The sequence below is a fragment of the Roseomonas sp. USHLN139 genome (genome assembly GCF_037145735.1).
In the GTDB taxonomy this organism is placed as follows: domain Bacteria; phylum Pseudomonadota; class Alphaproteobacteria; order Acetobacterales; family Acetobacteraceae; genus Pseudoroseomonas.
This window is the reverse complement of record NZ_JBBCWY010000014.1, coordinates 1-55,518: the sequence shown is the minus strand read 5'-3', so window position 1 is coordinate 55,518 and position 55,518 is coordinate 1. Positions and strand designations below refer to the sequence as shown.

The following is a 55,518-nucleotide window of genomic DNA, read 5'->3' as shown; positions in this document are numbered from 1 at the left end:
TGATCGACTGGCTGACCAAGGTCGCCGCCGCGCGTGGCATCGCGATCGAGATTGAGCTGATGCACAAGGAGGGCGAGTGGGTCGGCGCCGGCGATCCGCTGCTCTATTTGACCGGCTGCTTCACCGAGCTGGCCGATCTCGAGACCCTCTACCTGCAGAAGCTGGGCCCGCCCTGCGTCGCCGCGCACAATGCCTACCAGATGTGCCTGGAACTGCCCGGCGCCGCCTTCCTGGCCATGGAGGCGCGGCACTGCGCCGGCGCCGAGATGCAGGAGATGATGGCCTATGCCGCCGCCGTCGGCAGCGCCGCCGCGCAGCGCGAAGGCGCCAAGGGCTTCATCGGCAATGCCAATGACTCGACGGCCCACTGGTTCGGCCAGCCGCGCGGCTTCGGCACCATGCCGCATGCCCTGATCGGCTATGCCCGCAGCACCGTCCGCGCCGCCGAGATGTTCCACGAGACCTTCCCGGACGAGACGCTGACCGTGCTGGTCGACTATTTCGGCCGCGAGGTCACCGACACGCTCGGCGTCTGCCAGCGCTTCCCCGAGCTCGCCGCCGCCGGCCGGCTCTCGGTCCGGCTGGACACGCATGGCGGCCGCTTCCTCGAAGGCCTCGACCCCGCCGCCTCCTATGCGGTGCTGGAACGCCATGTCCCCGGCGCCATCCGCCGCTACCGCTCGGAGACCGAGCTGCGCCACCTGGTCGGCACCGGCGTCTCGGCCGCCGCCATCTGGCGCATCCGCGAGGCGCTGGACGAGGCCGGCTTCCCCAAGGTCAGGATCGTCGCCTCCTCCGGCTTCGGCGTGACCAAGTGCCGGGTGATGAACGAGGCCAAGGCCCCCGTCGACGTGGTGGGCACCGGCAGCTTCATCCCCAATACCTGGAGCGAGACCTACGCCACGGCGGACATCGTCTCCTATGACGGCGTCGCCCGGGTGAAGCTGGGACGCGAGTTCCTGCTGCACCGGAATGGTGAGCGGAAGAAGCCGAACAGCAACTGACGAGAAGACCGGGGCAGGCCAGGGGAATGAATTCCCCTGGACCCCTTCTTTTTTCTGTCGGATTGCCGTGTCCAGGTGACGACGGTCGATGAAACGGCCCGGCGGCAGCGCGACCTTTGAGGTCGCGCTGTTTTTGTGTTTGGCGTCCCACCGCCAGCAGACAGAAAAAAGATGGGGGTTCGGGGGAATTCATTCCCCCGACCTACCCGATGCTTCCCTTCAAGCTGCCAGCTGCACTGTCTTCTCTTCGAACAACGCTGTCGCTTTCTCCAGCAGCTGCGCCTTCACCTCGGCCACGAAGGGGTTGTCCTCGGTGATCGTGCGGAACAGCGCCTCGCTGTCCTGCGACACCATGGCGGTGGCGCGGATCAGGTGGTCGAAGCTGGCGGTGGTATGGGGCAGGGCGGGCATCTCCAGGCCGGAGACCAGGCGCGCCACCAGATGGGTCAGGCCCTGGACCCAGGCCATCTGGCGATCGTGCTCCTCGGGGGTCATCGACACCACGGCCAGGCCGAGCCGGCGCAGCATCCGGGCGGCCAGGCGGGCGCGGGGGCTGGGGGCGCCGCCGGGGCACAACACCATCCGCAGCCCCTCGATCCCGTCGCGGCCGGATTGCGGGCCGAACAGCGGGTGGGTGCCGAGCAGCTCGACATGGGCGGGCAGCGCCGCGCGCAGCACGGCCAGTGGATGGGTCTTGATCGAGCAGACCTCGATGACCAGGGCGCCGGGCCGCAGATGCGGGGCGATGGCGCGGGCGGCCTCGGCCAGGCGGGCGACGGGGACGGCCAGGATGACCACCGGCCGGGAGGCGGCCTCGGCCAGCGGGGCGCTGTCGGGCCGGGCCGGGTCATGGCCCAGCACGGGGCCGAGCCGTTCCAGATGCGGAAGGCAGAAGGCGCCGAAGGCGCCGAGGCCGATCAGACCGATCTGGGGTCGCTTGCGATGGTGGCTGGACATGGAACCCTCGGGGCTGGGGGCCACCGCAGGGTTGTCGCTCGCACGAAAAAGCCGCCCTGCGGCGGCTTCGTTCGATCAGGACAGATCAGACCGGGCCGCTCGTTATGAGGAGCGGCGGTAATACAGGCGCGGCAGGGGCGCGGTCGCGGTCATCGCCGGGATGATGGCCCCTGCGGCGGCCGCGCGTCAAGCGGTCGGCGGCTTGCGCCAGGGCCTGAACGCATCCGCCCCGGCCTCGCCCAGCTGGCTCAGCAGCAGCGGCCAGGCCCTGAGGCCGTCCTCCAGCGAGGAAAGCCGGAAAAACTCGTTCGGCGCATGGACATCCTCGTCCGGCATGGCGAAGCCGAACATCAGCGTGTCGATGCCCAGCATCTCCTGGAAGATGCCGGTGATCGGCAGGGTGCCGCCGATGCGCGCCCGCGCCGGGGCGCGGCCCAGGGTCTGGCGCACCACCGCCTCGGCCGCGACCAGCAGCGGATGGCCGTCGGGCAGGGTGGAGGCGGGCGAATTGCCGCCGGGCGGCGAGAAGTCCAGCGTCACGCCGGCCGGGCACTGCGCCTGCAGGTGGTCGAGGATCTTCTGCCGCGCGGCGTCCGGATCCTGGCCGGGCACCAGGCGGGCGGTGATCTTGGCATGCGCCTCGCCGGCGATGACGGTCTTGCTGCCGGCGCCGGTATAGCCGCCCCACATCCCGTTGACGTCGATCGAGGGCCGCAGCGTGACGCGCTCACGCACCGCATAGGCCGGGTCGCCATGCGGCGTGGCGCCGACGCTGCCGTAGAACAGCGAATCATCGCCGGCCAGTTCCGCCGCGTCGGCCCGGTCGCGGTTGGTCAGCGGCGTGGCGTCGCTGTCGAAACCGGGGACCAGGATGCGGCCCGCTTCGTCATGCAGGCTGGTGACCAGCCGGGCCAGCTCGTGCAGGGCGTTGCGCACGGCGCCGCCATAGCGGCCCGAATGCATGTCCTTCTGCGCCGAGCGGAGGGTGACCTCCAGCTTGCACAACCCCCGCGAGCCGGTGTTCAGCGTCGGGATGGTGGTGCTGGCGCGGCCGCCATCGGCCGAGAGCACGGCATCCGCCGCCAGCAGCGCGCGGTGGGTCTCGATCAGGCGGCGGATGCTGGGGCTGCCGGTCTCCTCCTCGCCTTCGAGGAAGAACTTGATGTTGACCGGGCAGCCGCCCTCGACCGCCAGGAAGGCGCCGACGGTCTCGACGGCGATCAGCGTCGAGCCCTTCACGTCGGAGGCGCCGCGGGCATAGAGGCGGCCGTCGCGGATCGTGGGCTCGAAGGGCGGCGTGACCCACTGGTCGAGCGGGTCGGGCGGCTGCACGTCGTAATGGCCATAGACGATGATGGTGGGCCGGCCGGGCGCGCCCAGCCATTCGCCATACACCGCCGGCTGGCCGCCGCCCTCCAGCAGCTGCACCTTCTGCAACCCGAGCGCGGTCAGGCGGGCCAGCAGGAATTCGCGCGTCGCCTGCATGCCGGCGGCATAGGCGGGATCGGTGCTGACGCTGGGCAGGCGCAGCAGCGCCTTCAGCCGCTCCAGGATGGCTTCCTGATCGGCGACCAGACGATCGGCAACAGCTTGGCTCATCGCGACAAGAATCCTCAGTCCAGGCGGGCGAGGTGTGGCGTCAGGCGCGGATGCGCCGCCAGCACCCAGGGGTCGTGGGCCGGGATGATCAGCGCCGGGCTGTCGGCCAGGGCCTCGACCGCGTCGAAGGCGTCTAGCGCATCGCCCACATGGTAGAGCGCCGGGAAGGGGATGCGCCGCGCCAGATGCTCGCGCAGCGGCACGGTGTCGCCGGCCAGCACCATCCAGCCGCGCCGGGTGCGCAGCCGCAGGAATTGCAGCCCGTCGGTATGCCCGCCGGCATGGTGCAGCGTCAGGCCGGGGGCGAGCTCGACCGTGCCGTCATGCAGCCGCATCCGGCCCTGGTGCAGCAGCGCGACATGGGCGGCGATGTCCGCCGCCCGGTAGCCGGCGCGCAGCGCGTCGTGCCGCATCGCCGGGCCGGTGACATAGGCCATCTCGCGGGCCTGCATGTGGAAGCTGGCCTGCGGGAACAGGCCGGGCTGGCCGGCATGGTCCCAGTGCAGATGGGTCTGCACCACATGCTTCACCGCGCCCGGATCGATGCCGAGCGTGGCGAAAGCCTCCGGCAGGGTGCCTTCCAGCGGCTTGGCGTAGTCGGCGCAGGCTTGTGCATCCGCCGCCGTGTCGACCGCCACCCAGCCCAGCGGCCCGCGCAACAGGAAGGCATGGTAGGCGAAGGGCGCCTTCGCCTCGCCGCCGGCGCCCCCGAGAAAGCTGCGCGCCGCCAGCCGGTCGGGGTCGAGGGCGAAGCGCAGCGCATAGGCCTCCCACAGGTCGCTCATGACGGGTCGCTCACGGCCGCATCCCCATCAGGCTGAGCCCGCCATCGACGATGATGGTGCTGCCGGTGACATAGGATGAGAAATCGCTGGCCAGGAACAGCACGGCGCCGGCCACGTCGCCCGGCCCGCCGATCCGCGCCGCCGGGATCAGGGCCATCTTCTGCGCCCGCCAGGCCGGGTCGGCCAGCGCCCGGCGGTTGAAGTCGGTCTCGATGGTGCCGGGGGCGACGAGGTTCACCGTGATGCCCTCGGCCGCCAGCTCCAGCGCCATCTGGCGGGCCAGCTGCATCAGCCCGCCCTTGGCGCTGCCATAGGCGACCAGGCCGGGATTGGGCATCCACTGGTTGACCGAGGAGGTGAAGACGATCCGCCCGCCCTGGCCGCTCGTCCGCATGATCCCGGCCGCCTCCCGCGCCAGCGCGAAGGCGCCGCCCAGGTTGACCGCATGGACGCGGGCGAAGTCCGCGTCGCTGGTCTCGGCCAGCGGCTTGCGCAGCAGCATCCCGGCATTGCTGACCAGGATGTCGAGCCCGCCCAGCGCCTCGGCCGCGCGATGCGCCAGCGCCCCGGCGGCGGCCGCATCGCCGAGATCGGCCTGCAGCGCCACGCCGCCGCATTCGGCGGCGAGCGCGGCGGCCGCCTCTGGCTCGGCCAGGTGGTGGATGGCGACGCGGGCGCCGGCCTCGGCCAGCAGCCGGGCGGTGGCGCGGCCGATGCCCTCGGTGCCGGCGCCGGTGACCAGCGCGCGGCGGCCCGAGAGGTCGATGGCGACGGGCATCAGCGGGCCGGCCGGATTTCGATGGCCAGCGTCTCCTCGTCGCCGCGCGGCGTGAAGCTGACGCGGTCGGCGCGGCCGGCCCAGACGGATTCGAAGGTCAGGATCGGGATGATCTCGTTCGCCGCCATGGTCTTCTCCATCGCCTCCTCCAGCAGGGCGCGGCGCTGGCCCTCGTCGAGGGTGCGGCGCGCGCGCTGGATCAGCGCGTCGATCGCCGGGTCGGACAGGCCGGAATAGTTGATGGCGCCGAGCCCCTGGGCGCGGTCCGGCGTGTGCACCTGGCTGGTCAGGAAGTAGCTGCTCTCGCCGGTCAGGCTGCCCCAGCCGGCGGCGTGCAGCGGCCATTCGCGGCGGGCGCGGGCGGGGAAGAAGGTGGCGCGCGGCAGGGCGTTCAGCTCGACGCGGATGCCGACGCGCTGCAGCTGCTGCGCCGCCGCCTCGCAGATCTTGCTGTCATTGACGAAGCGGTCGTTCGGGCAGGCCAGGCTGGTCTGGAAACCGTTCGGATAGCCGGCCTCGCGCAGCAGGGTGCGGGCGCGCTCGGCGTCGAAGCGGGCCGGGGCGATGCGCGCGGAATGGCCGAAGAAGCCCTCCGGCACCGCCTGGTTGGCGACGCGGGCGCGGCCTTCCATCAGCCGGTCGACGATGGCCTGGCGGTTGATGGCGAGCGAGACCGCCTCGCGCACCCGCGCATCCTTCCAGGGGTTGCGCGGCAGCGGCTGCCCCTGGGCGTCGCGCACGCCCGGCAGCGGCTCGCGCCCGAGCTCGGGGAACAGCATGTAGACATAGGCCGAGGGGCCGCTGAAGACGCGGTAGCGGCGGCTGCCCTCGCTCTTCTCCAGCCGGGCGATGTCCTGCAGCGGCACGGCGTTGATGAAGTCGACATCGCCGGAGAGCAGCGCGCCGACCCGCGCCCCGTCGCTCGGGATCGGCCGGAAGCTGACGCGGGCCCAATGCGCCGGCGCGTCGAAATAGCCGGCATTGCGCTCCAGCACGAGCGGCTGCCCCGGCTGCCAGGAGGACAGGCGATAGGGCCCGGTGCCGATCGCCGCTGAGCCGTTGTTGAACTCGGCGGTGCTGCGCAGCCCCTTGGCCGACGAAAGAATGAAGATGTTGGACAGGTTGACCGGCAGCAGCGGCACCGGCCCCTCGGTCAGGAAGCGTACGGTGCGGGCATCGACCACCTGCACCTCGCGGATGCCCTGGATGTAGGTGGCGTAGCTGTTCGGATTGCCCTGGACGTTGGGCACGCGGGCGATGGTGAAGCGCACATCCTCGGCGGTCAGCGGGCTGCCGTCATGGAAGCGCACGCCCTCGCGCAGGGTGAATTCCCAGGTGGTGTCGTCGATCGCCTTCCAGCTCTCGGCCAGCGAGGGGCGCAGCTGCAGCTGCGGATCGCGCGACAGCAGCGTGTCGTAGATGTTGCGCAGCGCCGAGGTGTTGGTGCCCAGCAGGTTGAACTGCGGGTCCAGCGTGCCGGGCTCGCCCTGCATGCCGATGGTCAGCTCCTGCGCCCGGGCGGCGGGGAGGGCGGCGGCAGTCAGGGCCAGGGCGGCGAGCGCCGTGGGGAGGAATCTCGACATGGGCGGATGCCTTGCGGGTGGGGCGGTTGTTGCCATCCCGCGCCCAAGCCGAAGCCCTGTCAATCCGCCGATCACGGGCGCTTGACGCCGTCCCTGGCCATGCGAGGCTCCGCCGCATGCGCATCCATGTCCAGAATCCGGCCGGCGAAACGGTCTTCCCCATCACCTCCGCCCAGTGGCAGGCCGCCGTCGCCCGCGCGCCGGACATGGCCGACCTCCAGGTCAGCTTCGCCCATGACGAGGCCGGCTATGCCGCCGCCATGCAGGAGGCCACGCTGCTGGTCACCTGGACGCGCGAGGTGCTGGCGCGCTTCGGCCAGGGCCAGCTGAAGGCTTCCCGCGCTGCGGCGCCGAAGCTGCAGACCATCTTCTGCACCTCCGCCGGGCTCGACCGGCTGGCGCCCTTCGCCTGGCTGCCGGACGACGTGGCGCTGCTGAACAACCGCGGCGCGCATGCCAACAAGGCCGGCGAGTTCGGCATCATGGCGCTGCTGATGCTGGCCAACCACATCCCCTATTTCGCCGAGCGGCAGCGCGAGGCGCGCTGGGCGCCGCGCTTCGCCTCGGTGCTGGCCGGCCGCCGGCTGGTGGTGGTGGGGCTGGGCTCGCTCGGCGGCGCCGTCGCGGCGCGCGCGAAACAGTTCGGCATGACCGTCACCGGCGTGCGCCATACCGCCGCCCCGCACGAGTCGTGCGACAGGGTGGTGGCGCAGAGCGATATCGATTCCGTGCTGCCCGAGGCGGACTACCTGCTGCTGGCCTGCCCGCTGACGCCGCAGACGCGCGGCCTGATGGACGCCCGGCGCTTTGCCCTGCTGCCGCGCGGCGCGCGGGTCGTGAACATGGGCCGCGGCGGGCTGTGGGACCAGGAGGCGATGGCCGATGCGCTGGAGGCCGGCCATCTCGGCGGCGTGGTGACCGACGTGACCACGCCCGAGCCGCTGCCGGCCGAGCACCGGCTGTGGCGCACCCCGGGGCTGTTCATCACGCCGCACATGTCGTCGGACGATCCCGAGACCTACAACGACAACAGCCTGGATATCCTCTTCGCCAATCTCCGCGCGGCGCGGGCGGGGAAGGCGATGCCCAACCGGGTGCTGCCCGAGAAGGGCTACTGAGGCGAGGGCAGGGGCAGGCGAGGGGAAGGAATTCCCCTCGACCCCTTCTTTTCTCTGTTCTTTCGGCCGTTGGGGGCCGGGTCTTCGACGACGCCTACTTCTGGGCCATCGACTTGGCGATCGGCGCGATGAACTGCGCCTCGGTGTCCCAGGGGAACAGGATCCAGGTATCCTGCGACACCTCGGTGATGAAGGTGTCGACCAGCGGCTTGCCGGCCGGCTTGGCATAGACCGTCGCGAAATGCGCCTTGGGCAGCATGGCGCGGACCACCTTGGCCGTCGTGCCGGTATCGACCAGGTCGTCCAGCACCAGCCAGCCGGCGCCGTCGCCGGCCGCGACCGGGGGCTTGGCCACCACCGGCTCGCCGCGCTTTTCCTCGTCATAGGTAATGATCGAGACGCTCTCGATCAGCCGGCAGTCGAGCTCGCGCGCCACGATGGCGGCGGGGATCAGCCCGCCGCGGGTGATGGCGACGATGCCGGTCCACGGCCCGCGCTCGATCAGGCGCCAGGCCAGGGCCTTGCTGTCGCGGTGCAGCTGGTCCCAGCTGACGGTGTAGTAGCGGGGCGGCATGGTCAGAACATCTTCCCACCGTTGGGGACACTGAAATCCGGCTTGAGCAGCACCACGGCGCCATTGCTGTCGGGCAGGCCGAGGGTTAGCACCTGGCTCTCGAAGCCGGCGATGCGGCGTGGCGGCAGGTTGACCACGCAGAGCACCTGGCGGCCGATCATCTTGTCCGGGGTGTAGTGGACCGTGACCTGGGCCGAGGATTTCCGGATGCCGAGCTCCGGCCCCAGGTCGATCTCCAGCTTGTAGGCCGGCTTGCGCGCGCCCTCCAGGGGGCGGGCATCGACCACCGTGCCGACACGGATGTCGAGGCGGTCGAAATCGTCGATCGTCGCGGTCGCTTCCATGCCGGTTCGATAGCGCAGCCGGCGGGGCGGCGGAAGTGGGCGGATTGCTGCGGGCGCCGAGCCGTGCCAGCCTCGCGCCCTCCTGGTGGCGGGACACCCGCCACCGCAGTGACGTCCAGTTCCGAAAGTAATGCCATGCGCGACTTCCACGCCCCCGGCCGCAGCCCGGTCCTCGCCAGCCACGGCATGGCCGCCACCTCGATGCCGGCGGCGACGCTCGCCGCCATCGACATCCTGCGCCAGGGCGGCAACGCGCTCGACGCCGCCATCGCCGCCTGCGCCGTGCTGGCGGTGATCGAGCCCCAGTCGACCGGCATCGGCGGCGACAATTTCTGTCTCTACGCCCCGGCCGGCACCGGCCAGGTCATCGCGATGAACGGCTCGGGCCGCGCCCCGGCCGGCGCGACGCCGGAGAAGCTGCGGGCCGACGGGCTGACCGCCATGGTCGCCACCTCGGCGCATTCGGTGACCGTGCCCGGCGCCATCTCCGCCTGGGAGAAGCTGAACAAGGCGCATGGCAAGCTGTCGCTGGCGCAGATCCTGGCACCGGCCATCAAGATCGCCGAGGACGGTCACCCGGTGCATGGCCGCGTCGCCGCCGACTGGGAGACCGCGGCGCCGAAGCTCGCCAAGAATGCCGCCGCCGCGAAGCACTTCCTGAAGGACGGCAAGCCCTTCCAGGTCGGCGACAAGTTCGCCCAGCCGGCGCTGGCCAAGACCCTGCGCGCCATCGGCGAGCGCGGCGCCCGCGCCTTCTATGAAGGCGAGATCGCCGCCGACATGGTCGCCGCCCTGCAGGCCGCCGGCGGCACCCACACCGAGGCCGATTTCGCCGCCGGCCTCGACATCGCCGAATTCGTCACGCCGATCCAGACCAAGTGGAAGGGGCTCGACGTCTACCAGTGCCCGCCGAACGGCTCGGGCCTGCTGGTGCTGCAGATGCTGGGCGTGCTGGGCCAGTGCGAGACGCCGGAGGGCGGCCCGCTGGGCGTCACCCGCCTGCACCGCCATGTCGAGGCCGCGCGCCTCGCCTATCGCGACCGCGACGGCTTCCTGGCCGATCCGTCCCAGGTGGAAGTGCCGGTCGCCAAGCTGACCTCGGACGACTACACGAAGAAGCTGCGCGCCCTGATCCGCGACGATGTCGCGATGAAGGAGCTGCCGCCGGCCGGCATGGCCGAGATGCTGCCGAAGCACAAGGACACCGTCTATCTCTGCGTCGTCGACGCCGAGGGCAATGCCTGCTCCTTCATCAACTCGCTGTTCGAGAGCTTCGGCTCCGGCATCCTGGCCGAGAAGAGCGGCGTCATGCTGCACAATCGCGGCTTCGGCTTCCGCCTGCAGGAGGGCCACCCCAACTGCATCGCGCCGAACAAGCGCCCGATGCACACCATCATCCCCGGCATGGTGATGCAGAACGGCCGCGCCATCATGCCCTTCGGCGTCATGGGCGGGCATTTCCAGCCGATGGGCCAGACCCTGTTCCTGACCAACCATTTCGAGTTCGGCCTGGACCTGCAGGAGTCGCTCGACCTGCCGCGGCTCTTCCCCTACGCCGGCAAGCTGCAGGTGGAGCGCGGCATCCCGGCCTCGGCGCTCGACCAGCTCAGCCGCCTCGGCCACACCATCGAGATGATGGACAAGCCGCATGGCGGCGGCCAGGCGATCTTCATCGACCATGCGCGCGGCGTGCTGGTCGGCGCCTCCGACCCGCGCAAGGATGGCTGCGCCCTCGGCTACTGACGCCTGATGACTTGCGGGGGGCGACCACGCCCCCCGCGATCCTTGCCGTGCTGTCCTGAGGAGTTCCCGCGTGACCGAAGCCTGCGACCTTTCCGCCGTCACCGCCCGCCGCCTGATCGGCGAGAAGAAGCTGTCCCCCGTCGAGCTGCTGGACAGCTGCCTGGCCCGCATCAGCGCGGTGAACCACGCGGTCAATGCCATGGTCGCGCTGGACGAGACGCGCGCCCGCAAGGCGGCGAAGGCGGCCGAGCAGGCGGTGGTGAAGGGTGAGAAGCTCGGCGCGCTGCACGGCCTGCCGCTCGGCATCAAGGACCTCGACGACACCGAGGGGCTGCGCACCACCTTCGGCAGCCCGATCTTCAAGGACAATGTCCCCGCCCGCGATTCCCAGATGGTCGCTGACCTGAAGGCGGCTGGCGGTATCGTGCTGGGCAAGACCAACACCCCGGAATTCGGCGCCGGTGCCAACACGCGCAACGCCGTCTATGGTGCCACCGGCAATCCCTTCGATCCGACCCGGTCCGCCGCCGGCTCCTCCGGCGGCTCGGGCGTGGTGCTGGCGACGGGGATGGTGCCGCTGGCCAGCGGCTCCGACACCGGCGGGTCCTTGCGCAACCCTGCCGCCTTCAACGGCATCGTCGGCTTCCGCCCCAGCCCCGGCCTGGTGCCCGCCGAGCGCCGCCTGCTCGGCTGGTCGAACCTGCCGGTGCTCGGGCCGATGGCGCGCGACGTCGGCGACCTGGCGCTGATGCTCTCGGTCATGGCGGCCGATCATGGCCTCGACCCGCTGGCCTATACGCTGCCGGACCAGGATGTCCGCCGCGGCATGGCGCTGCACGAGGCGATCGACCTGTCCTCGCTCCGCGTCGCCAGCACGCCCGATTTCGGCTTCGCGCCGACCGAGAAGCATATCCGCGGCGTCTTCGCCGAGCGGATGCAGGCGCTGTCGCCGCTCTTCGCCAGCGTCGAGGAGGCGCATCCCGACAGCACCGGCTGCGACGAGGTCTTCGCCGTCCTCCGCGCCCTGAACTTCCTGGCCGCGCATGAGGAGAAGGTCCGCCTGCGCCCGCAGGATGTCGGGCCGAATGTGCGCGCCAATGTCGAGGAAGGCCTGCTCTACACGGCCAACGACGTGGCCCGCGCCTCGGTGCAGCAGACCAAGATCTACCGCAACTGGCAGGCCTTCTTCGCGAAGGGCTACGACGTCATCGTCTCGCCGGCGATGACCCTGTCGCCGCGCCCCTGGTCGGAGCTCTACCCGTCCGAGATCGACGGCAAGCCGACCAAGAACTACTTCCACTGGCTGGCCAATGCCTATGCGGTGACGGTGCCCGGCCATCCGGCGATCAGCCTGCCGCTCGGCGTCGACCGTGCCGGCATGCCCTTCGGCCTGCAGATCGTCGGTCCCCGTGGCGGCGATGCGCTGGTCATCGCGGTGGCCGCCGCCATCGAGGCCGCCGTCGCCGGTGACGCGGTGCTGGCCCGCCCGGTGCCGGACCTGGCGAAGCTGCAGGCCGCCCGGCCGATCAGCGAGATGCCTGGGTTTTTGAGCTTCGACTGATTTCTTTCGGACTGCCGTGTCCACGTGGAGACAGGACGCGAAATGGCCAATCGACAGCGCGACCTTTCAGGGCGCGCTGTTTTCATATGAATGCGCCCCGCCGTGATGCCTGGGTATCGCTTTCGTTGGAGCGCTGGCCGGCAAACGGCCGGTGAACAGAAAGAAGAAGGGGTCCAGGGGAATTCATTCCCCTGGCCTGCCCAGCACTTCGCTTACGAAGCCTGGATATTTCCCTTCTTCACCACCTCCGTCCACCGCTCGATCTCCCGCCGCTGGAAGGTACGGAAGTCGTCCGGCGAATTGGCGACGACGCTGAAGCCGATGCGGTCCATCTGCTCGATGGTGGCGGGGTGGCGCAGCCCGGCGACCAGCGCCTTGTGGACGCGCTCGACCAGGGCCGGCTCCATCTTCGGCGGGCCGGCCATGGCCTGCCAGGAATAGACCACGAAGTCGGCCAGGCCCGCCTCGGAGGCGGTGGGGACGTCGGGCAGCAGGGGATGGCGCTGCTCGGAGGTTACCAGGATCGGCTTGACCTGCTTGTCGCGGATGAAGGGCGTGATGAAGCCCAGATTCTGGAACGACATCTGCACATTGCCGGCGATCAGGTCGGTGGTGGCAGGGGCGCCGCCGGCATAGGGGATATGGGCCATGCCGGTGCCGGTGAGCTGCTTGAACAGCTCCATGGTCAGATGGTCGGAGGAGCCGACGCCGCTGGTCGAATAGGAATCCTGCGCGCCGCCGCGCTTCAGCCAGGCGACCAGCGAGGCCAGGTCGTTGGCGGCGACCTGCTTCGGGTTGACCACCAGCACGTTGGGGGTGGTGACCGACAGGGTCAGGTTGGTGAAGTCCTTTTCCGGGTCGTAGCCCAGGTTGGGGCGCAGCGCCTTGTTGATGGCGAAGGTGCTGATCGGCGCGGCCATCAGCAGGCTGCCATCGGGGGTGGCGCGGGCCAGGGCGCGCGCGCCGATCTCGCCGGCGGCGCCGGGGCGGTTCTCGACGACCACGGTCTTGCCCAGGGCCTCGGTCATGCGCTGGGCGACGGCGCGGCCGATGATGTCCGACGAGCCGCCCGGGGCGAAGGGCACCATCATGGTGACCGGCTTGCTCGGCCAGTCAGCGGCGGATTGCGCGCCGGCCAGGCGGGGCAGCAGCAGGGCGGGGGCCGCGAGGGCGCCGGCGCGCAGCAGATGGCGGCGGTTCATGGCTGTTCTCCTTGGACGGGAAGCCGGCGTCGCGGGGTGGCGTCTTCGCCTTTGCCCCCGCGGCCGGGCGATCGGGGTTACACCGGGTCGATCGGCGGGCGCCCGGCGAGCACGGCGGCGATGTTGTCCAGTGCCTTCAGGCCCATGGCGTCGCGCGTCTCGATGGTGGCGCTGGCGACATGCGGGGTCAGGAAGACATTGGGCAGCTCGGCGAAGCGGCGGTCGAAATTCGGCTCGTTGTGGAACACGTCGAGGCCGGCGGCGAAGAGATGGCCGGAGGTCAGCGCCTGCAGCAGGGCGTCCTCGTCGACCACCGAGCCGCGCGCGGTGTTGACGAAGACGGCGCCGCGCGGCAGCGCCGCGAAGGCCGCTTCCGTCATCACCGTGCCGGTGGCGGCGCCGCCGGGCAGGTGCAGCGACAGGATCTGGCTGTGCGGCAGCATCTCCGCCAGGTTGGGGAAGTATTCGGCGCCCTGCTCGAGCTCCGGGCTGAGCCGCGAGCGGTTGTGGTAGAGGATGCGCATGCCGAAGCCGCGGGCGCGCTGCGCCATGGCGCGGCCGATGCGGCCCATGCCGACGATGCCAAGCGTCTTGCCGCTCGGACGCACCCCCAGCATGTCGGGCAGGCCGAGCGTCTTGCCCCAGCCGGCACGCATGATGCCCTCGTATTCATGCGCGCGGCGGCAGGCGGCCAGCAGCAGCAGGAAGGCGAGGTCGGCGGTGCAATCGGTCAGCACGTCCGGCGTGTTGGTGACGATCAGGCCGCGCGCCTTGGCGGCGACCGCGTCCATGTGGTCGTAGCCGACCGAGCTGTTGGCCAGCAGCCTGACGCTGGCGGGCAGGCGGGCGATCGCCTCGGCATTGAGCTTCGAGGTGGTGCCGAGCAGGATGGCCTCGGCGCCGTGCCGCGTCGCCGCCTCGATGACCTGCTCGGCATTCATGTCCTGCTCGGCCATCAGCGCATCGAAGTCGCGGCGGGCGCGGGCGGCGGCGGCCTCGGTGATGCGGCGGGCAACGAGGATACGGGGCAGGGCCATGGGGCCAGTCCTTTCGGCCAGAGACAAGCCAGACCGGGATAAAGGACATCAGCTTGTCAGGCAACCCGACAGGCTGGGCGGGCCCGCGGCGGGCCGGGGAAGGCTCCCCGGCCCGGCCTGGGTCATTCGGTGAAGGCGATGGCCAGGCCGAAGGTCTCGGTGGCGGCGACGCGCAGACGGCCCTCGGCCTCGACGAAGGGGACGCCGCCGCCGGCCAGGGCGGCGCGGGCCGCGGCCAGGTCGGCCCGGAAGGTCAGGGCGACCATCATGTCGCGGCCATCGGTCGGCAGCGGCGGCAGGGCCTCGCCCCAGAGGGCGCGGGCGGCGTCCGGCTGCAGCACCAGCACGCGGGCCTGCGGCGTCTGGATCGCCTGGCCACCGGGGACGGCAACCACGGCCGCCTCGCCGAACAGCCGGCGATAGGGGGCGACGGCCTTGTCAGGATCGGCGCTGACGATGCCGAATTCGGCGACGGCGGTGACGCCATTGGGCTGCTGCTGCCATTCCGGGCGCCAGACCAGTTCCGGCGTGACGTGGTGGCAGAAGAAGACGCGGCCGCCGAAGGCGACGCTGCCATCCAGGTGGGTCACCCGGAAATGCGCCTCGGGCATGCTGCCATCGGGCAGCTCGACGGGGCGGTTGAACGCGCGGGATTCACCGGCGGGCACGCCGGCGGCGACGACGCGGTCGCGGAAGCCGGCATCGCCCGGCGGCTTGAAGACCAGCCCGCCCAGCCCGATCGGCATCTGCCAGAGCTCGGCGCGCTGGTTGGCGCGGGCCGGCTCGTAGCCCAGCAGCTCCAGGTAGTCGGTGCCGAAGATCGCCAGGTTGTTGCTCGAGCCCAGCGAGTGATGGCCGCGCGCGGTGAGCTGGAAGCCCAGGCGCTGGTACTGCGCCGCGGCCGCGTCGAGCTCGTCGCCGACATGGATGACCACATGGTCGATGGCGGGCTGCAGCACGGGGGTCATGGTGGCATCCTTGTCCAGGGTGATGCCGCGATCATGGCCCCGGCGCCGGGTTTTGCGAAGCCTCCCAGCGGAAGCTCCGCATTAAACCGGCGCGGCCTGTGGAATGAGCGTGCCGCCCTCCAGCCGCAGCACCCGGTCGTGGTGGCGCGCAACGGCGGGACGATGGGCGATGGAGAGGATGGCGGTCTCCGGCAGCTCGCGGCGCAGCGTGGCGTAGAGTTTTTCTTCCGATTCCGGGTCGAGGCTGGCGGTGGCCTCGTCGAGGAACAGCCAGCGCGGCCGCAGCAGCAGGGCGCGGGCCAGCGCCAGGCGCTGCTGCTCGCCGCCGGAGAGGCGGCGGTCCCAGCTGTCCTCGCGATCGAGCTGCCCGGCCAGGCCGCCGAGCCCGGCGAGGTCGAGCGCCCGGGCGATGGCCTCGTCCGAGAAATCCGCCGGCGTCGCCGGGTAGCAGACCGCCTGGCGCAGCGTGCCCAGCGGCAGGTAGGGCCGCTGCGGCAGGAACAGCGACGTGCCCTCGGGCACCGCGATGCGGCCCTGGCCGAAGGGCCAGATGCCGGCCAGCGCGCGGAACAGCGTCGACTTGCCGCTGCCGGAGCGGCCGGTGATCAGCACCGCCTCGCCGGGGGCGAGCGCCAGGGCGGCATCCTGCGTCAGGATGCGGCCATCGGGCAGGGCGATGTCCAGCGCCTCGGCGCGCAGCAGCGGGCCGCCGGCGGGTCTGCGGGCCGGGCCCTGGCCAGCGCTGGCGCGGGCCTCGGCGAGCGCCTTCTGGAAGCCGGTGAGGCGGTCGACGGCGGCGCGCCAGTTGGTCAGGTCGGGGTAGTAGGTGACGAACCAGGACAGCGCCCCCTGCACCTCGCCGAAGGCGGAGGAGGTCTGGATCAGCCCGCCGAGCGGCATGGCCCCCGAGAAATAGGCCGGGGCGGCGGCGATGAAGGGGAAGATGATGGCGACCTGGTTGTAGCCGGTGGAGAAGAAGGCGAGCTGCTTGCTGACCCGCATGATGCCCCACCAATTGCCGATCACCGCGCCGAAGCGGCCGAGCAGGCCCTGCTTCTCCTGCGGTTCGCCGCCATGCAGGGCGATGCCCTCCATGTTCTCGCGGACCCGGACCAGGGCGTAGCGGAAATCGGCCTCGACCCGCTCCTGCAGGAAGTTCAGCCGGATCAGCCGGCGGCCGATCAGATGCGAGACCCAGCTGCCCAGCATCGCATAGAGCAGGGCGACCCAGACCATGTAGCCGGGGATGGAGAGGCCGAAGACCTGCATCGGCCCCGACAGGCTCCAGAGCAGGGCGACATAGGAGAACAGCGTCACCACCGCGTTCATCAGGCTGATGCCGAGGACCAGGGCGCTGCCGACGAAGAGCTTGCTGTCCTCGGCGATGCGCTGGTCGGGGTTGTCGGCCGCATCCGCCGCCCCGCCGCGGCCGGCGGTCAGGCCGATGCGGTAATAGGCGCGGTCGCGCAGCCAGTCGGCCAGCATGTGCTCGGTGACCCAGCGGCGCCAGCGGATGTCGAGCGCCTGGCGCAGATAGGCGGCATAGACGGCGACCAGGATGTAGAGGGCGGCGACGATGGAGAAGCCGGGCATGAAGCCCTCCTCGCCATGGTGGCCCCAGAGGATCAGTCCGGTGAAGGCCGAGAAATCCTTCACCTCGAGGGCGTTGTAGAAGGCGCGCTGCCAGAAGGTCAGCACCACGCCCATGCCGACGAGGGCCAGGTTGAGGGCGACCACCACGGCCAGCAGGCCGCGCGCCTTCCAGCGTTCCTCGCTGCGCCAGAAGGGGCGGGCCAGCGCCCAGGCATCCCGCAGGAAGGGGAAGAGGTTGCGCATGCGCGGGCTCCGCGGCCGGGTCTGGGGAGGGGGCTGAGGGGGGAGAGGTTATTCGCCGGGGCGGGCGGCGCGCAGGCGGATGACGCCGCGCACCTCCTCGGCGGGGACGGGCTTGCCCTTGCGCAGGATCTCGATCTGGCCGGCGGCCTGCAGCTTCATCGCCTCCTGGCGGATCGGCGTCATCAGGCTGCGCCAGTGCTCCTCGGGGAAGAGGGCGCGGGCCACCTCGCTCGGGCAGATCGAGGCGGCGTCGCCGCGCGCAGCGGTCTGGCGCAGGATCTCGGCGCGGAGCGCCTCGGGCGAGGGGCGGGTCGGGGGGTTGTTGCTGGCCATGGCAGGAACTCTACGGAAAGACGGATAAGAAAATCAGGCGGCGCCGGGGCGGCGGCCGGCCAGGCGGGTGAAGCTGATGACGGCAGCGGCGCCGGCAATGCAAGCGGCAACCGTCAGCGCCACCGCCGCGCCGTTCTCGCCGGCCAGCCGCAGGACCAGCGCCGCCAGCGTCGCCCCGGTGGTCTGGCCCAACAGCCGCGCGGTGGACAGCATGCCGCTGGCGCCGCCCGAGCGCTCGCGCGGGGCGGCGGAGAGCAGGGCCCGGTTGTTCGGGCTCTGGAACAGGCCGAAGCCCATGCCGCAGAGCGCGGTGCGCCAGCCGATGTCGAGGGCGGTGGGCGCCGCCGGCAGGGTGGCGAGCAGCGCCAGGCCGGTGGCCATGACGATCAGCCCGATGCCGCCCAGCAGTCCGGCCGGGATGCGGTCGGAGAGGCGCCCGGCCAGCGGCGACATGACGATCAGCACCAGCGGCCAGGGCGTCATCAGCAGCCCGGTCTCGACCTGGGTGCGGCCCAGGCTGTGCTGCAGGAAGAAGGGCAGGGCGACGAAGGCCAGCATCTGCGCGGCGAAGGAGCAGATCGAGGTCGCCACCGACAGGCTGAAGACCGGGATGCGCAGCAGGTCGACCGGCAGCAGCGGCGCGGCGCGGCCGGACTGGCGGCGCACCAGCAGGATGCCGGCGGTGACGCCGCCCGCCAGCAGCAGGCTGCCGCGCCAGGCGGGGGCGCCGTGGGTGAACTGCTCGAAGGCGGTCATGGTCATGCCGAAGGTGGCGGCGCTGAGCAGGGCGGAGGCGGCGTCGAAGCGGCGGCGGGCGCGCGGCGTCTCCGGCAGGAAGCGCCAAGCCAGGATGAAGGCCAGCAGGCCCACCGGGATATTGACCGCGAAGATCCAGGGCCAGTGGGCGATGCTGAGGATGCCGGCGGCAACGCTCGGCCCGGTGACCGAGGAGAGGGCGACGACGAGGGCGTTGATGCCGACGCCCTGGCCGAGGCGGCTCTGCGGATAGATGAAGCGCAGCAGGGCGGTGTTGACCGACATCAGCCCGGCGGCGCCGAAGCCCTGGACGATGCGCGACAGGGTCAGCCAGGTCAGCGAATCCGCCATGGCGCAGAAGCAGGAGGCGACGACGAAGAGGGCGAGGCCGGTGCGGTAGATGCGCTCATGGCCGACCAGCTCGCCGAGCGAGGCCAGCGGCAGCAGCGAGCAGACGATGGCGATCTGGTAGGCGTTGACGACCAGGATGGCTTCGGAGGCGGAGACGCGCAGGTCGGCGGCGATGGCGGGCAGGGCGACATTGGCGATGGAGCTGTCCATCACCGCCATGGCGATGGCGACGGCCAATGCCAGGATCGCCCAGCGGCGCCGTTCCGGGGGCAGGCCATCGGTTTCCGTCTGCATGCCGTGCCCGATCCTCCCGTGGTGCGAGCTCCGACCATGCGCCCGGCGCGGAGCCTGCGCCAGTAGCGTGCCCGGCAGGGCGGCTGCGCAGCCGCCGCGTGCCACGCTCTTGCGGATCGGACGTTTGCGCTGGCCTGGAAAGGGCCGTTGGCAGAAAGAGAAGGGGGCCCGGGGGAATTCCTTCCCCCGGATTCTTACTGCCTTTTAAGCGAAGGCCCGCTCGACCAGCGGCCCCGGCGGCGGGTTCAGCGCGATCTCGCGGATGATCTTGCGGCGGACCGCGTTCTCGAAGGCGTCGAAGCCTTCGGCGACCATCAGGAAGGCGCCCGGCCCGCCGATCACCTGGTCGCGGTAGTATTCGTCGAGCGGCGGGTTGAGGGCGGCGAACTGGCTGGGCGGGGGAGTGCGGTCGAGCACCGCCAGCCCGTTCAGCACGATGCCCTTGTCGAGCGCCGCGGCGCGCGCCTCGGCCAGCGGCCGGCCGGAATTGTTGACCCCGTCGCCGGAGATGTCGACGACCTGGCGGGTGCCCTCATAGCCCTGGCCGAACAGCGTGGCGGCATAGTCGATAGCGGCGGAGATCGAGGTGTAGAGGTGGGTGCGGCGCGGCGCGGCGTCGAGCGCGCTGGCGAAGGCCTCGGCGCTGGCCGCGCCATCGATGCGCATCCAGGGCACCAGCAGCTCCTGCACGTTCCAGTCCGACCAGGTGAAGAAGCTGACGGCGATGGCGCCGATGGCGCCGCGGCTGATGCCGTCGACCAGGCGGCGGTCGCGGAAGGCGGCGGCATAGCCGCGGAACTGCAGCTCCTGCTCCTCGGCATCGACGGAGCGGCTGACATCGACCGCCAAAGCGAGCTCGACATCGACGGGTTCGTTGGCGGCGGCCGCGAGGCTGCCACTGGCCCGGGCAGGCCGGCTGGTCAGCAGCGCCGGGGCGGCGAGGAGACCGGCGGAAAGGGTGAGGAGGTTGCGGCGAAGCATGGGGCGGACCTCTGGAGCTGCTGGGTTGCGGTTGTTTCCTCCTGAAAGCCGGCCTCCAGTATATTGTGCACCGCAACAAATCTGCCATAGCGGGGCGGTGCCTCACGGCGGCGCGAGAACCGCTTCCGTGGCCGCTGTGGCAGCGGTGCAACATGCCGTCACCAAAGAAGCGGCAACCCGGATGGCCGCCCGGCTGTTCCCTCAGGGAGAAGTCCCTTGGAGGAAGCATGTCCGCCGAAGCTCTGCGGCTGGTTGACGGAACCGTCGGCCGCCGCCTGCCCGTGGGGCCGCCGCTCTGGCCGGCCCAGGCCTCGACCCTGCCGCCGCTGAGTCTGCAGCTGCCGATCCCGCCGCCGGACGCCCCGCCGCCGGTGCCGCCGATCCCGCCGCCGGCCCCGGGCCCCGACCTGCCGGAGCCGCCGATCACCGATCCGCCGGGGCCGGACCAGCCCACCCCGGATGCCCCGGACATTCCGCCAATGGGCGATCCGCCGGGCGAGCCGCCGCTGCGGATGAACTGACGTCATGCCGGAAGGGCGCCTGCGGGCGCCCTTTTTCATGGCCGGCCGTGCCGGCCGCGCCCGGTCGCCGGGACACAGACAAAAAGAAACCCGGGGCGCACGGGGCGCCCCGGGGTCATGGCAGTCGACGCGTGATCGCCCCGGGCCAGGCCCGGGGCGACGTCCGGCTTAGCGCAGGACGATTTCGACGCGGCGGTTCTGCGGCTCGCGCACGCCGTCGGCGGTGGCGACCAGCGGACGGCTCTCGCCGAAGGCCTGGACCGTGATGGCCGAGCGGGCGACGCCCAGGCGGACCAGCTCGGCGGCCACGGCGTCGGCGCGACGCTGCGACAGGCGCTGGTTGTACTGCGGCGAACCGGCGCGGTCGGCATGGCCGGCCACTTCGATGCGCGTGGTCTGCACCCGGCCCGAAGCCTGCGCCGCCTCGGAGATGATCTGGCGGGCGCGGTCGGTCAGGTCGGCGCGGTCGAAGTCGAAGAACACCAGGTAGGTGCGGGCCGGGGCCGGGGCGACGGCCGGGGCCGGGGCGACGACCGGCACCGGCGCCGGCGGGGTCGGGGTGTTGAAGGCGTAGCGCAGGCCGAGCATGGCCGAGTGGTTGCCGATCTGGTCGACTTCATACTTGCCCGAGGAGACGCGCTGGCCGGCCGGGTTGGTCACGGTGCCCTTGTAGTGGCCCTGCAGGGCGCCGGTGTAGCGGTACTCGGCGGTCAGCGAGAGGCCCGGCACGGAGGCGATCGGGAAGGCCAGGCCGGCGATGCCCTGATAGGCGAACTGGCCGTTGGTGTCGTCGATGCGCACGGTGTTGCCGCCCGGCTGCAGGCGGGTGCCCTTGGCGTCGAGGTCGGTCCACTGGTAGCCGACGCCACCACCGATATAGGGAACCACGGCGACCGGCATGGTCGGGAACCACTGCGGCAGCTGGAAGTCGTAGAAGACGTTCGCCATCACGCCGAACTGCTGCTGCTCGCCGTCGATGCCGCGGAAGGCGACGCCCGGCGCGCCACCGGTGCGGCGCTGGAAGCCACCCAGGCGATCGACGCTGTTGTAGCGGTAGTTGCCCTCGAGCTCAGCGCGCAGGCCGTTGCCGAAGCCCCAGCCGACCGAGAGGACGCCGCCGAAGCCTTCCTCGAAGCCCAGATTGCCCTGGCGGTTGCCGGAGGTGTTGGCGAAGTAGGAACCGTTGCCACCCAGCGCGTTCAGGCCGCGGGCGTCAGCGTGGTTCCAGCCGGCGCCGGCACCGAGATAGACGCCGCTGATCGGCTGGGCGGAGGGGTTCGGCAGGTACCAGGGGGTCGAGCTGGACTGGGCATGGGCCAGACCGGCAGTCGTGGTCAGGACCGTGGCGGCGAGGAGAAGGCGGCGAAGCGTCATGTCTGTGTTCCCTAGTGCCTAGTTGGCAGGCGCAGGGGAAACCTGGGTTTCATGCTGCGGTTGCTCTGCGGCCTTGCAACGAAGCGGGCCTGTGGCCGATCTGCCACAGCGGGCCGGTGACCTTGTCATGACGCAGCAAATGTCGTGGCCAGTTCACCGATTTTAAACGCTTTTGTCTTCGGGAACGGCCTAGCGTGCCAGGCGGGCAGGACCGCCTGCGACCGCCTCCCGGTCGCCGGTTGCGCGGTCAGCCGGGTTTCTCGCGGCTGAAAGCACACGGTGACGTGATCGACGTCACCGCGAACCTTCGCGCAACCCGCCTCAGAAGCCGGCGCCGGGCGTCGCGAGATAGGCCGCCTCGGCCGCGGTATCGTCCCGGCCGAGCACAGCGTTGCGATGCGGAAAGCGGCCGAAGCGGCGGATCACCCGCCAGTGCCGCCAGGCATAGTCGATGCCGCCACCGGGCGCCCGCTGCGGCGGAAAATCGCGCAACCCCTCGAACAGCGCGACCGCCAGGTCCTGGTCGGCCATCGCCTCGGAATGCTCGAAGGGCAGATAGAGGAAGGGCCGCTGGTTGGGATGCAGCGCCAAGTCGTGGCGGTCGCGCAGCACCGCCTGCCGCGCCAGCCGCCGTGCTGCCGGGTCGCTGGCGAAGGCCTCGGCGCTGCCGCGGAACAGGTTGCGCGGGAACTGGTCGAGCAGGATCAGCAGCGCCAGCGCCCCCTCCGGCGTCGCCGCCCAGCCGTCCAGCGCGCCGTCGCGCGCCGGCCCCACCAGGGCGCCGAATTTCTCCTGGATCGCCGCGTCGAAAGCCGCGTCGCGCTGGAACCAGGCGGGGCGGGGGGTGGTGACGTCGCCCTGGAACCAGAAGTCCAGGATCGCCTGCGCGCTGCTCATGCGGGCTTCGCGGCCGGCTTCAGGGCGCGGGCCAGCAGCTGCACCGAATGCAGCGCCTCGCGCCCCGACAGGTCGCGGATCTGGTGGCGGCAGGAGGTGCCGTCGGCGAGGATGACATCCTCGGGCGCCGCGGCGCGCACCGCCGGCAGCAGGGAAAGTTCGGCCATGGCCTTGCTGGTCTCCAGTTTCGACGCCTCGTAGCCGAAGCTGCCGGCCATGCCGCAGCAGGAGGAGGCGATCGGCACCACCTCCATGCCCGGAATCTTCCGCAGTGTCTTCACCGCGGGCAGGAAGGCGCCGAAGGCCTTCTGGTGGCAATGCCCGTGGATATGGGCGCGGGCCGGGCCGAGCGATTGCAGCGGCAGGTCCACATTCTCCTTGGCCAGGAACTCGGTGAGAAGAAAAGCACGGGACGCAAGCTTCTCGCTCTCGCTGCCGGGGAGAACCGACAGAAACTCGTCGCGCAGCGTGGTGAGGCAGGAGGGTTCCAGCCCGATCACCGGCGCGTCGCTGACCGCCAGCGCCGCCAGGGTCCGCCGCGCCTCGGCGCGCGCCCGGTCGACCATGCCGGCGGCCAGGTAGCTGCGGCCGCAGCACAGCGCGCGGCCGCGCGGCGCCGCCGCCGGGCGGACGCGGTAGCCGGCGCGGCCCAGCACCGTCACCGCGTCGCGCAGGATTTCCGGCTCGTAGTGGCGGTTGAAGGTGTCGGCCCAGAGCAGCACCTCGCCGCGGTCGCCCTCGCTGCGCGCCTCTTCATTGCGGAAGGGGTCGGCCACGAAGCGGGGCAGGGGGCGGGACGCCGCCAGCCCGAGGAAGCGCTCCGACAGCGCCGCCAGCCCGGGAAGCCGGTCGCGCAGATTGGCCAGAACCGGCAGCTTCGCGGCCCAGGGCGCCCAGCGCGGCAGCTCGGCGATCAGGCGGTCCTTCAGGGGGATGCCATGCCGCTGCGCCCGGGCATGGGTGGCCTCGATCTTCATCTTGGCCATGTCGACGCCGGTTGGGCATTCCCGCTTGCAGCCCTTGCAGGAGACGCAGAGGGAGAGCGCCTCGGCCACCTCGGGCCCGGCCAGGGCATCGGGGCCGAGCTGCCCGGTCAAGGCCAGGCGCAGCGTATTGGCCCGGCCGCGGGTCAGGTGCTGCTCGTCCCGCGTGACGCGGAAGGAGGGGCACATGACATTGGCGTCGAACTTCCGGCAGGTGCCGTTGTTGTTGCACATCTCGACCGCGCCCAGCAGCCCGCCCTGCGGGTCGTCCGGCGTGCTGCGCCAGGCCGACCAGTCCAGCGCCGGGGTGATGGTGGCATCCGCCGCATAGCCGGGCGGGTAGCGGAACAGGCTGCGGTCATCCATCCGCGGCGGGCGGACGACGCGGCCGGGATTGAGCAGCGCGGCCGGGTCGAAGGCGTCCTTCACCGCCTCGAAGGCGCGGGCGATGCGGCTGCCGAACATCACCTCGTTGAATTCGGAGCGGACGATGCCGTCGCCATGCTCGCCGGAATGGCTGCCCTTGTATTCGCGGACCAGGGCGAAGCACTCCTCGGCTATCGCCCGCATCTTCGAGACGTCCTCGCCCTGCTTCATGTTCAGGACGGGGCGGACATGCAGGCAGCCGACGCTGGCATGGGCATACCAGGTGCCCTTGGTGCCGTGCCGCTCGAAGACATCGTTCAGCCGCTCGGTATAGTCGGCGAGGTCGGCCAGATCGACGGCGGTGTCCTCGATGAAGGAGACCGGCTTCCCGTCGCCCTTCATCGACATCATGATGTTGAGGCCTGCCTCGCGCACCTCGGCGACGCTGGCCTGGAAGCCAGCGTCAGTCACCCGCACCACGGCGCCCGGATAGCCCAGGTCGCCCATCTGTTCGTCCAGCCGGTCGAGGTCGCGCAGCAGCGCCGCGTCGTCGTCGCCATGGAATTCGACGATGAGCAGGGAATCCGGCTCGCCGATGACGATGGCGTCGATGGTGGCGCGGTAGATCGGGATCGAGCGGCCGAGATCGATCATCGTCCGGTCGACCAGCTCGACCGCCTCGGGGTTCAGCGCCACCAGGTGCTCGCTGGCCGCCATGGCGGCGCGGAAGCTGGGGAACTGGCAGATGCCCAGCACCTTGCGCGGCTTGATCGGCGACAGCTTCAGCTGCAGCGCGGCCGAGAAGGCCAGCGTGCCCTCGCTGCCGACCAGCAGGCGGGCCAGGTTGCCGCGCCCGGCCGCCCGGGCGGAGGGCGTCAGCGCATCGATATTGTAGCCGCCGACCCGGCGCAGCTGCTTCGGGAAGCGCGCCGCGATCTCTTCCGCCTCGCGCGCGCCGAGCTGGCGCAACGCCTGGATCAGCGCCGCGGTGCCGGCCGGGATTTCCTCGCCGAGATTGTCGGGCAACTCGGAAAAGGTGAAGCGGCTGCCATCCGCCAGCAGCGCGTCGATCGCCAGCACGTTGTCGGCCATCAGCCCGTAGCGGATCGACTTGCTGCCGCAGGAATTGTTGCCCGCCATGCCGCCGATGGTGCAGCGCGCCCAGGTCGAGGGATCGACGGGGAAGAACTTCTTTCCACCCTTCAGCGCGTCGTTCAGCGCGCCCAGGGCAATCCCGGGCTCGACCCAGGCGGTGTCGCCCTCGACGGACAGCACCCGGCGCAGATGCTTGCTGCAATCGATCACCAGCGCCCGGTTCACCGTCTGGCCGCACTGGCTGGTGCCGCCACCGCGCGGCAGCACCGGCACGCCGGCCTCGCGGCAGATCGCCAGCGCCGCCGCCACGTCGGCCTGGGTCTTGGGCACCAGCACGCCGATCGGCTCCACCTGGTAGATACTGGCATCGGTGGCGTAGCGGCCGCGATCGCCGGGGGCGAAGCGCACCTCGCCCTCGACCGCGCGCTTCAGCCGGGCGGCGAGCGCCGTGTCGCCCGGCTGCAGCTTGGACTGGTGGATGGCATTCATGGACGGATCCCGCACTCTTCCTTGCCGCGCAGGCTAGCGCGGGGGCTGGCGCCTGTCCGATCTATAATACTCATCAATCCGACAAGGCGAACTCATTGGCGCCTGTCATGGTTCGCCCCTAGACGGGAAGACCAGAAGCGCGAGGGGAGGCATCCATGGCCTATTATCAGTCGAAGCCCGTGGCGGGCCGGCATTTCCTGCAGATCCCGGGTCCGACCAATGTCCCCGACCGCGTGCTGCGGGCGCTGGACAACCCGACCATGGACCATCGCGGGCCGGATTTCGGCCTGTTCGGCGCCCAGCTGCTGGAAAAGGTCAAGAAGGTCTTCAAGACCGAGCAGCCGGTGGTGATCTACCCGGCCTCCGGCACCGGGGCCTGGGAGGCGGCGCTGGTCAATACCCTGTCGCCCGGGGACACGGTGCTGATGTGCGAGACCGGGCAGTTCGCCTTCCTCTGGCGCGAGATGGCCGAGCGCCTGGGCATCCGCCCCGAATTCATCCAGACCGATTGGCGCGGCGGCGCCGATGTCCCCGGCATCGAGGCCCGGCTGCGCGCCGACCGCAACCACGCCATCAAGGCGGTCTGCGTGGTGCACAACGAGACCTCGACCGGCGCCACCTCCCGCGTCGACGAGGTGCGCCGCGCCATGGATGCCGCCGGCCACCCGGCGCTGCTGCTGGTCGACACCATTTCTTCCCTGGGCTCGATCGACTATCGCCACGATGAGTGGGGCGTCGACGTCACCGTGGCGGGCAGCCAGAAGGGGCTGATGCTGCCGCCCGGCCTGTCCTTCAATGCCATCAGCCCGAAGGCGCTGAAGGCCGCCGAGAGCGCCAGGCTGCCGCGCAGCTTCTGGGACTGGCGGCCGATGCTGGCCAGCAACGCCACCGGCTACTTCCCCTACACGCCGGCGACCAACATGCTCTATGCGCTGGACACCGCGCTGGACCTGCTGCTGGCCGAGGGGCTGGAGAATGTCTTCGCCCGCCACGACCGCCATGCCGAGGCCACCCGCCGCGCCGTCCGCGCCTGGGGGCTGGAGGTGCAGTGCGAGGACCCGCGCCATTATTCCTCGGCGCTGACCGCGGTGCGCGTGCCGGAAGGCCATTCGGCCAATGCGCTGCGCGCGGCCATCCTGCAGAAGTTCAACATGAGCCTGGGCAACGGGCTGGGCCGGCTGAACGACCGGGTGTTCCGCATCGGCCATCTCGGCGACTTCAACGACCTGGCGCTGATGGGGACGCTGACCGGCGTCGAGATGGGGCTGCGCATCGCCGGCGTGCCGCACCAGGACCAGGGCGTGAAGGCCGCCATGGACTATCTGGCCGGCAACAGCTGAGCCGGCGGCCGGGGCAGGGAGCGGCCACCGCCGCCCCCCTCCCGGTCAACGCCGTCGTGGCAGGCGCTCAGGCGGCTTCCTTCACCGCCGCCAGATCCCGGCAGATCTCCGCCGCGATCGAGAAGGAGCGCAGCCGCGCCTCGTGGTCGAAGATCTGGCCGGTGAGCATCAGCTCGTCGACCTGGGTCTCGGCCAGGAAGGCCTCGATCCCGGCGCGCACCGTGGCGGGGCTGCCGACCGCCGAGCAGGACAGGCTGCGGCCGACACCGGCCCATTCGGCCTCGCGCTGCAGGGCGGCGACGTCCTCGGCCGGGGGCGGCAACAGGCCCGGCGTGCCGCGCCGCAGGTTCAGGAACTGCTGCTGCAGCGAGGTGAACAGGCGCTGGCCTTCCGCGTCCGTCTCGGCGGCGAAGACGTTCATCGCGGCCATGCTGTAGGGCTTGTCCAGCATCGCCGAGGGGCGGAAGCCCTCGCGGTAGATCTCCAGCGCCTGGCCCATGGCCTGGGGCGCGAAATGGCTGGCGAAGGCGAAGGGCAGGCCGAGGGCGGCGGCCAGCTGCGCACTGTAGAGGCTGGAGCCGAGCAGCCAGATCGGGATCTCCATGCCGCCGCCGGGCACGGCGCGCACCGGCTGGCCGGGCTGCACGGGGGCGAACCACTGCTGCAGCTCGACCACGTCCTGCGGGAAGCTGTCCGCCTCGCCGGAGAGGTTGCGGCGCAGCGCCCGGGCGGTGCGCATGTCGGTGCCGGGCGCCCGGCCGAGGCCCAGGTCGATGCGGCCGGGGAACAGGGCGTTGAGGGTGCCGAACTGCTCGGCCACCATCAGCGGCGCGTGGTTGGGCAGCATGATGCCGCCCGAGCCCACCCGGATGGTGCTGGTGCCGGCGGCGACATGGCCGATGACCACGGCGGTGGCGGCGCTGGCGATGCCGGGCATGTTGTGGTGCTCGGCCAGCCAGAAGCGGTGGTAGCCGAGCTTCTCGGCATGCTGGGCCAGGCTGCGGCTGTTGGCGAAGGCGGCGGTGGCGTCCTGCCCCTGGGCGATCGGGGCGAGGTCGAGGACGGAATAGCGGATCATGGATGGCTCCCGGAGCGGGTGCGAAGGCAGGGCCCCTGGCCGGGCGGCCGGGGCGGGTTGCGCTCGATATGGGGCGTCCGCGGCCCGAGGGGTAGGCCAGTGGGGGTACATACCCGCGATCCGGGCCATCGCCCTGCCTTGGCAGGCCCCGCTTGGCAGGGCAGGCCTGGCGGGCCAGATAGCGGGCGAAGGAGGGCCATTCCCCATGACCACCGAGATCGACGCCGCCACCCGCACGGAGTTGGAGGCCGCCGCCTTCCGCCGCCTGGTCGAGCATCTGCGCGAGCGCAGCGACGTGCAGAACATCGACCTGATGAACCTGGCCGGCTTCTGCCGCAACTGCCTCAGCCGCTGGTACCGCGAAGCGGCCGAAGCCCAGGGCATCGCCCTGCCGGACCCCAAGGCGCGGGAGATCGTCTACGGCATGCCCTACAAGGAATGGCAGGCGAAGCACCAGAAGGCGGCGACGCCCGAGCAGCAGGCCGCCTTCGCCGCCCAGCCAAAGCACGGCTGAGAGGCGGGGCGCCGGCCCGGGGCTTCTCGATTGCCCGTGGGGTGTGGCCTCGCTATACCCGCGCGCCCCGGCCGTTCGCGCGGCCGGCCATTTTTCCGGAGACGATGATGAGCGATTTCGACGAGCAGGAGGCCAAGGCCAGCCGCGCGCGCCAGGAAGCCGATCCCGATCCCGAAGTCGGCGGCATCGCGGCCGATCGTCTGCGCTCCATCATCGAGCGGGTGGAGCGGCTGGAGGAAGAGCGCAAGGCGCTGGCCGACGACATCAAGGACATCTTCAGCGAGGCCAAGGCGGCCGGCTTCGAGGTCAAGGTGATCCGCCAGATCATCCGCCTGCGCAAGCAGGAGCCGGCCGAGGTGGAGGAGCAGGAGACCCTGCTCGACCTCTACCGCCGCGCCCTCGGCATGTGAGGCCTGGCGCGGGGGAGGGCCTGCCTTCCCCCGCGGAACGACCGGCCCTGGACGGAAAGCCGGGGCAGGGACCCCGGGTTGCGGCCGGCAAGGGCTGCCGCTTGAATGGCGCCGCGGCCCCTGCCCGAGGCCACGAGACCGCGACGGCGCCGCTCCGTCGCGGCGGGCAGGGGTCCAGGCCGTGCAACGACCCGGAGCCCGCTCTTGCAGAAAACCCCGCTGACCGCCGCCCTCGCCACCGTCATCGCCCTGCTGTTCGGGCATGCCATGCTGCAGATGGGCAATACCCTGCAGTCATCGCTGCTGACCGTGCGCGGCGGGCTCGAGCATTTCACCGCGACCGAGATCGGCCTGGTGGGCAGCGGCTTCTATGTCGGGCTGATGGTCGGCTCGCTGCGCATCGGCGCGCTGATCCGCGGCGTCGGCCATACGCGGGCCTTCGCGGCGCTGGCGGCGCTGGCCTCGGCGGTGCCGCTGCTGCACCTGATGTTCGTCTCGCCCTGGTTCTGGCCGCTCGGCCGGGCGCTGACCGGCTTCTGCTTCGCCGGCCTGTTCATCGTGGTGGAAAGCTGGCTGAACGGCGCCGCCTCCTCCGCCGTGCGCGGCCAGCTGCTCAGCATCTATGGCATGGTCGGCATGATCGCCGGCGTCGGCGGGCAGATGCTGCTGACCGCCGCCGACCCGCATGGCTTCGTGCTGTTCTGCCTGGTCTCGATGATCATCTCCTTCGCGCTGGTGCCGGTGGTGCTGTCGCGCGGCCAGGCGCCGCTGCAGGCCGAGGGCAAGGCGGTGCGGCCCAATCTGCGCAACCTCTACCGGATCTCGCCCTTCGGCGTGGTCGCCGGCTTCCTGGTCGGCGTCAGCACCTCCTCCTACTATTCGCTCGGGCCGCTCTTCGCGCAGCGGGTCGGGCTGGAGCCCGCCGGCGTCGCGCTGTTCATGGCCTGCGGCTCGCTCGGCGGCTTCCTCGCCACCTGGCCGATGGGCTGGCTGTCCGACCGGGTCGACCGCCGCGGGCTGGTGGTGGCGCTGACCGGCTGCGCCGCCGCGGCGCTGCTGGCCATGGTGCTGCTGGTGCCGGAGAACCCGCCGCGCGGGCTGCTCTACGCCCTGGTCGCGCTGTTCGGCGCCATGGTGATCCCCGGCTACAGCCTGGTACTGGCGCATGTGAACGACCATGTGCCGCCCGGCGAGTTCGCCGCCGCCTCGGGCGGCATGCTGGTGCTCTGGGGGGCCGGGGCGGCGCTCGGGCCGCTGATCGGCGGTGCCGCGATGTCGCAGCTGGGCGTGCAGGGGCTGGGCTGGCTGATCCTGACGGCCCAGGCCGGCATTGCCGCCTGGGGGCTGTGGCGCATGCGCCGCCGTGCCGCGCCGACGGAGAAGGAGGATTTCCTCATCATGCCGCAGCAGCCGGTCAGCACCCAGCTGGTCGCCGCGGCCGAGGAAGCGGCCATCGAGCGCAAGGAGGCCGCGGCCACCTCTTGAAGTGGCAGTGCCCTTGCCTTACGTGTGATCGGATCACCGGGGGGCGCTTCCCCCTTTTGTCGCCTGAGGCGATTTTGGGTGATTTTTTGCCGGCTGCCGCAACTCATGGCGCCGGCAAGGGTTCTTGGCCGCGAAGCACGCGGCAGAACCCGGCATTTCTCTCACCGAAGCAAGAACCGGGGGGAGCGCCGATGGGCGCCGCACCCGGAGGATAAGTTTAAGCCTATGAAGAAGAACGTTCCGCTGAGCCTGCCGATGATCCAGCACCCGCCGCGCCAGGCGGCGCAGCCGGTGTCGATGACGCAGGCCGAGATCCGCCGCCTGGTCATCGAGACCATCGGCTGAGGCGCGGCGGCCGCCCCATTCACGGGGTGGCTCTCCAACCGATCGACGGTAAGGCCGGGGGAAGCCATTCCCCCGGCCTTTTCTGTGGCCGTCTGCCGCTACTGGTAGAGCTTCTCGATGACGGCCGCATGGTCGCCGAGCACGACCTTGCGCTTCACCTTCATGGTCGGCGTCATCTGCCCGTTCTCGACGGTGAAGGGCGCGACGCAGGCGGAGTAGCGGATCCGCTCGATGCCCGAGAGCTTGCCATTGACCCGGCGCAGCGCCGCCTTCACCGCGTCCTCGCCATGGCGGTCGGCCGGCACCAGCAGGGCGGCGAGGCCGGGGCGGCCTTCGCCCGCGACCACCGCCTGGGCGATCTCGGGCTCGGCCATCAGCAGGCTCTCCAGCCGCGCCGGGCTGACCATGTCGCCGCCCAGCGTCTTGATGAAGTCGCGCTTGCGGTCGGTGATGCGCAGCCGCCCCTCGACCAGCTGCCCGACATCGCCGGTGTGCAGCCAGGTCTCGCCCTCGGGCGGAGCGGAGCGCAGCGCGCTGGCGCTCGCCTCCGGCTGGTTCCAGTAGCCGTCCATCACCAGCGGGCCGCGCACCAGCACCTCGCCATCCTCGGCGATGCGGAGGGTGACGCCGGGCAGCGGCCGGCCCACCGTGGTGCGGTCATTGTCCCAGGGGGTGTTGACGCTGACCACCGGCCCGGCCTCGGTCTGGCCATAGCCCTGCAGCACCGGCAGGCCGAGCGCCAGGAAGAAGCCGGACAGGTCCGGGTCGAGCCGCGCGCCGCCGGAAACCATGGCGACCAGCCGGCCGCCGAAGCGGGCGCGCACCTTGCTGCGCACCAGCCGGTCGAGCACCGCGTCCTGCAGCTTCTCGGCCAGGTTCAGCCCGCCGCCATCCAGGCGCTTCAGGCCGAGGCGCAGGGTCCGCTCGAACAGGCCGCGCTGGAAGGCGGACTGCTTCTCCAGCCCGGCCAGGATGCGGGCGCGCAGCACCTCGAACAGGCGGGGCACGGCGGTCAGCACCTGCGGGCGGATATCGGCCAGCTCGGCCGAGAGCTTCTCGGCGCCGCGGCTGAACACCACCTCCAGCCCGAAGGAGCAGAGCAGGTAGATCACCGTGTGTTCATAGGCGTGGCTGAGCGGCAGGAAGGACAGGTACGAGGCGTCCTTCGGCAGCTTCAGCGCGGCGATGATGTGGTAGATGCCGTCGCGATTGGCCAGCATGGCCCGGTGCGGCAGCATGACGCCCTTGGGCGGCCCGCCGGTGCCGGAGGTATAGATCAGGCAGGCCAGCCGCCCGGCCGGGATCTGCTCGGCCTCGGCATAGAGCATGGCCAGGTCGCCGCGGGTCTCGACCAGGCTGGACCAGCTGACCGCGCCCCCGCCTTCCGCGGCGCTTTCCTCCATCGAGACCAGCAGGTCGAGCCCGCCGATGCCCGCCGCCTCGGCCAGCGTCTGGGCCAGCCGGCTGGTGGAGACGATGGCGGCGCGGGCGCCGGAATCGCGCAGCAGATGGGTGTGGTCGGCCAGGGTGTTGGTGGTGTAGCCGGGCACCGAGACGGCGCCGACCGCCATGATGGCGCAGTCGGCGACCAGGAATTCCGGCCGGTTCTCGGCGACGATGACCACACGGTCGCCCGGGCAGACGCCGCGGGCGCGCAGCCCCGCCGCCACCGAGGCCACCTGCAGGGCGAATTCCGACCAGCTCATCCGCCGCCAGTCGCCGCCGCGCCAGTAGCGCAGCATCGGCCGGTCCGGCCAGGCGCGGGAGAGGCCCAGCATCAGCGCGGGCAGGCTGGTCCAGTTGTCCTCGGCGGCGGGCATGGCGGTGGCGTTTTCCTTCCGTCGTTGGGGGCCTCCTGCCGGGCCGCGGCCGGCCTGGCGAAGCGGCCTCGGGCCGGTTTCCCGGGCGCCCCTGGCACAAGGAAGGGTGGGGGGCGCTTGGCCTGCGTCCTCAGGGGCTTATATCGACTGTCAGAGAACCACAACCGCAAGGCTTCCCGTGCAGCTCTCCGATGCCCATCCGATTTCTCGCGACACTTCCGGCCGTCCTGGCGGTCCGGGCAATGCGGGGCCGCTGCCGGTCTGGGACCTGAAGGATCTCTATGCCGGCCCGGCCGACCCGGCGCTGGAGGCCGATCTGCAGCGCGCCGATGCCGAGGCCCGCGCCTTCTCCGACGCCCATGCCGGCCGGCTGGCAGGCCTGTCGGGCGACGCCCTGGCCGCGGCCATCGCCGAATACGAACGGCTGGAGGAGGTGCTGGGCCGGGTCATGTCCTTCGCATCGCTGGTTTTTTCCGGCGATGCCCAGGACCCGGCCAATGGCCGCTTCTACCAGACCATGCAGGAGCGGGCGACGGTCATCTCCAGCCACCTGCTGTTCTTCAGCCTGGAGCTGAACAAGCTGGAGGAGGCGGTCCTCGAGAAGAAGCTGTCGTCCCGGGCGCTGGCCCGCTACCGCCCCTTCCTACGCGACCTGCGGGTGTTCCGGCCGCACCAGCTGTCGGACGAGGTGGAAAAGCTGCTGCATGACAAGGAGGTGACCGGGCGCTCGGCCTGGAACCGCCTGTTCGACGAGACCATCGCCGGGATGGAGGTGAAGGTGGGCGAGGAGACGCTGAATGTCTCCGGCGCGCTGAACAAGCTGTCCGACGGCAACCGCGCCATCCGCGAGGCGGCGGCCAAGGGCGTCTCCGCCGCCTTCGGCGACAAGGCCCGCCTGTTCACCCTGATCACCAACACCCTGGCGAAGGACAAGGAGATCATCGACGGCTGGCGGAACTATCCGCGGCCGGGCAGCAGCCGCAACCGCGCCAACATGGTCGAGGACGAGGTGGTCGACGCCCTGGTCAAGACCGTCGTCGCTAGCTACCCGGCGCTGTCGCACCGCTATTACGCAATGAAGGCCCGGTGGCTCGGCCTGCCCAAGCTGCAGCACTGGGACCGCAACGCGCCGCTGCCCAATGAGGATGACAGCCAGATCCCCTGGGAGATGGCGCGCGACCGCGTGCTTGCCGCCTATCACGGCTTCCATCCCGAGCTCGGCCGCATCGGCAAGGAATTCTTCGACAAGCCGTGGATCGACGCGGCGCTGCGGCCGGGCAAGGCCTCCGGCGCCTTCGCGCATCCGACGGTGCCCTCGGCCCACCCCTATCTGCTGGTCAACTACCACGGCAAGTCGCGCGACGTGATGACCCTGGCGCATGAGCTGGGCCATGGCGTGCACCAGGTGCTGGCGGCGCAGCAGGGCTACCTGATGTCGGGCACGCCGCTGACCCTGGCCGAGACCGCCTCGGTCTTCGGCGAGATGCTGACCTTCCGCGCCGTGCTGGATGCCGAGACCGACCCGAAGCGCCGCCGCGCGCTGCTGGCCGGCAAGGTCGAGGACATGCTGAACACGGTGGTCCGCCAGATCGCCTTCTACCGCTTCGAGACCCTGCTGCACGATGCCCGCCGCAAGGGCGAGCTGTCACGCGAGGAGATCGGCGCGCTCTGGATGCAGGTGCAGACCGAGAGCCTCGGCCCGGCCTTCGAGTTCACGCCGGATTACGAGATCTACTGGTCCTACGTGCCGCATTTCGTGCACACCCCCTTCTACGTCTATGCCTATGCCTTCGGCGACTGCCTGGTGAACGCCCTCTACGGCGTCTTCCAGGAGGGCAGCGTCCCCGGCTTCCAGGAGAAGTACCTGGAGCTGCTGCGCGCCGGCGGCACCCTGCGGCACAAGGAGCTGCTGGCCCCGTTCGGGCTGGACGCCTCCGACCCCGCCTTCTGGCAGAAGGGGCTGAACGTCATCGCCGGATTCATCGACGAGCTGGAAAACACGGATGGCTGACGACCGCGAAGGCAGCTCCCTCTTCGGCGAGCTGCGCCGGATGGCGCGCACCTCCGGCGCCGTGGGTGGCATCGCCGCCCGCGTCGCCGGGGAGCGCTTCCTCGGCCTCAAGACCGACCGCACGGCGCATGCCGGCGATCTGAAGGCGGTGCTGGGCGGGCTGAAGGGCCCGCTGATGAAGGTCGCCCAGTTCCTGACCACCATTCCCAACGCCCTGCCGAAGGAATACGCGGCCGAGTTGGCGGCGCTGCAGGCCAATGCGCCGCCGATGGGCTGGGCCTTCGTCCGCCGCCGCATGTCGAGCGAGCTGGGCCCGGCCTGGCAGTCGCGCTTCCAGAGCTTCGGCCAGGAGGCCTCGGCCGCCGCCTCGCTCGGCCAGGTGCACCGCGCCACCCTGCCGGACGGCACCCCCGTCGCCTGCAAGCTGCAATACCCGGACATGTCCAGCGTGGTGGAGGCCGATCTGCGCCAGCTCAAGCTGGCCATGGGCCTCTTTGCCCGGATGGACGACGCCATCCAGCATGACGAGGTCTATCTCGAGCTCTGCGACCGCCTGCGCGAGGAGCTCGACTACGAGCGCGAGGCGGCGCAGATGCGCCTCTACAACCTGATGCTGCGCGACGAGCCGACCATCCGCACGCCGACCCCGGTCGAGGGCTATTGCTCCAAGCGGCTGCTGACCATGACCTGGCTGGAGGGCCGCCCGATCCTCGACCGCCTGGCCGAGGACCCCAGCCAGGAGGAGCGCGACGCCTATGCAACCGCGCTGTTCCGCGCCTGGTACGTTCCTTTCTATCGCTACGGCGTCATCCATGGCGACCCGCATCTCGGCAACTACCAGATCCGCCAGCCGACCGCGGACAGCCCCGCCGGCATCAACCTGCTGGATTTCGGCGCCATCCGCGTCTTCCCGCCCGCCTTCCTGCGCGGCGTGGTCATGCTCTACGAGGCGCTGCGCGACAACGACCAGGAGAAAGCCGCCGAGGCCTATCGCATCTGGGGCTTCACCGATCTCTCGAAGGAGAAGATGGAGGTGCTCGGCCTCTGGGCGAAGTTCCTGCACGAGCCGCTGCTCGATGACCGGGTGCGGCCGATCCAGGAAAGCGACGACCCCGATTTCGGGCGGAAGGTGGCGTCCGAGGTCCATGCCGGGCTGAAGCGTACCGGGGGCGTGCGGCCGCCGCGGGAATTCGTGCTGGTGGATCGGGGGGCGGTCGGGCTGGGCAGCGCCTTCCTGCGGCTCGACGCCCGGCTGAACTGGCACCGGCTGTTCAACGAGCTGATCGAAGGCTTCAACGAGCAGGAACTGCAGGCGCGGCAGCAGCAGGCGCTGGACGAGGCGGGGGTGCCGCGCTGAGAAGACAGGCCAGGGGGCGCTGCCCCCTGGACCCCTGCCGGGGTGGCAACGGCCACCCCGGACCCCGCGGTTACAGCAGCCCCTCGGCGCGGAATGACAGGCAGCGGCCGGCACCGACGATCAGGTGGTCGTGCAGCACCAGGCCGAGCGCCTCGGCGGCACGGCGCACCTCGGCGGTCATCGAGACATCGGCCGCACTCGGAGAGACATCCCCGCTCGGATGGTTGTGCGCCAGCACCAGCGCGGTGGCGCCCAGCTCCAGCGCCCGCTTCACCACCTCGCGCGGATAGACCGGCGTGTGGTTGACCGTGCCGCGGCCCAGCGCCTCGTCGGCGATCAGCCGGTTGCGGACATCGAGGAACAGCACCCGGAACTGCTCGACACCCTCGCGCCCCATCGCCGCCCGCAGATAGCCGGTCAGCGCCTCCCAGGAGTCCAGCACCGGCCGGTCCAGCAGCTCGGCCCGCAGCAGCCGCAGCGCCGCGCCCTGCACCGTCTTCAGCGCCGCCACCCCGGCCTCGCCCAGCCCCTCCACCGCCAGCAGCGCCGGCACCGGGGCGGAAAGCACCCGCGCGAAACTGCCGAAGCGCGCCAGCAGCGCATGCGCCAGCGCGCGGGTGTCGCGCCGCGGCAGCGCCAGGAACAGCAGCATCTCGATCAGCTCGTGATCCAGCAGCGCCTCGGGCCCGGTGCCGAGCAGCCGCTGGCGCATGCGCGCGCGATGCCCCTCCGCCGCCACGGGACGCGGCGGCAGCGGGGCAGGGCTCAACAGGTCGGGCAGCAGGGCAGGGGACAGCGTCCCGGCCTCCGCCATGCCGGGCGGCTTCCGCATGCGGCCTCCGTTCTCACCCGCAGGTTGAACGAAGGCGGCGCAGCTTGTCCAGCAGGATCAGGCGCTGGTGGCGGCGTAGGGCGGCTTGTGCAGACCGGCAGGGGAGAGGGTGAAGATCTCGCAGCCCTCCTCGGTCACGCCGATCATGTGCTCGAACTGCGCCGACAGCCCGCGGTCGCGGGTCACCGCGGTCCAGCCATCGTCCAGCACCTTCACGTCCGGGCGGCCGGTGTTCACCATCGGCTCGATGGTGAAGAACATCCCCGGCTTCAGCACCGGGCCCTCGCCCGGGCGGCCGAAATGCAGCACGTTCGGCGCGGCATGGAAGGTGCGGCCGATGCCATGGCCGCAGAAGTCGCGCACCACGCTGAAGCGGTGCTTCTCGACATAGCTCTGGATGGCGTGGCCGATATCGCCCAGCCGGGCGCCCGGCTTCACCGCGGCGATGCCCAGCATCAGGCTCTCATGCGTCACGTCCGTCAGCAGCCGGGCCTTGGTGCTGGGCGTGCCGGCGGCGAACATGCGGCTGGTGTCGCCGTACCAGCCATCCAGGATGACGGTGACGTCGATGTTCAGGATGTCGCCGTCCTGCAGCGCGCGCGGCCCGGGAATGCCGTGGCAGACCACATGGTTGATCGAGATGCAGGAGGCGTGCTGGTAGCCGCGATAGCCGATCGTCGCCGAGGTGGCGCCCTGGGCCTCGATGAAGTCCTGGATGGTCTTGTCCAGCGCCGCCGTGGTCACGCCGGGGCGGACATGCGGGGTGATCATGTCCAGCGTCGCGGCGGCCAGCTGGCCCGCGCGGCGCATTCCCTCGAAATCTTCCGGCGCGTGCAATGTGATGCGCCGCGCCTCGGCACCGGATTGTTCCATGACGCGGGAAGATGCGCAAAACGCCTGCCGCTTGCAAGGCGCTGGCGCCGCAGGGCAGGTCTGCCGAGGCTGCTCGAGCGCCACGGCCCGAGGGGGAGCCGCCGGAAAGCCTGAATGACGGGATTGAACAGGGTGCCGGAGCGGATCGCCTGCCTTCTGCCGCGGGCCGCCCTAGGACCCCGGCTTGTCGCCCGTCTTGTGCTCGATTGTGCCGAAGGCCTCGGCCAGGCTGACCTGGCCGCTGCCGCGCGGCGCCGGCTTCGGCTGGTTCGGCCCGGGCGCCCAGCCGGTCAGGGTCAGCATCTCCAGCGGCGCGGCCAGGGTGCCGTCCGGCCCCGGCGCCAGCCTGGCCAGCGCCATCGGGAACAGTGCCCGCGGCGGGATGCGCGGGTCGCGCGCCAGCACGGCATTGCCCTCGCCGGCGGCGCGCAGATCGGCCAGCAGTGCCAGCGCCGAGCGGTAGCGCAGGTCCAGCCGCTCCCGGTCAGCCACCGGCATGGCGAAGCCCGCCCGCTGCAGCAGCGCGGCGCCGTCGCGGATCTCGGGAAATGGCGAGACGCGCGGGCTGAGGCCGTCGCGCAGCGCGGTCTCGGCCTGGCCCAGCGCCTCGCGCAGCGGCTGCAGCGTGCCCAGCGCCGGCAGGGTGGCCAGGAACAGCCCGTCCGGCGCCAGCGCCCGGCGGATCTGCAGCAGGGCCCCCGGCAGGTCGTTGACCCAATGGAGAGAAAGATTGGCGACGATCAGGTCGAAGCTGCCCGGGGCGAAGGGCAGCCATTCCTCGTCCGCCGCCAGCGGCAGCCCGCCGGCCCCCGCCGCCATCCGCGCCGAGAGGTCCATCGACACGGTGAAACCGACGCCACGGGCCCGCAATAGAGGCGCCACCACGCCGCGGCCGCCGATCTCCAGCGCGCGGTCGAAGCGGCGCAGCGTGTCGTCCAGCCGGTCCAGCAGCCGCTCGGCCGCCGCCTCCAGGATCGGCGCCACCTGGCCGACGCCCGCCGCCGCGCGGTCGCGCCGCCGCCGCACCAGAGCCCGATCGAAAACCCGCATCGCATCCGCCATGCCGCGCCCATGCGCCAAGCCGCGGCCGCGCGCAAGCCGTGCTTGCAGCCGGGCCGGATCACAGGCTACGATCACGAAATCGTGAGTGACGTGCCAGGAAGGCTGCACCCATGACGCTTGCGCCACCCTGGCGCCGCCTGGGCGGTGCCGTGCTCGACGCCCTGCTGCCGCCGCGCTGCCTCGGCTGCGGCGAGGCGGTGCTGCAGCACGGCACGCTCTGCGCGCCCTGCTTCGCCGCCACGCCGCAGATCACGCCGCCCTGCTGCGACGCCTGCGGCGTGCCCTTCGCCGATCCCACCCAGGCCGAGCAGGGCGAGGATGGCGCGCCCTATTGCTCGCGCTGCCTGATGGCGCCGCCGCTCTATGGCCGGGCGCGGGCGGCCTTTCTCTACACCGAGGGCAGCAAGCGGCTGCTGCTGCCCTTCAAGCATGGCGACCGGGCCGAGCTGGCCGGGCCGCTGGCGCGGCAGATGGCGTATGCCGGCCGCGAGCTGCTGGCGCGGGCCGAGCTGATCGTCCCGGTGCCGCTGCATCGCTGGCGGCTGCTGCGCCGGCGCTACAACCAGGCGGCGCTGCTGGCCGCCGCCCTGTCGCGGCTGTCGGGCCGCCCCTGGGCGCCGGATCTGCTGCGCCGGCCGCGCCGCACCGCCTCGCTGGGCGAGAAGGGGCTGGCGGCCCGGCTGGCGGCGGTCGCCGGCGCCTTCGCTCTGGCGCCGGGCGCGGCAGGGCGCATCGCCGGGCGGCGCCTGCTGCTGGTCGACGATGTGCTGACCACCGGCGCCACCGCCGGCGCCTGCTGCCACGTCCTGCTGCAGGGCGGCGCGGCGGCGGTGGATGTGCTGGCGGCGGCGCGGGTGCCCGATCCCTGGCTGGAGGCCGAGAGCAATCCGCCGGAAGGCCCCGCCGCGACGCGGCAACGCTCTTGACCGGAGCCGCGGTGACGCCGATGTGTCACGGCATGGCCCAGGTCGAAATCTACACCACCGCATTCTGCCCCTATTGCTCCCGCGCCAAGCTGCTGCTGGGCCGCAAGGAGGTCAGCTTCACCGAATACGACGCGCCGAACGGCTCGGCCGAGCGGGACGACGCGATCCGTCGCTCCGGCGGGCGCACCACCGTGCCGCAGATCTTCATCGACGGTCAGTCGATCGGGGGCTGCGACGACCTGATGGCGCTGGAGCGTGCCGGCAAGCTGGATGCGCTGCTGCAGGCGGGCTAAACCCCCGGCCTTCGATCCTCCCTTGCCGCCGCACAGACCAGGGCCCGAATGATCCACTACCAGCTTCGTTGCGACCAGGAACACAGCTTCGACGGCTGGTACAAGGACAGCGCCGCCTTCGAGAAGCTGGCCGCTGCCCGGCTGGTCGAATGCCCGGTCTGCGGCAGCGACAGCGTCACCCGCGCCCTGATGGCCCCGGCCATCGCCAAGACCCCGGGCGTCAAGGGGCGTGCCGAAGCCACCCCGCTGCCGCCCGCCGAATCGGCCCTGGTGCCCGCCGCGACCCAGCCGCCGGCAGCGCCGGTCGCCCAGGGCGGGCCGCCGGGCCTGCCGCAGGCCGCCGCCGGGCCGATGCCGGCGCAGGTGCTGGCACTGCTGCAGAAGATGCGCGCCGAGATCGAGAGGAACTGCGACTATGTCGGCGCCGATTTCGCCGAGGAGGCGCGGCGCATGCATCGCGGCGAGAGCGAGCGGCGCGGCATCTACGGCGAGACCAGCGAAGGCGATGCCGAGGCGCTGCAGGATGAGGGCATCGAGATCGCCCATCTGCCCTGGGTGCCGCGCGCCGACGGCTGACCCCGGCGCCCCGGGCGGCAGCTTGCCGCCGTTCCGCCCTTCCTAGCCCGCTTCCTCGTCGCGGCCGCGCAGCCGGCTGGCCAGCAGGGTCAGGCTGTCGCGCAGCGGCGCCATCTCCTCGGGGGCCATGCGGGCGGCGCAGCCGAGCGCCTCGGGGATAGCGCGGGCCTGCCGGCGCAGCGCCTCGCCCTTGGCCGTCAGGGTGACGCGGACGACGCGCTCGTCGCGCGGATCGCGGCGGCGGGCGACCCAGCCGGCCGCCTCCATGCGCTTCAGCATGGGGGTCAGCGTGCCGCTGTCGAGGAACAGCCCGTCGCCGAGCTCGCGCACCGTGCGGTCGTCGCGCTCCCAGAGCTGCAGCAGCACCAGATATTGCGGATAGGTCAGGCCATGCGGCTCCAGATAGGGGCGGTAGGCCTGGCCGAAGGCATGCGCCGCCGCATAGATCGCGAAGCAGAGATGGTCCTGCAACCGCAGGGGCGCCTCGTCGGCCATGCTGTCCTCCACGCTGTCTCGTGAAGATAGATAGTGCGCAATGGGATTGACAGCAACTTTTGTCCGATTAGATTGTGCGCAATCGAACGCCGCGATGGTTGCGGCCTGCAAGGAACCCGACCCCATGAAGATCCTGTATCGCGCCCGTGTTTCCGCCACCGGTGGCCGCGAGGGTGCCGCCCGCAGCGATGACGGGCTGCTGGCGGTGAAGCTGGCGCCGCCGAAGGAGCTGGGTGGCGCGGGCGGGGCGACGAATCCCGAGCAGCTGTTCGGCGCCGGCTATTCGGCCTGCTTCCTCGGCGCGATGAAGTACGTGGCGGGCCAGCGCAAGATCAGCCTGCCGCAGGACGTTGCGGTGGCGGCCGAGGTCGGCATCGGCCAGCGCGAGGACGGCGAGGGCTTCGGCCTGGAGGTGGCGCTGACGGTGTCGCTGCCGGCCATGGAGCAGGCCGCGGCCGAGGATCTGGTCGAGCGCGCGCACCGCGTCTGCCCCTACAGCCACGCGACCCGCGGCAATATCCCGGTGACGACGACGGTCGCGGTCTGACCGACAGAAATAGATGAGGGGTCTGGGGAGAATACCTTCTCCCCAGCCTTCTTACTCTTTTCTGGCCGCGACGATGTAGTTCGTGCTCACGTCGCTGCTGGTCTTCCAGTCCTTCGTCCCGAGCTTCGGGACCATGCCGGCGATGTCGGCGACCCGCAGCCCCGCCCGTCGGGCTTCCGCCCCGAGCTCGGCCGGGGTGACGAACATCTTCCAGTCATGGGTACCGCGCGGCAGCAGGCGCAGCAGGTATTCGGCGCCCACCTTGGCGAAGAGGAAGCTCTTCGGCGTGCGGTTCAGCGTCGAGAGGAAGACGTGGCCGCCGGGCTTGGTGACGCTGGCCAGCGCCGCCAGGAAGGCGCCGCGGTCGGCGACATGCTCGATCACCTCCAGGGCGATCACCGCATCGAAGCGGGCGCACTCGGCCGCGAGCTCCTCCGGGCGACCCTGGCGGTAGTCGATCTCGAGCCCCGAGCGGGTCGCATGGGCGCGGGCGGCCTCCAGCGCGGTGCCGGCGGCGTCCAGCCCGGTGACGCGGGCGCCGAGGCGGGCCACGCCCTCGCTGGCCAGGCCCGCGCCGCAGCCGACATCGAGCAGGGTCAGCCCGGTGAGGTCCTCGCCCTGGCGGCCCTCGGCCGCGGCCAAGCGGCGGGCGATCCAGCCGCAGCGCAGCGGGTTCATGCGGTGCAGCGGCGCCATGGGGCCGTCGGGGTCCCACCAGCGTTCCGCCAGGGCGTCGAACTTGGCGATCTCGGCCTCGAGGGCGGTGGTCTCGGCGGGCATCGGGCGGCTTCTCCGGTTGCGGCAGGGCGCGACCCCCGTTATCTGTCCCAGCCCCGCGCCGGCCGCAACCAGGGCCCGCGCGGCAATCCGTGCCTGATCGGCCGCCAGGGGAGGCTTTCCCGGCAGCCCGGTCGCCTTCGAGACCCCGTTCCATCAGAGCGCCCATGGCCCGTATCGTGATGAAGTTCGGCGGCACGTCCGTCGCCGACCTGGACCGTATCCGCAACGTCGCCAACCGGGTGAAACGGGAAGTCGATGCCGGCAACGAGGTCGCCGTGGTGGTCTCGGCCATGTCGGGCGTGACCAACCAGCTGGTGAAGTGGTGCCAGGAGCTGTCGCCGCTGCACGACGCCCGCGAATACGATACCGTGGTGGCGACCGGCGAGCAGGTCACCATCGGCCTGCTGGCGGTGGCGCTGCAGACCATCGGCGTCGATGCGCGCTCCTGGCAGGGCTGGCAGATCCCGATCCTGACCGATGGCGCGCATGGCAAGGCGCGCGTCGAGGAGATCAAGGGCGAGGCGCTGATCGAGCGGATGAAGACCGGCCAGGTGCCGGTCGTCGCCGGCTTCCAGGGCATCGGCCCGGACAACCGGGTGACGACGCTGGGCCGCGGCGGGTCGGACCTGTCGGCGGTCGCCATCGCGGCGGCGGTCAAGGCCGATCGCTGCGACATCTACACGGATGTGGACGGCATCTACACCACCGACCCGCGGATCGTGCCGAAGGCGCGCAAGCTCCCGGCGGTGGCCTATGAGGAGATGCTCGAACTGGCTTCGGTCGGCGCCAAGGTGCTGCAGACCCGGTCGGTCGAGCTGGCGATGAAGCAGCGGGTGCGGGTGCAGGTGCTGTCCTCCTTCGAGGACCGCCCGGGTTCGCTGGTCGTGGATGAGGATGAGATCGTGGAACAGCCGCTGGTGACGGGCGTCGCCTATTCCCGCGACGAGGCGAAGGTGACGCTGCGCCGGGTGCCGGACAAGCCCGGCATCGCCGCCGAGGTCTTCGGGCCCCTGTCGGACGCCAATGTCAACGTCGACATGATCGTGCAGAACCTGGGTGCCGACGGCACCACGGACATGACCTTCACGGTGGGCAAGACCGACCTGCCGCGGGCGCGTGACGTGCTGGAGAAGGCGCGCGGCACGATCGGCTTCGAGACCGTGGTCGCCGATCCGGAGGTCGCCAAGATCTCCATCGTCGGCATCGGCATGCGCAGCCATGCCGGCGTCGCCGCCACCATGTTCAAGACGCTGGCGGAGAAGGGCATCAACATCCAGGTGATCTCGACCTCCGAGATCAAGACCTCGGTCCTGGTCGGCGCCGAGTACACCGAGCTCGCGGTGCGCGCCCTGCACAGCGCCTATGGCCTGGACGCGGAAGGCTGAGCATGGACGCGCAGACTGATCTTCTCCCCGGGGCCGAGGCCATCGCCGGCCTGATGGCCCGGGGCGCGGCCTTCCTCGGCACCGAATATGCCATCCTGGGCGGCGCGATGAGCTGGGTCAGCGAGCGCAACCTGGTCGCCGCCCTGTCCAATGCCGGTGCCTTCGGCGTCATCGCCTGCGGCGCGATGATGCCGGACCGGCTGGCGGAGGAGATTTCCGCCACCCAGGCGCTGACGCAGAAGCCCTTCGGCGTGAACCTGATCACCATGCATCCGAACCTGATGGAGCTGGTGCAGGTCTGTCTCGATGCCAAGGTCGGGCACATCGTCTTCGCCGGCGGCATCCCGCCCGGGCCCGCCATCAAGGCGGCCAAGGAAGGCGGCGCCAAGGTGATCTGCTTCGCGCCGGCCCTGGCGCTGGCCAAGAAGCTGGTCCGCTCGGGCGCCGATGCGCTGGTGATCGAAGGGTCGGAAGCCGGCGGCCATATCGGCCCGGTCAGCCTGACCGTGCTGGCGCAGGAGATCCTGCCGCATATCCGCGACGTGCCGGTCTTCGTCGCCGGCGGCATCGGCCGCGGCGAGGCCATCCTGTCCTATCTGGAGATGGGGGCGGCCGGCGTGCAGCTCGGCACCCGCTTCGTCTGCGCGACCGAATGCGTGGCGCATGCGAACTTCAAGCGGGCTTTCATCCGCGGCGCGGCGCGCGAGGCGCTGCCGACCGTGCAGCTGGACGAGAACTTTCCCGTGATCCCGGTGCGCGCCCTGCAGAACGAGGGCACCAAGCGCTTCCTGGAGCACCAGGCCGCCGTCATCGCCCGCTTCAAGGCGGGCGAGGTGACCAAGGAGGCCGGCCAGCTGGAGATCGAGCATTTCTGGGCCGGCGCGCTGCGCCGCGCCGTGGTCGATGGCGATGTCGAGCAGGGCAGCCTGATGGCCGGCCAGAGCGTCGGGCTGGTCAGCAAGGAGCAGCCGGCCGCCGAGATCATCGCCGAGCTGCTGGACCAGGCCCGCACCGCCCTGCTGGCCCGGCGCGGCGGCATCTGACGGCGATCGGCGCCGGGCCGGAGCACCGGCCTGGCGGCGATCGCCCCCCCCTTGTTTCCCGCACGGCTTTCTCGCCCGGCCGTGGCGGGTGCCGGCCGCTCCGGCCCGCCGGCGCCGCGGCGCTTTCTCGCCCGGCCCGGCACGGGGCAGGCGTCCGGCTTCACCGCAATTCGGTTTGCCCTGCGCCGCGCGGCGCGATAGGTGTGCATCGCGTGCCCTACGATCTCAAACCCCGCCCCCGATCCGACAGCCAGCCCGCCGAAGCCGCGCGGGTGGGTGAGGAACTGCGCGAGGCCCGCCTCTCGCTGGGCGTGAGCCTGGAAGAACTGGCCGAGGCGCTGCGGATCAACCGGCGCTACCTGGCCGCCCTGGAAGAAGGCCGCGTGCGCGACCTGCCGGGCGTCGCCTATGGCACCGGCTTCGTCCGCAGCTATGCCCAGTCGATGGGGCTGGACGCGCCCGACCTGGTGCGCCGCTTCCGTGAGGGGGCCGGCGCCGGCACCCGCTCGAAGGATCTGGTCTTCCCCGAGCCGGTGCCGGATCGCGGCGTCCCGGCCGGCGTTGTCATCCTGATCGGCGCGGTGCTGGCGGTTGGCGCCTATGCCGCCTGGTACCAGTGGAGCGGCTCGGCCGAGCGCAGCGTCGATGCCGTGCCGCCGCTGCCGCCGCGGCTGGAGCAGGCGGCGCGCGAGGCCGGCCTGCCGCCGCTGCCGGGCACGCCGCCGGCGGCCACACCTGCCACCCCGGCGCCAAACGGCGCCACCCCGGCGACGCCGCCGGCGGCCGGTACGGCGCCGGGCAGCGTGCCAGGTGCCGTCTCCGGTGCGCCGGCATCGGGAGCACCCGCTCCGGCTGCGCCGGCCCCAGGCGTGACCCCCGCGGTGCCGCCCGCCGCCCGTCCCAGCCAGCCGCCAGTGGCCGGCGCTCCCGGCACGGCGGCGCCTGCCCCGGGCGCCATGCCCGCGGCCCCGAACGGCAATGCCGCCCCGCCGGCCGCGCCGGTGCCGCCGGGCGTGGCCGGCACCCCCGCCGCCCCGGCCGCGCCCGCGGCGCAGGGCGTGGTGCTGCGCGCCAGCGACGAATCCTGGGTGCAGATCCGCGACTCGCGCTCCGGCCGGGTGCTGCTGAACCGCGTGCTGCGCCCGCGCGAGACCTATGAGGTGCCGAACCAGCCTGGCCTGGTGCTGAGCACCGGCAAGGCGGAAGGGCTGACCATCGAGCTGGATGGCGCCGCGACCGGCGTGCTGGCCAATCAGGTCGGCGTGCGGCGCGACATCTCGCTCGACCCCGAGCGGCTGCGGGCGGCCGCCCCCGCCACGCGCTGAGACCGGCGGTCGGGCCTGCCCCGCGAGGGGCGGGCTTGGCCGATGGCGCCACTGCTGCCATATCCGCCCCATGCCGCAGCGGGAGGCCTGACCGCCATGTCCTATCGTCCCTACCAGCAGATCCTGCGCCGGAAATCCCGGCAGATCCGCGTCGGCAAGGTCCTGGTGGGCGGCGACGCGCCGATCACCGTGCAGACCATGACCAACACGCCGACCGAGGATGCCGCGGCCACCATCGCGCAGATCCGCCGGGCGGAGGTGGCCGGGGTCGACATCGTCCGCGTCTCCTGCCCGGACGAGGCCTCGACCGCGGCGCTGGCCGAGATCGTGCGCGAGGTGAACGTGCCGATCGTGGCCGATATCCACTTCCACTATAAGCGCGCGCTCGAGGCGGCGGCGGCCGGCGCCGCCTGCCTCCGCATCAACCCGGGCAATATCGGCAGCAAGGAGCGGGTGAAGGAGGTCGTCAAGGCCGCCCGCGACCATGGCTGCTCGATCCGCATCGGCGTCAATGCCGGCAGCCTGGAGCGGCACCTGCTGGAGAAGTATGGCGAGCCCAACCCGGAGGCGCTGGTCGAGAGCGCGCTGTGGCATGCCGCCCACCTGCAGGAACTCGACTTCCACGAGTTCAAGATCAGCGTGAAGGCCTCCGACGTCTTCCTGGCGGTCGCCGCCTACCAGCAGCTGGCCGAGGCCTGCGACCACCCGCTGCATATCGGCATCACCGAGGCCGGGGGGAAGCGCACCGGCACGGTGAAATCCTCGATCGGCCTGGGCAGCCTGCTCTGGGCCGGCATCGGCGACACGCTGCGCGTCTCGCTCTCGGCCGAGCCGGAGGAGGAGGTGCATGTCGGCTGGGACATCCTGAAGTCGCTCGGCATCCGGCATCGCGGCGTCAAGATCATCTCCTGCCCCTCCTGCGCGCGGCAGGGCTTCAACGTCATCGAGACGGTGGCGGCGCTGGAGGAGCGGCTGGCGCATATCGAGGTGCCGCTGAGCCTGTCGATCATCGGCTGCGTGGTGAACGGGCCGGGCGAGGCGCTGATGACCGATATCGGCGTGACCGGCGGCGGCAGCGGCCGGCACATGGTCTATGCCGCCGGCAAGACGCACCACACCATGGGCCAGGAGGGCATGGTCGACCATATCGTCGAGCTGGTCGAGGCGAAGGCGGCGGAGATCAAGGCCGCCCTGCCGGCGCCCGAGCTGCCGGCCCCGGTCGAGGCCGCCGAATGACCACCGGGACGGAAGCCTCCCCATGCCGCGGCTGACGCCGGAGCGGGCGAAGGCCATGCTGGCGCGGCTGCGCGGCCTGGCTGCCGCGGCGCGGGCCGGCAGCGACTGGGAGGGCCGCTTCGTCGAGGAGGCGGTGGCCCGGCTGGTGCGCTATGGTGACAAGGCGATCTTCACGCCGAAGCAGTGGATCCAGTTCGAGCAGATCTTCCGCCGCTACGAGGAACTGCCCGAGGAGGCCGCTCCCCACAGCGGCAAGGACAGCCCCGCCGCCGGCGCCTGACCGGCCGCGGCCCGAATTCGAGAGAGCGAGAAAAGCCTTGAGCGGAATGCAGCCGGTTCGCGGCACCAAGGATCTGATCGGCGAAGGCTTCCGCCGCCACGCGCAGGTGGTCGAGACGGCGCGCCATGTCACCGGCCTCTACGGGCTGGAGGAATGGTCGACGCCGATCTTCGAGGCGACGGGCGTCTTCGCGCGCACCCTCGGCGACACCTCCGACGTGGTGACCAAGGAGATGTACACCTTCGAGGATCGCGGCGGCGATTCCGTGACGCTGCGCCCCGAGGGCACCGCCGGCGTCTGCCGCGCGCTGGTCAGCAACGGGCTGACCCAGGGCGGGCTGCCGCGCAAGGTCTTCTACACCGGGCCGATGTTCCGCTACGAGCGGCCGCAGAAGGGCCGCTACCGCCAGTTCCACCAGATCGGCGCCGAGATCATGGGCGCCGCCGAGCCGCTGGCGGACGCCGAGGTGATCGCCTGCGGCTACCAGATCCTGCAGCAGCTCGGCATCGATGACGGCGTGGTGCTGGAGATCAACACGCTGGGCGACGCGGCCTCGCGCGACGCCTATCGCGCGGCGCTGGTGGCCTATTTCACCGCGCATCAGGAGAAGCTGTCGGAGGAGAGCCGCACCCGGCTCGAGAAGAACCCGATGCGCATCCTCGACAGCAAGAACGAGGGCGACAAGCTGCTGGTGGCCGATGCGCCGACCATCTTCGAGCACCTGACCCCGGAGGCCGCGGCCTTCTTCGAGGGGGTGCTGGCGCATCTGGACCGCTTCGGCGTGCCCTACCGCAAGAATCCGCGGATCGTGCGCGGGCTCGACTATTACAGCCACACCGCCTTCGAATTCGTCACCGACCGGCTCGGCGCCCAGGGCACGGTGATGGCCGGCGGCCGCTATGACGGGCTGGTGCAGGAGATGGGCGGCCCGGCCACGCCGAGCGTCGGCTGGGCGGCCGGCGTCGAGCGCCTGGCCGAGCTGCTGGAGGAGACCCCGGAGCCGATCCGCCCGGTCGCCGTCATCCCGGTGAGCGGCGCCGAGGAGGGCGCGGCGCTGGAGCTGTTGCAGATGCTGCGCGCCGCCGGCGTGCCCGCCGAGATGGCCTACAAGGGCAATCTGAAGAAGCGGATGGAGCGGGCCAACAAGATCGGCTCGCAGGCGGCCGTGATCATCGGCGAGGCCGAGGTGGCCGAGGGCGTGGTGGTCGTGCGCAACCTGGGCAATGGCGGGCAGGAGCGCGTCGGCGTCGCCGGCCTGCTCTCGGCCCTGGCTGCCGCGGGCGTGGTGGACGCCATGGTCGAGCAGGTGGTCGAGGGTCTGGAGATCGTCGCCGAGGACGCGGCCGAGGAATAAAAAGAAAAGAAGGGGGTCCGGGGGAATTCATTCCCCCGGCTTGCTGGCTGTTTTGAAGGTTGATGATGGCTCTTTCGGAAACGCTCGATCGCCTGTTGTATCGTGCTGATGAATTGCGCGCCCTGCTGGAGAGTGCAGAGGGCGCGCAGATTGGCGTGCTGGCGAAGGAGCTTTCCGAACTGGAGCCCCTGGTCGAGCGCGTGAACGCGCTGCGCGCCGCCGAGCGGGCGCGTGACGAGGCCGAGCTGATGCTGGCCGACCCCGAGATGCGCGAGCTGGCCGAGGCCGAATACTATGCCCAGCGCGACGCCGTCCCGGTGCTGGAGCGGGCGCTCCGCCTGTCCCTGCTGCCGAAGGATGCGGCGGATGCCGGCAGCGCCATCCTGGAAATCCGCCCGGCCGCCGGCGGCGACGAGGCCGGCCTCTTCGCCGCCGAGCTCTTCGCCGCCTATCAGCGCTATGCCGCCACGCGCGGCTGGCGCTTCGGCCTGCTGGAATATGATGAATCCGAGCTTGGCGGCATCAAGGGCGCGGTGGCCGAGGTGGAGGGCGCCGGCGTCTTCGCCCGGCTGAAATTCGAGAGCGGCGTGCACCGCGTCCAGCGCGTGCCGGCGACCGAGACGCAGGGCCGCATCCACACCTCGACGGTGACGGTGGCGGTGCTGCCGCAGGCCGAGGAGGTCGATGTGCAGATCAACGAGGCCGATCTGCGCATCGACACCTACCGGGCCAGCGGCGCCGGCGGCCAGCACGTCAACAAGACCGACAGCGCGGTGCGCATCACCCACCTGCCGACCGGCACGGTGGTGGCGATGCAGGAGGAGCGCAGCCAGCACAAGAACCGCGCCAAGGCGATGAAGGTGCTGCGCGCCCGGCTCTACGAGGCGCAGCGCAGCCAGGTCAGCGCCACCCGCTCGGCCGACCGCAAGTCGCAGGTCGGCACCGGCGACCGTTCGGAGCGGATCCGCACCTACAACTTCCCGCAGGGCCGCGTCACCGACCACCGCATCGGCCTGACCCTGCACAAGATCGACCGCATCATGCAGGGCGAGCTGGACGACATCATCGACGCGCTGATCGCCGAGGACGAGGCGGCGCGGCTGGCGGCCGAGGGTGTCTGACTGCCCGGACCCGGCCGGCACCGTCGGTTTTTTTCTCTGTCGCGCCGGGCAGCATCTGCGGGCCGCCGCGATCGAGACGCCGCGGCTGGAGGCCCGGATGCTGCTGGCCGAGGCGCTGGCGGTGCCGGTCGAGAACCTGCTGCGCGATTCGCGGGCGCCGGTGCCGGAAGCGGCGGCCGCGCGCTTCGGGGAGATGCTGCGGCGGCGGCTGGCGCATGAGCCGATGGCCTATATCCTCGGCCATGCCGGGTTCTGGACGCTGCAGCTCGAGGTTTCTCCGGCGACGCTGATCCCGCGCGCGGATTCGGAAGCCATCGTCGAGGCGGCGCTGGAGGCGGTGCCGGACCGTCCGGGCCTGCGCGTGCTCGACCTCGGCACCGGCACCGGCTGCCTGCTGCTGGCGGTGCTGGCGGAGCGGGCAGGGGCCTTCGGCCTCGGGCTGGACCTCAACCCGGAGGCCGCCGCGTTGGCCGCGCGGAATGCCGCCGCCAATGGCCTGGCTGACCGCGCGGCCTTCCTGGCCGGCGACTGGGCCGCTGCCCTGGCCGCGGGTCCAGCGGGCCGCTTCGACCTGGTGCTGTCCAACCCGCCCTATATCGAGAGCGCCGTCATCCCCGGGCTGATGCCCGAGGTGGCCGGCCACGAGCCGGGCCGCGCGCTGGATGGCGGCGCCGACGGGCTCGACGCCTACCGCGTCATCACCGCCAGCCTGCCGCGCCTGCTGGCGCCGGGCGGCGTCGCCGTGCTGGAGCTGGGCGAGGGCCAGGGCCCGGCGGTCGCCGCGCTGGCCGCGGCGGCGGGGCTTGCGATTCGCGGGACGCGTGACGATCTCTCCGGTATCGCGCGGGCGCTGGTGATAACGGCCCCGCTGGCGCCTGAGACGGGCCACGGTTGAAAAAACCGTTTGGCGCCGCAGCCCCATGTGGCTAGGGTGTCCCCGCGGACCCGGGCGGAGTGCCCCCCGGCTGGACCCGCCGGGATAGCCTATGAGACGGTGACCTTCGGGTCGGGTTTCGCTTTCCGGCGCCGCAGCGATGCAACACCATCAGCAAGTGCCCCCTGGTGCATCATGATCCATGCCGGATCATTCCTGCCCTGGACGGCGCGAGCGTGAGACGGCGAACGCAACACCGATGAACATGAAGCGCATGCGCGGCCGTGGCGGTCATCGCCATGGCGGCGGGGGCGGCGGCGGCGGCGGCGGCGGACAATTCCGCCAGACCAGCCATCAACCGATGAATCGAAACCATGTGTTCGATTCCAATGGACCGGACATGCGGCTGCGCGGCACCGCCCAGCAGCTGTTCGAGAAGTACCTGCAGCTCGGCCGCGACGCGACCGGCGCCGGCGACCGGGTGATGGCCGAGAGCTATTTCCAGCACGCCGAGCACTATTTCCGCATCCTGAACGCGATGGCCCAGGCCGCGCAGCAGGCCAATCCCGGACCGCGCCGCCAGCACAGCGCCGAGGGCGCCGAGCAGGGCGACGCGCCGCAGGGCGAGGGCGAGGCGATGGCCGGTCACGGCCAGGCGCAGTCCTATGAGGACAACGCCGAGCCGGCGGAGCAGCGCGAAAGCGTCCAGTAGGGACGGTTTCGCTTCGAGGACGGGGCAGCGCTTCGGGCGCTGGCCTCTCCGGAAGGGCGGGGTCGCTGGCGATCCCTGTCCTGTCCCGCGCGGCGCTCAGGCCGGCGGGGCCAGCGCCTCCAGCGCGTCGCCCAGGGCGACCTTGCCGCCTTCCACCACCCGCGCATGCACGCCCAGATCGGCATGGCCGAAATGCTGGCGCAGCAGCTTCGGGATATCCAGGTCGCGCTCGCCGGTCTGCAGGTTCACCTGCGTCGCCGGGCAGCGCACGGTGCGCTTGAACACCTCGAGCCGGGCGCCGCCCAGCATCACCTCCTGGCCGATCCAGTCGAATTCCGCCCAGGCCGGCAGCCCGCTGAAATAGACATTGGCGCGGAAGCGCAGCGGGTCGAGCTCCTGGCCGATGGCCTGCTCGAGCGCGGCAAGGCTGGCCAGGTTGATCAGCGAGATCCCCTTCAGCCGCTGGTCGGTGAAGGCATGGCCCGGGGCCTCGGTGAACCAGGGCGTGCCGCGCGCCTCCTGCCCCAGATAGGCGGTCAGCAGCTCGGTCACCGCCTGGCGCCCCGCCTCGGTACCGAGATCGGCCTGGACCGGCGCCTGCCCCGGGACCCGCAGCGACAGCTGGCCGCGGCGGTCGTCGAAGGCCGAGGCCACCAGAGCCAGGCGCGCATTGGCCATCAGGCAGGCGAAATTCTGCTTTGGCAGGAAGGCGGGGGCGGCGAGGTCGAAAGGCGCGTCGCCCTGCACCAGCGCGAAGCGCCGGTCGTGCGGGATGCAGGCGCCCTCCTCGAGATGGACCTGCTCCAGCGCCTCGGCCGAGAGGCCCTTCACGGGATAGCGGTAGAGATGCTCGACACGCATCGACCTGGCTCCTGGTTTTTCGCCGCCCGCCCCTTGAAGCGGCGCGGCCTCCCCTACCACATCGCTAGCACGAGCGGTGCCTGACGTCGCCTCTTCAGGGGCGTTGGGCCGCCGGTTGCCTCGGAGGAGGGACAAAATGGACATCGAGAAATTCACCGAGCGGGCCCGCGGGTTCCTGCAGGCCGCCCAGACCATCGCGATCCGCGACTATCACCAGCGCATCACGGCAGAGCACCTGCTGAAGGCGCTGCTCGACGACGAGCAGGGCGCCGCGGCCGGGCTGATCCGTGCCGCCGGCGGCGATCCCGCCAAGGTCAAGACCTCGGTCGAGGCCGAGCTGGGCAAGCTGCCGAAGGTGCAGGGGGCCGGCGCCGGCCAGCCGCAGTTCATGCCGGACATCGTGCGCGTGCTCGACGCCGCGCAGCAGCAGGCGGGCAAGGCAGGCGATGCCTTCGTGGCCCAGGACCGGCTGCTGGTGGCGCTGGCCGCCAGCGACACGCCGTCCGGCCGCGCGCTGGTCGCCGGCGGTGCCACCGCCGAGCGGCTGGAGCAGGCGCTGGCCGCCGTGCGCAAGGGCCGCAAGGTCGACAGCGCCAGCGCCGAGCAGCAGTTCGACGCGCTGAAGAAATACGCCCGCGACCTGACCGAGGCGGCGCGCAGCGGCAAGCTCGACCCGGTGATCGGCCGTGACGAGGAGATCCGCCGCGCCATCCAGGTGCTGGCGCGCCGCACCAAGAACAACCCGGTGCTGATCGGCGAGCCCGGCGTCGGCAAGACGGCGATCGTCGAGGGGCTGGCGCTGCGCATCGTCAATGGCGACGTGCCCGAGGCGCTGAAGGACAAGCGCGTCCTGGCGCTCGACCTCGGCGCCATGGTGGCCGGCGCCAAGTATCGCGGCGAGTTCGAGGAGCGGCTGAAGGGCGTGCTCACCGAGGTCGAGACCGCGGCCGGCGAGATCGTTCTTTTCATTGACGAAATGCATACCCTCATCGGAGCCGGCAAGGCCGATGGGGCGATGGACGCCTCGAACCTGCTGAAGCCGGCGCTGGCCCGTGGCGAGCTGCACTGCATCGGCGCGACCACGCTCGACGAATACCGCAAGCATGTGGAGAAGGACGCGGCGCTCGCCCGTCGCTTCCAGCCGGTCTTCGTGGGCGAGCCGAGCGTCGAGGACACCGTCTCGATCCTGCGCGGCATCAAGGAGAAGTACGAGCTGCACCATGGGGTGCGGATCGCGGATTCGGCCCTGGTGGCGGCGGCGACCCTGTCGAACCGCTACATCACCGACCGCTTCCTGCCTGACAAGGCGATCGACCTGGTGGACGAGGCCGCCTCCCGCCTGCGCATGCAGGTCGACAGCAAGCCGGAGGAGCTTGACGAGGTCGACCGCCGGCTGATGATGCTGAAGATCGAGCGCGAGGCGCTGAAGAAGGAAGAGGACGTCGCCAGCCGTGACCGTCTGGGGCGGCTCGAGCGCGAGCTTTCCGAGCTGGAGGAGCGCTCCGACGCCCTGACCACCGCCTGGCAGGCCGAGAAGAACAAGCTCTCCGAGGCGCAGAAGGCCAAGGAGGAGCTCGACCGCGCGCGGACCGAGGTCGAGGTGGCGCAGCGCCGTGGCGACTATGCCCGGGCTGGCGAGCTGACCTATGGCATCATCCCGACGCTCGAGAAGAAGATCGCCGAGGCCGGCGACAATGGCCGGCTGGTCAATGAGGCGGTGACCGAGGAGGGCATCGCCGCCGTGGTCAGCCGCTGGACCGGCATCCCGGTCGAGAAGATGCTGGAGGGCGAGCGGGCCAAGCTGCTGCGCATGGAGGACCAGCTCCGCCGCCGGGTGGTCGGCCAGGAGGAGGCGCTGGAGGCGGTGTCCAAGGCGGTGCGGCGCGCCCGTGCCGGGCTGCAGGACCCGAACCGGCCGATCGGCTCCTTCCTGTTCCTGGGCCCGACCGGCGTCGGCAAGACCGAGCTGACCAAGGCGATCGCCAGCTTCCTGTTCGATGACGAGCGGGCCCTGCTGCGGATCGACATGTCGGAATACATGGAGAAGCACGCGGTCAGCCGGCTGATCGGCGCCCCCCCGGGCTATGTCGGCTACGAGGAAGGTGGCGCGCTGACCGAGGCGGTGCGGCGCCGGCCCTACCAGGTGATCCTCTTCGACGAGGTCGAGAAGGCGCATGAGGATGTGTTCAACGTCCTGCTGCAGGTGCTCGACGACGGGCGGCTGACGGACGGGCAGGGGCGGACGGTCGATTTCCGCAACACCCTGATCGTGCTGACCAGCAACCTGGGCTCGGAGATCCTGGCCGCCCAGCCGGAGGGCGAGGATGTCGACCTGGTGCGCGGCCAGGTGATGAACGTGGTGCGTGGCCGCTTCCGCCCGGAGTTCCTCAACCGGCTGGACGAGATCGTGCTGTTCCGCCGGCTGGCCCGGCAGGACATGGGCGCCATCGTGACGATCCAGCTCGGCCGGCTGCGCAAGCTGCTGGAGGATCGCAAGATTACGCTGGAGCTGGACCAGGCGGCCTCCGACTGGCTGGCCGAGGCGGGTTACGACCCGGTCTATGGCGCACGGCCGCTGAAGCGCGTCATCCAGCGCAACCTGCAGGACCGCCTGGCGGGGCTGCTGCTGGAGGGCCGGGTGACCGATGGCAGTACCGTGCGGGTGACCGCCGGGCCGGAAGGGCTCGAACTGGTGGCCTGATGCCTCTGCGGCAGTTTTTTGATGCCGCGGCGGAATTTTGGTGAAACCCGTTTGACAGGGGAGGGAGCCGGGCCTAAAAGCCGGCTCCCGACGCTGAGGCGCTTCGAAAGAAACGCCGGACGCTGAGGGCGCTGAAGAAAACTTCAGCGGGGTGGTTGACCGGCGAAGGAAACTTTGCTAGATACGGCGCCCCGCTGAGAGAGATCGAAGCGACCGGCAAGGCTGAAAAGTCTCTCTACTGTTGATTTAAAACCGCATCGGGTTTTCTGGAAGTAGAATGGAGCTGATTTGGTTTAGTCCTTTGATGGGCTGAGCTGAGACGGTTTCTGCTCTGGTCTTCTGGTTCTTCGGTC

The 55,518-nt window shown here is 71.1% G+C and carries 50 protein-coding genes (1 of these 50 only partly in view); 25 read left to right on the top strand and 25 right to left on the bottom strand.

Annotated elements, in window-relative coordinates:
* A protein-coding gene (locus tag WFI16_RS24400) for a nicotinate phosphoribosyltransferase (protein ID WP_419900465.1) crosses the window boundary here: on the top strand, positions 1-1,004 show its 3' portion. The gene continues 181 nt to the left of window position 1, outside the view; 1,004 of the gene's 1,185 nt are visible here — the last part of the coding sequence; the start codon falls outside the window, past its left edge; its stop codon occupies positions 1,002-1,004.
* A gap of 219 nt (positions 1,005-1,223) precedes the next feature.
* Here the strand turns inward: WFI16_RS24400 and WFI16_RS24395 are convergent, their stop codons facing one another.
* The 5 genes from WFI16_RS24395 to WFI16_RS24375 form a co-directional block, all read right to left on the bottom strand.
* Positions 1,224-1,961 (bottom strand): prephenate dehydrogenase/arogenate dehydrogenase family protein, encoded by a 738-nt coding sequence (locus WFI16_RS24395; RefSeq protein WP_419900464.1) that lies wholly within the window; start codon positions 1,959-1,961, stop codon positions 1,224-1,226.
* A gap of 186 nt (positions 1,962-2,147) precedes the next feature.
* Positions 2,148-3,560 carry a dipeptidase gene (locus WFI16_RS24390; protein ID WP_419900463.1) on the bottom strand — a complete coding sequence of 471 codons (1,413 nt, stop codon included), beginning with the start codon at positions 3,558-3,560 and terminating at the stop codon, positions 2,148-2,150.
* A gap of 14 nt (positions 3,561-3,574) precedes the next feature.
* A complete protein-coding gene (locus WFI16_RS24385; RefSeq protein ID WP_419900462.1) occupies positions 3,575-4,345 on the bottom strand; it encodes an N-acyl homoserine lactonase family protein in 771 nt (256 codons plus the stop codon).
* 10 nt (positions 4,346-4,355) lie between these two features.
* On the bottom strand, positions 4,356-5,123 hold the full coding sequence (locus WFI16_RS24380; RefSeq protein WP_419900461.1) for an SDR family NAD(P)-dependent oxidoreductase: 768 nt from the start codon (positions 5,121-5,123) through the stop codon (positions 4,356-4,358).
* Positions 5,123-6,706, bottom strand: a complete 1,584-nt coding sequence (locus tag WFI16_RS24375; RefSeq protein WP_419900460.1) for an ABC transporter substrate-binding protein — start codon at positions 6,704-6,706, stop codon at positions 5,123-5,125. Before WFI16_RS24375 ends, WFI16_RS24380 begins: the two co-directional genes overlap by 1 nt.
* A 116-nt stretch (positions 6,707-6,822) precedes the next feature.
* On the opposite strand from WFI16_RS24375, the gene WFI16_RS24370 reads away from it, so the two are divergent.
* Entirely contained in the window at positions 6,823-7,824 is a 1,002-nt protein-coding gene (locus WFI16_RS24370; RefSeq protein ID WP_419900459.1) for a D-2-hydroxyacid dehydrogenase, read from the top strand.
* 94 nt (positions 7,825-7,918) lie between these two features.
* Here WFI16_RS24370 and gpt read toward each other — a convergent pair whose 3' ends face one another.
* Entirely contained in the window at positions 7,919-8,398 is a 480-nt protein-coding gene (gene gpt / locus WFI16_RS24365) for a xanthine phosphoribosyltransferase (protein WP_419900458.1), read from the bottom strand.
* Between the two features lie 2 nt (positions 8,399-8,400).
* Positions 8,401-8,742: a tRNA-binding protein gene (locus WFI16_RS24360; RefSeq protein ID WP_419900457.1), complete on the bottom strand. Its 342-nt coding sequence runs from the start codon at positions 8,740-8,742 to the stop codon at positions 8,401-8,403.
* A gap of 135 nt (positions 8,743-8,877) precedes the next feature.
* Here WFI16_RS24360 and ggt point away from each other — a divergent pair, with 135 nt between their 5' ends.
* Both ggt and WFI16_RS24350 read left to right on the top strand, forming a co-directional pair.
* A complete protein-coding gene (gene ggt / locus WFI16_RS24355) occupies positions 8,878-10,485 on the top strand; it encodes a gamma-glutamyltransferase (protein ID WP_419900456.1) in 1,608 nt (535 codons plus the stop codon).
* Positions 10,486-10,555: 70 nt separating this feature from the next.
* The gene (locus WFI16_RS24350) at positions 10,556-12,046 is read left to right on the top strand and encodes an amidase (RefSeq protein WP_419900455.1); all 1,491 of its coding nucleotides are present in this window, start codon (positions 10,556-10,558) and stop codon (positions 12,044-12,046) included.
* Positions 12,047-12,258: 212 nt separating this feature from the next.
* Here the strand turns inward: WFI16_RS24350 and WFI16_RS24345 are convergent, their stop codons facing one another.
* The 7 genes from WFI16_RS24345 to WFI16_RS24315 form a co-directional block, all read right to left on the bottom strand.
* Positions 12,259-13,248 carry a Bug family tripartite tricarboxylate transporter substrate binding protein gene (locus WFI16_RS24345; protein ID WP_419900454.1) on the bottom strand — a complete coding sequence of 330 codons (990 nt, stop codon included), beginning with the start codon at positions 13,246-13,248 and terminating at the stop codon, positions 12,259-12,261.
* Positions 13,249-13,325: 77 nt separating this feature from the next.
* On the bottom strand, positions 13,326-14,285 hold the full coding sequence (locus WFI16_RS24340; protein ID WP_419900453.1) for a 2-hydroxyacid dehydrogenase: 960 nt from the start codon (positions 14,283-14,285) through the stop codon (positions 13,326-13,328).
* Positions 14,286-14,407: 122 nt separating this feature from the next.
* Complete coding sequence (locus WFI16_RS24335) at positions 14,408-15,253, bottom strand: VOC family protein (RefSeq protein WP_419900452.1); 846 nt, start codon at positions 15,251-15,253, stop codon at positions 14,408-14,410.
* Positions 15,254-15,334: 81 nt separating this feature from the next.
* Positions 15,335-17,089: an ABC transporter ATP-binding protein/permease gene (locus WFI16_RS24330; protein ID WP_419900451.1), complete on the bottom strand. Its 1,755-nt coding sequence runs from the start codon at positions 17,087-17,089 to the stop codon at positions 15,335-15,337.
* Positions 17,090-17,137: 48 nt separating this feature from the next.
* On the bottom strand, positions 17,138-17,422 hold the full coding sequence (locus WFI16_RS24325; RefSeq protein WP_419900450.1) for a DUF3253 domain-containing protein: 285 nt from the start codon (positions 17,420-17,422) through the stop codon (positions 17,138-17,140).
* Positions 17,423-17,455: 33 nt separating this feature from the next.
* The gene (locus WFI16_RS24320; protein ID WP_419900449.1) at positions 17,456-18,823 is read right to left on the bottom strand and encodes an MFS transporter; all 1,368 of its coding nucleotides are present in this window, start codon (positions 18,821-18,823) and stop codon (positions 17,456-17,458) included.
* 204 nt (positions 18,824-19,027) lie between these two features.
* Positions 19,028-19,804, bottom strand: a complete 777-nt coding sequence (locus WFI16_RS24315; protein ID WP_419900448.1) for a DUF1194 domain-containing protein — start codon at positions 19,802-19,804, stop codon at positions 19,028-19,030.
* A 227-nt stretch (positions 19,805-20,031) separates the two neighbouring features.
* Between WFI16_RS24315 and WFI16_RS24310 the strand changes: the two genes are divergently transcribed.
* Positions 20,032-20,325 (top strand): hypothetical protein, encoded by a 294-nt coding sequence (locus WFI16_RS24310; protein ID WP_419900447.1) that lies wholly within the window; start codon positions 20,032-20,034, stop codon positions 20,323-20,325.
* A 168-nt stretch (positions 20,326-20,493) separates the two neighbouring features.
* Here the strand turns inward: WFI16_RS24310 and WFI16_RS24305 are convergent, their stop codons facing one another.
* The 3 genes from WFI16_RS24305 to WFI16_RS24295 all read right to left on the bottom strand — a co-directional run bounded on the left by WFI16_RS24305 (position 20,494) and on the right by WFI16_RS24295 (position 25,529).
* The gene (locus WFI16_RS24305; RefSeq protein ID WP_419900446.1) at positions 20,494-21,699 is read right to left on the bottom strand and encodes an OmpA family protein; all 1,206 of its coding nucleotides are present in this window, start codon (positions 21,697-21,699) and stop codon (positions 20,494-20,496) included.
* Between the two features lie 321 nt (positions 21,700-22,020).
* Positions 22,021-22,596: a DUF924 family protein gene (locus WFI16_RS24300; protein ID WP_419900445.1), complete on the bottom strand. Its 576-nt coding sequence runs from the start codon at positions 22,594-22,596 to the stop codon at positions 22,021-22,023.
* Positions 22,593-25,529 (bottom strand): FAD-binding and (Fe-S)-binding domain-containing protein, encoded by a 2,937-nt coding sequence (locus WFI16_RS24295; RefSeq protein ID WP_419900444.1) that lies wholly within the window; start codon positions 25,527-25,529, stop codon positions 22,593-22,595. Before WFI16_RS24295 ends, WFI16_RS24300 begins: the two co-directional genes overlap by 4 nt.
* Before the next feature lie 155 nt (positions 25,530-25,684).
* Between WFI16_RS24295 and WFI16_RS24290 the strand changes: the two genes are divergently transcribed.
* Positions 25,685-26,869, top strand: coding sequence for a pyridoxal-phosphate-dependent aminotransferase family protein (locus tag WFI16_RS24290; protein WP_419900443.1), 1,185 nt, complete (start codon positions 25,685-25,687; stop codon positions 26,867-26,869).
* A gap of 67 nt (positions 26,870-26,936) precedes the next feature.
* Here the strand turns inward: WFI16_RS24290 and WFI16_RS24285 are convergent, their stop codons facing one another.
* The gene (locus WFI16_RS24285) at positions 26,937-27,947 is read right to left on the bottom strand and encodes an LLM class flavin-dependent oxidoreductase (protein WP_419900442.1); all 1,011 of its coding nucleotides are present in this window, start codon (positions 27,945-27,947) and stop codon (positions 26,937-26,939) included.
* Between the two features lie 205 nt (positions 27,948-28,152).
* Here WFI16_RS24285 and WFI16_RS24280 point away from each other — a divergent pair, with 205 nt between their 5' ends.
* From WFI16_RS24280 to WFI16_RS24270, 3 genes are all read left to right on the top strand, one after another.
* Complete coding sequence (locus tag WFI16_RS24280; RefSeq protein WP_419900441.1) at positions 28,153-28,461, top strand: DUF1244 domain-containing protein; 309 nt, start codon at positions 28,153-28,155, stop codon at positions 28,459-28,461.
* 107 nt (positions 28,462-28,568) lie between these two features.
* On the top strand, positions 28,569-28,871 hold the full coding sequence (locus WFI16_RS24275) for a DUF2312 domain-containing protein (RefSeq protein ID WP_419900440.1): 303 nt from the start codon (positions 28,569-28,571) through the stop codon (positions 28,869-28,871).
* Between the two features lie 204 nt (positions 28,872-29,075).
* Positions 29,076-30,356, top strand: a complete 1,281-nt coding sequence (locus WFI16_RS24270) for an MFS transporter (RefSeq protein ID WP_419900439.1) — start codon at positions 29,076-29,078, stop codon at positions 30,354-30,356.
* Positions 30,357-30,799: 443 nt separating this feature from the next.
* Here the strand turns inward: WFI16_RS24270 and WFI16_RS24265 are convergent, their stop codons facing one another.
* A complete protein-coding gene (locus tag WFI16_RS24265; RefSeq protein WP_419900438.1) occupies positions 30,800-32,521 on the bottom strand; it encodes an AMP-dependent synthetase/ligase in 1,722 nt (573 codons plus the stop codon).
* A gap of 178 nt (positions 32,522-32,699) precedes the next feature.
* On the opposite strand from WFI16_RS24265, the gene WFI16_RS24260 reads away from it, so the two are divergent.
* Both WFI16_RS24260 and WFI16_RS24255 read left to right on the top strand, forming a co-directional pair.
* A complete protein-coding gene (locus WFI16_RS24260; RefSeq protein WP_442970737.1) occupies positions 32,700-34,532 on the top strand; it encodes a M3 family oligoendopeptidase in 1,833 nt (610 codons plus the stop codon).
* Positions 34,525-35,889 carry an ABC1 kinase family protein gene (locus tag WFI16_RS24255; protein ID WP_419900437.1) on the top strand — a complete coding sequence of 455 codons (1,365 nt, stop codon included), beginning with the start codon at positions 34,525-34,527 and terminating at the stop codon, positions 35,887-35,889. The genes WFI16_RS24260 and WFI16_RS24255 overlap by 8 nt, the downstream gene beginning before the upstream one ends.
* Before the next feature lie 70 nt (positions 35,890-35,959).
* On the opposite strand, the gene radC is transcribed toward WFI16_RS24255, so the two are convergent.
* From radC to WFI16_RS24240, 3 genes are all read right to left on the bottom strand, one after another.
* The gene (gene radC, locus WFI16_RS24250) at positions 35,960-36,721 is read right to left on the bottom strand and encodes a RadC family protein (RefSeq protein WP_419900436.1); all 762 of its coding nucleotides are present in this window, start codon (positions 36,719-36,721) and stop codon (positions 35,960-35,962) included.
* A 57-nt stretch (positions 36,722-36,778) separates the two neighbouring features.
* Positions 36,779-37,594, bottom strand: a complete 816-nt coding sequence (gene map / locus WFI16_RS24245) for a type I methionyl aminopeptidase (protein WP_419900435.1) — start codon at positions 37,592-37,594, stop codon at positions 36,779-36,781.
* A 171-nt stretch (positions 37,595-37,765) separates the two neighbouring features.
* Complete coding sequence (locus WFI16_RS24240; RefSeq protein WP_419900434.1) at positions 37,766-38,644, bottom strand: methyltransferase domain-containing protein; 879 nt, start codon at positions 38,642-38,644, stop codon at positions 37,766-37,768.
* Positions 38,645-38,766: 122 nt separating this feature from the next.
* On the opposite strand from WFI16_RS24240, the gene WFI16_RS24235 reads away from it, so the two are divergent.
* Genes WFI16_RS24235 through WFI16_RS24225 form a run of 3 tightly spaced genes read left to right on the top strand, consistent with a single transcriptional unit; the run spans position 38,767 to position 40,451 of the window.
* Positions 38,767-39,582: a double zinc ribbon domain-containing protein gene (locus WFI16_RS24235; RefSeq protein WP_419900433.1), complete on the top strand. Its 816-nt coding sequence runs from the start codon at positions 38,767-38,769 to the stop codon at positions 39,580-39,582.
* A gap of 32 nt (positions 39,583-39,614) precedes the next feature.
* The gene (gene grxC, locus WFI16_RS24230) at positions 39,615-39,875 is read left to right on the top strand and encodes a glutaredoxin 3 (protein WP_419900432.1); all 261 of its coding nucleotides are present in this window, start codon (positions 39,615-39,617) and stop codon (positions 39,873-39,875) included.
* A gap of 48 nt (positions 39,876-39,923) precedes the next feature.
* A complete protein-coding gene (locus WFI16_RS24225; protein ID WP_419900431.1) occupies positions 39,924-40,451 on the top strand; it encodes a DUF1178 family protein in 528 nt (175 codons plus the stop codon).
* A gap of 42 nt (positions 40,452-40,493) precedes the next feature.
* On the opposite strand, the gene WFI16_RS24220 is transcribed toward WFI16_RS24225, so the two are convergent.
* A complete protein-coding gene (locus WFI16_RS24220; protein ID WP_419900430.1) occupies positions 40,494-40,946 on the bottom strand; it encodes a MarR family winged helix-turn-helix transcriptional regulator in 453 nt (150 codons plus the stop codon).
* Between the two features lie 124 nt (positions 40,947-41,070).
* Between WFI16_RS24220 and WFI16_RS24215 the strand changes: the two genes are divergently transcribed.
* Positions 41,071-41,493 (top strand): organic hydroperoxide resistance protein, encoded by a 423-nt coding sequence (locus WFI16_RS24215; RefSeq protein ID WP_419900429.1) that lies wholly within the window; start codon positions 41,071-41,073, stop codon positions 41,491-41,493.
* A 51-nt stretch (positions 41,494-41,544) separates the two neighbouring features.
* Here the strand turns inward: WFI16_RS24215 and ubiG are convergent, their stop codons facing one another.
* Entirely contained in the window at positions 41,545-42,273 is a 729-nt protein-coding gene (ubiG, locus tag WFI16_RS24210) for a bifunctional 2-polyprenyl-6-hydroxyphenol methylase/3-demethylubiquinol 3-O-methyltransferase UbiG (RefSeq protein WP_419900428.1), read from the bottom strand.
* Between the two features lie 164 nt (positions 42,274-42,437).
* Here ubiG and WFI16_RS24205 point away from each other — a divergent pair, with 164 nt between their 5' ends.
* From WFI16_RS24205 to WFI16_RS24165, 9 genes are all read left to right on the top strand, one after another.
* On the top strand, positions 42,438-43,658 hold the full coding sequence (locus WFI16_RS24205; protein ID WP_419900427.1) for an aspartate kinase: 1,221 nt from the start codon (positions 42,438-42,440) through the stop codon (positions 43,656-43,658).
* A 2-nt stretch (positions 43,659-43,660) separates the two neighbouring features.
* Positions 43,661-44,701 carry an NAD(P)H-dependent flavin oxidoreductase gene (locus tag WFI16_RS24200; RefSeq protein ID WP_442970736.1) on the top strand — a complete coding sequence of 347 codons (1,041 nt, stop codon included), beginning with the start codon at positions 43,661-43,663 and terminating at the stop codon, positions 44,699-44,701.
* A gap of 212 nt (positions 44,702-44,913) precedes the next feature.
* A complete protein-coding gene (locus WFI16_RS24195; protein WP_419900426.1) occupies positions 44,914-46,026 on the top strand; it encodes a helix-turn-helix domain-containing protein in 1,113 nt (370 codons plus the stop codon).
* 96 nt (positions 46,027-46,122) lie between these two features.
* Positions 46,123-47,262, top strand: coding sequence for a flavodoxin-dependent (E)-4-hydroxy-3-methylbut-2-enyl-diphosphate synthase (ispG, locus tag WFI16_RS24190; protein WP_419900425.1), 1,140 nt, complete (start codon positions 46,123-46,125; stop codon positions 47,260-47,262).
* 22 nt (positions 47,263-47,284) lie between these two features.
* On the top strand, positions 47,285-47,542 hold the full coding sequence (locus tag WFI16_RS24185; protein ID WP_419900424.1) for a hypothetical protein: 258 nt from the start codon (positions 47,285-47,287) through the stop codon (positions 47,540-47,542).
* A gap of 37 nt (positions 47,543-47,579) precedes the next feature.
* A complete protein-coding gene (gene hisS, locus WFI16_RS24180; protein ID WP_419900423.1) occupies positions 47,580-48,896 on the top strand; it encodes a histidine--tRNA ligase in 1,317 nt (438 codons plus the stop codon).
* 65 nt (positions 48,897-48,961) lie between these two features.
* Positions 48,962-50,017: a peptide chain release factor 1 gene (gene prfA, locus WFI16_RS24175; protein ID WP_419900422.1), complete on the top strand. Its 1,056-nt coding sequence runs from the start codon at positions 48,962-48,964 to the stop codon at positions 50,015-50,017.
* On the top strand, positions 50,010-50,912 hold the full coding sequence (gene prmC / locus WFI16_RS24170) for a peptide chain release factor N(5)-glutamine methyltransferase (RefSeq protein ID WP_419900421.1): 903 nt from the start codon (positions 50,010-50,012) through the stop codon (positions 50,910-50,912). The genes prfA and prmC overlap by 8 nt, the downstream gene beginning before the upstream one ends.
* Positions 50,913-51,267: 355 nt before the next feature.
* Positions 51,268-51,603, top strand: coding sequence for a DUF4167 domain-containing protein (locus tag WFI16_RS24165; RefSeq protein WP_442970735.1), 336 nt, complete (start codon positions 51,268-51,270; stop codon positions 51,601-51,603).
* Between the two features lie 96 nt (positions 51,604-51,699).
* On the opposite strand, the gene WFI16_RS24160 is transcribed toward WFI16_RS24165, so the two are convergent.
* On the bottom strand, positions 51,700-52,464 hold the full coding sequence (locus WFI16_RS24160; protein WP_419900419.1) for an MOSC domain-containing protein: 765 nt from the start codon (positions 52,462-52,464) through the stop codon (positions 51,700-51,702).
* A 136-nt stretch (positions 52,465-52,600) separates the two neighbouring features.
* Between WFI16_RS24160 and clpB the strand changes: the two genes are divergently transcribed.
* Positions 52,601-55,165: an ATP-dependent chaperone ClpB gene (gene clpB, locus WFI16_RS24155; RefSeq protein WP_419900418.1), complete on the top strand. Its 2,565-nt coding sequence runs from the start codon at positions 52,601-52,603 to the stop codon at positions 55,163-55,165.
* The last annotated feature ends 353 nt before the right edge of the window (positions 55,166-55,518 follow it).

Bases quoted from the DNA above. Each gene is read 5' to 3' on its own strand.
- WFI16_RS24160 (WP_419900419.1), bottom strand. From the start codon at position 52,464: ATGCGTGTCGAGCATCTCTACCGCTATCCCGTGAAGGGCCTCTCGGCC.
- WFI16_RS24205 (WP_419900427.1), top strand. From the start codon at position 42,438: ATGGCCCGTATCGTGATGAAGTTCGGCGGCACGTCCGTCGCCGACCTG.
- WFI16_RS24315 (WP_419900448.1), bottom strand. From the start codon at position 19,804: ATGCTTCGCCGCAACCTCCTCACCCTTTCCGCCGGTCTCCTCGCCGCC.
- WFI16_RS24200 (WP_442970736.1), top strand. From the start codon at position 43,661: ATGGACGCGCAGACTGATCTTCTCCCCGGGGCCGAGGCCATCGCCGGC.
- WFI16_RS24275 (WP_419900440.1), top strand. From the start codon at position 28,569: ATGAGCGATTTCGACGAGCAGGAGGCCAAGGCCAGCCGCGCGCGCCAG.
- WFI16_RS24300 (WP_419900445.1), bottom strand. From the start codon at position 22,596: ATGAGCAGCGCGCAGGCGATCCTGGACTTCTGGTTCCAGGGCGACGTC.
- gpt (WP_419900458.1), bottom strand. From the start codon at position 8,398: ATGCCGCCCCGCTACTACACCGTCAGCTGGGACCAGCTGCACCGCGAC.
- WFI16_RS24330 (WP_419900451.1), bottom strand. From the start codon at position 17,089: ATGCGCAACCTCTTCCCCTTCCTGCGGGATGCCTGGGCGCTGGCCCGC.
- WFI16_RS24360 (WP_419900457.1), bottom strand. From the start codon at position 8,742: ATGGAAGCGACCGCGACGATCGACGATTTCGACCGCCTCGACATCCGT.
- WFI16_RS24385 (WP_419900462.1), bottom strand. From the start codon at position 4,345: ATGAGCGACCTGTGGGAGGCCTATGCGCTGCGCTTCGCCCTCGACCCC.
- WFI16_RS24265 (WP_419900438.1), bottom strand. From the start codon at position 32,521: ATGCCCGCCGCCGAGGACAACTGGACCAGCCTGCCCGCGCTGATGCTG.
- radC (WP_419900436.1), bottom strand. From the start codon at position 36,721: ATGCGGAAGCCGCCCGGCATGGCGGAGGCCGGGACGCTGTCCCCTGCC.
- WFI16_RS24370 (WP_419900459.1), top strand. From the start codon at position 6,823: ATGCGCATCCATGTCCAGAATCCGGCCGGCGAAACGGTCTTCCCCATC.
- WFI16_RS24395 (WP_419900464.1), bottom strand. From the start codon at position 1,961: ATGTCCAGCCACCATCGCAAGCGACCCCAGATCGGTCTGATCGGCCTC.
- WFI16_RS24185 (WP_419900424.1), top strand. From the start codon at position 47,285: ATGCCGCGGCTGACGCCGGAGCGGGCGAAGGCCATGCTGGCGCGGCTG.
- ubiG (WP_419900428.1), bottom strand. From the start codon at position 42,273: ATGCCCGCCGAGACCACCGCCCTCGAGGCCGAGATCGCCAAGTTCGAC.
- clpB (WP_419900418.1), top strand. From the start codon at position 52,601: ATGGACATCGAGAAATTCACCGAGCGGGCCCGCGGGTTCCTGCAGGCC.
- WFI16_RS24340 (WP_419900453.1), bottom strand. From the start codon at position 14,285: ATGGCCCTGCCCCGTATCCTCGTTGCCCGCCGCATCACCGAGGCCGCC.
- grxC (WP_419900432.1), top strand. From the start codon at position 39,615: ATGGCCCAGGTCGAAATCTACACCACCGCATTCTGCCCCTATTGCTCC.
- WFI16_RS24325 (WP_419900450.1), bottom strand. From the start codon at position 17,422: ATGGCCAGCAACAACCCCCCGACCCGCCCCTCGCCCGAGGCGCTCCGC.
- WFI16_RS24215 (WP_419900429.1), top strand. From the start codon at position 41,071: ATGAAGATCCTGTATCGCGCCCGTGTTTCCGCCACCGGTGGCCGCGAG.
- map (WP_419900435.1), bottom strand. From the start codon at position 37,594: ATGGAACAATCCGGTGCCGAGGCGCGGCGCATCACATTGCACGCGCCG.
- WFI16_RS24225 (WP_419900431.1), top strand. From the start codon at position 39,924: ATGATCCACTACCAGCTTCGTTGCGACCAGGAACACAGCTTCGACGGC.
- WFI16_RS24305 (WP_419900446.1), bottom strand. From the start codon at position 21,699: ATGACGCTTCGCCGCCTTCTCCTCGCCGCCACGGTCCTGACCACGACT.
- WFI16_RS24240 (WP_419900434.1), bottom strand. From the start codon at position 38,644: ATGCGGGTTTTCGATCGGGCTCTGGTGCGGCGGCGGCGCGACCGCGCG.
- WFI16_RS24280 (WP_419900441.1), top strand. From the start codon at position 28,153: ATGACCACCGAGATCGACGCCGCCACCCGCACGGAGTTGGAGGCCGCC.
- WFI16_RS24220 (WP_419900430.1), bottom strand. From the start codon at position 40,946: ATGGCCGACGAGGCGCCCCTGCGGTTGCAGGACCATCTCTGCTTCGCG.
- WFI16_RS24335 (WP_419900452.1), bottom strand. From the start codon at position 15,253: ATGACCCCCGTGCTGCAGCCCGCCATCGACCATGTGGTCATCCATGTC.
- ispG (WP_419900425.1), top strand. From the start codon at position 46,123: ATGTCCTATCGTCCCTACCAGCAGATCCTGCGCCGGAAATCCCGGCAG.
- WFI16_RS24285 (WP_419900442.1), bottom strand. From the start codon at position 27,947: ATGATCCGCTATTCCGTCCTCGACCTCGCCCCGATCGCCCAGGGGCAG.
- WFI16_RS24390 (WP_419900463.1), bottom strand. From the start codon at position 3,560: ATGAGCCAAGCTGTTGCCGATCGTCTGGTCGCCGATCAGGAAGCCATC.
- ggt (WP_419900456.1), top strand. From the start codon at position 8,878: ATGCGCGACTTCCACGCCCCCGGCCGCAGCCCGGTCCTCGCCAGCCAC.
- WFI16_RS24380 (WP_419900461.1), bottom strand. From the start codon at position 5,123: ATGCCCGTCGCCATCGACCTCTCGGGCCGCCGCGCGCTGGTCACCGGC.
- WFI16_RS24290 (WP_419900443.1), top strand. From the start codon at position 25,685: ATGGCCTATTATCAGTCGAAGCCCGTGGCGGGCCGGCATTTCCTGCAG.
- WFI16_RS24235 (WP_419900433.1), top strand. From the start codon at position 38,767: ATGACGCTTGCGCCACCCTGGCGCCGCCTGGGCGGTGCCGTGCTCGAC.
- WFI16_RS24255 (WP_419900437.1), top strand. From the start codon at position 34,525: ATGGCTGACGACCGCGAAGGCAGCTCCCTCTTCGGCGAGCTGCGCCGG.
- WFI16_RS24295 (WP_419900444.1), bottom strand. From the start codon at position 25,529: ATGAATGCCATCCACCAGTCCAAGCTGCAGCCGGGCGACACGGCGCTC.
- WFI16_RS24320 (WP_419900449.1), bottom strand. From the start codon at position 18,823: ATGCAGACGGAAACCGATGGCCTGCCCCCGGAACGGCGCCGCTGGGCG.
- WFI16_RS24375 (WP_419900460.1), bottom strand. From the start codon at position 6,706: ATGTCGAGATTCCTCCCCACGGCGCTCGCCGCCCTGGCCCTGACTGCC.
- prfA (WP_419900422.1), top strand. From the start codon at position 48,962: ATGGCTCTTTCGGAAACGCTCGATCGCCTGTTGTATCGTGCTGATGAA.
- WFI16_RS24310 (WP_419900447.1), top strand. From the start codon at position 20,032: ATGTCCGCCGAAGCTCTGCGGCTGGTTGACGGAACCGTCGGCCGCCGC.
- WFI16_RS24345 (WP_419900454.1), bottom strand. From the start codon at position 13,248: ATGAACCGCCGCCATCTGCTGCGCGCCGGCGCCCTCGCGGCCCCCGCC.